Annotated in this window: 54 protein-coding genes (1 of these 54 running past the window's edge); 24 read left to right on the top strand and 30 right to left on the bottom strand. The window is 66.0% G+C overall.

Annotation, left to right across the window (positions count from 1 at the left end; translation table 11 throughout):
• Positions 1–22 precede the first annotated feature (22 nt).
• Both rho and MTR65_RS06770 read left to right on the top strand, forming a co-directional pair.
• Positions 23–1,279: a transcription termination factor Rho gene (gene rho / locus MTR65_RS06775; protein WP_243798418.1), complete on the top strand. Its 1,257-nt coding sequence runs from the start codon at positions 23–25 to the stop codon at positions 1,277–1,279.
• Positions 1,280–1,309: 30 nt separating this feature from the next.
• Positions 1,310–2,020 (top strand): YjbE family putative metal transport protein, encoded by a 711-nt coding sequence (locus MTR65_RS06770; protein ID WP_226638245.1) that lies wholly within the window; start codon positions 1,310–1,312, stop codon positions 2,018–2,020.
• 194 nt (positions 2,021–2,214) lie between these two features.
• On the opposite strand, the gene MTR65_RS06765 is transcribed toward MTR65_RS06770, so the two are convergent.
• From MTR65_RS06765 to MTR65_RS06755, 3 genes are all read right to left on the bottom strand, one after another.
• Entirely contained in the window at positions 2,215–3,195 is a 981-nt protein-coding gene (locus tag MTR65_RS06765; protein ID WP_243798415.1) for a quinone oxidoreductase family protein, read from the bottom strand.
• 14 nt (positions 3,196–3,209) lie between these two features.
• A complete protein-coding gene (locus MTR65_RS06760; protein ID WP_419145034.1) occupies positions 3,210–4,640 on the bottom strand; it encodes an FMN-binding glutamate synthase family protein in 1,431 nt (476 codons plus the stop codon).
• Positions 4,641–4,822: 182 nt separating this feature from the next.
• The gene (locus MTR65_RS06755; protein ID WP_243798413.1) at positions 4,823–5,521 is read right to left on the bottom strand and encodes a dienelactone hydrolase family protein; all 699 of its coding nucleotides are present in this window, start codon (positions 5,519–5,521) and stop codon (positions 4,823–4,825) included.
• Between the two features lie 150 nt (positions 5,522–5,671).
• On the opposite strand from MTR65_RS06755, the gene MTR65_RS06750 reads away from it, so the two are divergent.
• From MTR65_RS06750 to MTR65_RS06725, 6 genes are all read left to right on the top strand, one after another.
• Positions 5,672–5,947 carry a DUF6489 family protein gene (locus MTR65_RS06750; protein WP_039389915.1) on the top strand — a complete coding sequence of 92 codons (276 nt, stop codon included), beginning with the start codon at positions 5,672–5,674 and terminating at the stop codon, positions 5,945–5,947.
• Positions 5,948–6,010: 63 nt separating this feature from the next.
• Positions 6,011–7,315 (top strand): tRNA uridine-5-carboxymethylaminomethyl(34) synthesis GTPase MnmE, encoded by a 1,305-nt coding sequence (gene mnmE / locus MTR65_RS06745; protein WP_243798410.1) that lies wholly within the window; start codon positions 6,011–6,013, stop codon positions 7,313–7,315.
• A gap of 122 nt (positions 7,316–7,437) precedes the next feature.
• Entirely contained in the window at positions 7,438–9,300 is a 1,863-nt protein-coding gene (mnmG, locus tag MTR65_RS06740; RefSeq protein ID WP_243798407.1) for a tRNA uridine-5-carboxymethylaminomethyl(34) synthesis enzyme MnmG, read from the top strand.
• Positions 9,297–9,938, top strand: a complete 642-nt coding sequence (gene rsmG / locus MTR65_RS06735) for a 16S rRNA (guanine(527)-N(7))-methyltransferase RsmG (RefSeq protein ID WP_243798404.1) — start codon at positions 9,297–9,299, stop codon at positions 9,936–9,938. Before mnmG ends, rsmG begins: the two co-directional genes overlap by 4 nt.
• Positions 9,935–10,711 carry a ParA family protein gene (locus MTR65_RS06730; protein ID WP_039389922.1) on the top strand — a complete coding sequence of 259 codons (777 nt, stop codon included), beginning with the start codon at positions 9,935–9,937 and terminating at the stop codon, positions 10,709–10,711. The genes rsmG and MTR65_RS06730 overlap by 4 nt, the downstream gene beginning before the upstream one ends.
• Positions 10,708–11,697, top strand: a complete 990-nt coding sequence (locus MTR65_RS06725) for a ParB/RepB/Spo0J family partition protein (RefSeq protein ID WP_243798402.1) — start codon at positions 10,708–10,710, stop codon at positions 11,695–11,697. Before MTR65_RS06730 ends, MTR65_RS06725 begins: the two co-directional genes overlap by 4 nt.
• A gap of 142 nt (positions 11,698–11,839) precedes the next feature.
• Here MTR65_RS06725 and MTR65_RS06720 read toward each other — a convergent pair whose 3' ends face one another.
• Complete coding sequence (locus MTR65_RS06720; protein ID WP_243798400.1) at positions 11,840–12,169, bottom strand: hypothetical protein; 330 nt, start codon at positions 12,167–12,169, stop codon at positions 11,840–11,842.
• Positions 12,170–12,353: 184 nt separating this feature from the next.
• Positions 12,354–12,839 (bottom strand): GAF domain-containing protein, encoded by a 486-nt coding sequence (locus tag MTR65_RS06715; protein ID WP_243798471.1) that lies wholly within the window; start codon positions 12,837–12,839, stop codon positions 12,354–12,356.
• 61 nt (positions 12,840–12,900) lie between these two features.
• On the opposite strand from MTR65_RS06715, the gene MTR65_RS06710 reads away from it, so the two are divergent.
• On the top strand, positions 12,901–14,400 hold the full coding sequence (locus MTR65_RS06710) for a PQQ-dependent sugar dehydrogenase (protein WP_243798397.1): 1,500 nt from the start codon (positions 12,901–12,903) through the stop codon (positions 14,398–14,400).
• 24 nt (positions 14,401–14,424) lie between these two features.
• Here the strand turns inward: MTR65_RS06710 and MTR65_RS06705 are convergent, their stop codons facing one another.
• Complete coding sequence (locus tag MTR65_RS06705; protein WP_243798395.1) at positions 14,425–15,270, bottom strand: DUF815 domain-containing protein; 846 nt, start codon at positions 15,268–15,270, stop codon at positions 14,425–14,427.
• 54 nt (positions 15,271–15,324) lie between these two features.
• On the opposite strand from MTR65_RS06705, the gene MTR65_RS06700 reads away from it, so the two are divergent.
• The gene (locus MTR65_RS06700; protein WP_243798393.1) at positions 15,325–16,272 is read left to right on the top strand and encodes an L-threonylcarbamoyladenylate synthase; all 948 of its coding nucleotides are present in this window, start codon (positions 15,325–15,327) and stop codon (positions 16,270–16,272) included.
• A 230-nt stretch (positions 16,273–16,502) separates the two neighbouring features.
• Here the strand turns inward: MTR65_RS06700 and MTR65_RS06695 are convergent, their stop codons facing one another.
• The 6 genes from MTR65_RS06695 to MTR65_RS06670 form a co-directional block, all read right to left on the bottom strand.
• Positions 16,503–17,843, bottom strand: a complete 1,341-nt coding sequence (locus MTR65_RS06695; protein ID WP_243798391.1) for an anti-phage deoxyguanosine triphosphatase — start codon at positions 17,841–17,843, stop codon at positions 16,503–16,505.
• Positions 17,844–17,885: 42 nt separating this feature from the next.
• Positions 17,886–18,236: a hypothetical protein gene (locus tag MTR65_RS06690; protein ID WP_243798389.1), complete on the bottom strand. Its 351-nt coding sequence runs from the start codon at positions 18,234–18,236 to the stop codon at positions 17,886–17,888.
• Positions 18,237–18,328: 92 nt separating this feature from the next.
• On the bottom strand, positions 18,329–18,862 hold the full coding sequence (locus MTR65_RS06685; protein WP_039389939.1) for a CarD family transcriptional regulator: 534 nt from the start codon (positions 18,860–18,862) through the stop codon (positions 18,329–18,331).
• Positions 18,863–19,263: 401 nt separating this feature from the next.
• Positions 19,264–19,602 carry a ferredoxin FdxA gene (fdxA, locus tag MTR65_RS06680; protein ID WP_039389942.1) on the bottom strand — a complete coding sequence of 113 codons (339 nt, stop codon included), beginning with the start codon at positions 19,600–19,602 and terminating at the stop codon, positions 19,264–19,266.
• Positions 19,599–19,916, bottom strand: a complete 318-nt coding sequence (locus MTR65_RS06675) for an RNA-binding S4 domain-containing protein (RefSeq protein WP_243798387.1) — start codon at positions 19,914–19,916, stop codon at positions 19,599–19,601. Before MTR65_RS06675 ends, fdxA begins: the two co-directional genes overlap by 4 nt.
• Before the next feature lie 35 nt (positions 19,917–19,951).
• Positions 19,952–22,861, bottom strand: coding sequence for a helicase-related protein (locus MTR65_RS06670; RefSeq protein WP_419145033.1), 2,910 nt, complete (start codon positions 22,859–22,861; stop codon positions 19,952–19,954).
• Between the two features lie 218 nt (positions 22,862–23,079).
• Here MTR65_RS06670 and MTR65_RS20240 point away from each other — a divergent pair, with 218 nt between their 5' ends.
• The 6 genes from MTR65_RS20240 to MTR65_RS06640 all read left to right on the top strand — a co-directional run bounded on the left by MTR65_RS20240 (position 23,080) and on the right by MTR65_RS06640 (position 29,562).
• On the top strand, positions 23,080–24,684 hold the full coding sequence (locus tag MTR65_RS20240; RefSeq protein WP_243798383.1) for a peptidoglycan DD-metalloendopeptidase family protein: 1,605 nt from the start codon (positions 23,080–23,082) through the stop codon (positions 24,682–24,684).
• Positions 24,685–24,910: 226 nt separating this feature from the next.
• Entirely contained in the window at positions 24,911–25,900 is a 990-nt protein-coding gene (hemB, locus tag MTR65_RS06660) for a porphobilinogen synthase (RefSeq protein WP_039389951.1), read from the top strand.
• A gap of 19 nt (positions 25,901–25,919) precedes the next feature.
• Entirely contained in the window at positions 25,920–26,486 is a 567-nt protein-coding gene (locus MTR65_RS06655) for a GNAT family N-acetyltransferase (RefSeq protein WP_243798380.1), read from the top strand.
• Positions 26,483–28,714 (top strand): fused MFS/spermidine synthase, encoded by a 2,232-nt coding sequence (locus MTR65_RS06650; RefSeq protein WP_243798378.1) that lies wholly within the window; start codon positions 26,483–26,485, stop codon positions 28,712–28,714. The genes MTR65_RS06655 and MTR65_RS06650 overlap by 4 nt, the downstream gene beginning before the upstream one ends.
• Positions 28,711–29,274, top strand: coding sequence for a gamma carbonic anhydrase family protein (locus tag MTR65_RS06645; protein WP_243798375.1), 564 nt, complete (start codon positions 28,711–28,713; stop codon positions 29,272–29,274). Before MTR65_RS06650 ends, MTR65_RS06645 begins: the two co-directional genes overlap by 4 nt.
• 6 nt (positions 29,275–29,280) lie before the next feature.
• Entirely contained in the window at positions 29,281–29,562 is a 282-nt protein-coding gene (locus MTR65_RS06640) for a DUF167 domain-containing protein (RefSeq protein ID WP_243798373.1), read from the top strand.
• Positions 29,563–29,578: 16 nt separating this feature from the next.
• Here the strand turns inward: MTR65_RS06640 and MTR65_RS06635 are convergent, their stop codons facing one another.
• The 6 genes from MTR65_RS06635 to MTR65_RS20235 form a co-directional block, all read right to left on the bottom strand.
• A complete protein-coding gene (locus tag MTR65_RS06635) occupies positions 29,579–29,962 on the bottom strand; it encodes a group II truncated hemoglobin (RefSeq protein WP_052322344.1) in 384 nt (127 codons plus the stop codon).
• A gap of 297 nt (positions 29,963–30,259) precedes the next feature.
• Entirely contained in the window at positions 30,260–31,870 is a 1,611-nt protein-coding gene (locus MTR65_RS06630) for a cisplatin damage response ATP-dependent DNA ligase (protein WP_243798371.1), read from the bottom strand.
• 1 nt (position 31,871) lies between these two features.
• Complete coding sequence (locus MTR65_RS06625; protein WP_268739282.1) at positions 31,872–32,942, bottom strand: ligase-associated DNA damage response exonuclease; 1,071 nt, start codon at positions 32,940–32,942, stop codon at positions 31,872–31,874.
• Positions 32,943–33,098: 156 nt separating this feature from the next.
• Complete coding sequence (locus MTR65_RS06620; RefSeq protein WP_243798368.1) at positions 33,099–34,040, bottom strand: formylglycine-generating enzyme family protein; 942 nt, start codon at positions 34,038–34,040, stop codon at positions 33,099–33,101.
• 168 nt (positions 34,041–34,208) lie between these two features.
• On the bottom strand, positions 34,209–36,605 hold the full coding sequence (gene clpA / locus MTR65_RS06615; RefSeq protein ID WP_243798366.1) for an ATP-dependent Clp protease ATP-binding subunit ClpA: 2,397 nt from the start codon (positions 36,603–36,605) through the stop codon (positions 34,209–34,211).
• Between the two features lie 137 nt (positions 36,606–36,742).
• Positions 36,743–37,120 carry a DUF1192 domain-containing protein gene (locus tag MTR65_RS20235; RefSeq protein ID WP_327194321.1) on the bottom strand — a complete coding sequence of 126 codons (378 nt, stop codon included), beginning with the start codon at positions 37,118–37,120 and terminating at the stop codon, positions 36,743–36,745.
• Between MTR65_RS20235 and MTR65_RS06605 the strand changes: the two genes are divergently transcribed.
• The 4 genes from MTR65_RS06605 (at position 37,119) to fabI (ending at position 40,708) form a co-directional block, all read left to right on the top strand.
• Positions 37,119–38,120 carry an NAD(P)H-quinone oxidoreductase gene (locus tag MTR65_RS06605; protein ID WP_243798363.1) on the top strand — a complete coding sequence of 334 codons (1,002 nt, stop codon included), beginning with the start codon at positions 37,119–37,121 and terminating at the stop codon, positions 38,118–38,120. The genes MTR65_RS20235 and MTR65_RS06605 overlap by 2 nt on opposite strands.
• 54 nt (positions 38,121–38,174) lie before the next feature.
• Positions 38,175–38,816 (top strand): glutathione S-transferase family protein, encoded by a 642-nt coding sequence (locus MTR65_RS06600; RefSeq protein WP_243798360.1) that lies wholly within the window; start codon positions 38,175–38,177, stop codon positions 38,814–38,816.
• 87 nt (positions 38,817–38,903) lie between these two features.
• A complete protein-coding gene (locus tag MTR65_RS06595; protein WP_327194320.1) occupies positions 38,904–39,908 on the top strand; it encodes a YihY/virulence factor BrkB family protein in 1,005 nt (334 codons plus the stop codon).
• Positions 39,905–40,708, top strand: a complete 804-nt coding sequence (gene fabI, locus MTR65_RS06590; protein ID WP_039389971.1) for an enoyl-ACP reductase FabI — start codon at positions 39,905–39,907, stop codon at positions 40,706–40,708. The genes MTR65_RS06595 and fabI overlap by 4 nt, the downstream gene beginning before the upstream one ends.
• A gap of 216 nt (positions 40,709–40,924) precedes the next feature.
• On the opposite strand, the gene MTR65_RS06585 is transcribed toward fabI, so the two are convergent.
• The 4 genes from MTR65_RS06585 to MTR65_RS06570 all read right to left on the bottom strand — a co-directional run bounded on the left by MTR65_RS06585 (position 40,925) and on the right by MTR65_RS06570 (position 44,068).
• Positions 40,925–41,476: a hypothetical protein gene (locus MTR65_RS06585; protein WP_243798463.1), complete on the bottom strand. Its 552-nt coding sequence runs from the start codon at positions 41,474–41,476 to the stop codon at positions 40,925–40,927.
• A gap of 130 nt (positions 41,477–41,606) precedes the next feature.
• A complete protein-coding gene (locus MTR65_RS06580; RefSeq protein ID WP_243798357.1) occupies positions 41,607–42,149 on the bottom strand; it encodes a demethoxyubiquinone hydroxylase family protein in 543 nt (180 codons plus the stop codon).
• Positions 42,150–42,154: 5 nt separating this feature from the next.
• On the bottom strand, positions 42,155–42,634 hold the full coding sequence (locus MTR65_RS06575; RefSeq protein WP_226638072.1) for a disulfide bond formation protein B: 480 nt from the start codon (positions 42,632–42,634) through the stop codon (positions 42,155–42,157).
• A 12-nt stretch (positions 42,635–42,646) separates the two neighbouring features.
• On the bottom strand, positions 42,647–44,068 hold the full coding sequence (locus MTR65_RS06570; protein ID WP_243798355.1) for a S41 family peptidase: 1,422 nt from the start codon (positions 44,066–44,068) through the stop codon (positions 42,647–42,649).
• 247 nt (positions 44,069–44,315) lie between these two features.
• On the opposite strand from MTR65_RS06570, the gene MTR65_RS06565 reads away from it, so the two are divergent.
• Entirely contained in the window at positions 44,316–44,498 is a 183-nt protein-coding gene (locus MTR65_RS06565) for a hypothetical protein (RefSeq protein WP_039389976.1), read from the top strand.
• Between the two features lie 12 nt (positions 44,499–44,510).
• On the opposite strand, the gene MTR65_RS06560 is transcribed toward MTR65_RS06565, so the two are convergent.
• The 6 genes from MTR65_RS06560 to MTR65_RS06535 all read right to left on the bottom strand — a co-directional run bounded on the left by MTR65_RS06560 (position 44,511) and on the right by MTR65_RS06535 (position 50,772).
• On the bottom strand, positions 44,511–45,746 hold the full coding sequence (locus MTR65_RS06560; protein WP_243798353.1) for a murein hydrolase activator EnvC family protein: 1,236 nt from the start codon (positions 45,744–45,746) through the stop codon (positions 44,511–44,513).
• Between the two features lie 504 nt (positions 45,747–46,250).
• Positions 46,251–46,676: a 23S rRNA (pseudouridine(1915)-N(3))-methyltransferase RlmH gene (locus tag MTR65_RS06555; protein ID WP_243798351.1), complete on the bottom strand. Its 426-nt coding sequence runs from the start codon at positions 46,674–46,676 to the stop codon at positions 46,251–46,253.
• A 212-nt stretch (positions 46,677–46,888) separates the two neighbouring features.
• Complete coding sequence (gene rsfS, locus MTR65_RS06550) at positions 46,889–47,287, bottom strand: ribosome silencing factor (RefSeq protein WP_199904354.1); 399 nt, start codon at positions 47,285–47,287, stop codon at positions 46,889–46,891.
• Between the two features lie 133 nt (positions 47,288–47,420).
• A complete protein-coding gene (locus MTR65_RS06545) occupies positions 47,421–48,089 on the bottom strand; it encodes a nicotinate-nucleotide adenylyltransferase (RefSeq protein WP_243798349.1) in 669 nt (222 codons plus the stop codon).
• Positions 48,090–48,102: 13 nt separating this feature from the next.
• The gene (locus MTR65_RS06540) at positions 48,103–49,149 is read right to left on the bottom strand and encodes an aldo/keto reductase (RefSeq protein WP_243798346.1); all 1,047 of its coding nucleotides are present in this window, start codon (positions 49,147–49,149) and stop codon (positions 48,103–48,105) included.
• A 333-nt stretch (positions 49,150–49,482) separates the two neighbouring features.
• A complete protein-coding gene (locus MTR65_RS06535; RefSeq protein WP_243798344.1) occupies positions 49,483–50,772 on the bottom strand; it encodes a glutamate-5-semialdehyde dehydrogenase in 1,290 nt (429 codons plus the stop codon).
• Between the two features lie 383 nt (positions 50,773–51,155).
• Between MTR65_RS06535 and MTR65_RS06530 the strand changes: the two genes are divergently transcribed.
• Complete coding sequence (locus tag MTR65_RS06530; RefSeq protein ID WP_243798341.1) at positions 51,156–52,229, top strand: peptidoglycan DD-metalloendopeptidase family protein; 1,074 nt, start codon at positions 51,156–51,158, stop codon at positions 52,227–52,229.
• Between the two features lie 10 nt (positions 52,230–52,239).
• Positions 52,240–52,647, top strand: coding sequence for a bactofilin family protein (locus MTR65_RS06525; RefSeq protein ID WP_243798460.1), 408 nt, complete (start codon positions 52,240–52,242; stop codon positions 52,645–52,647).
• Positions 52,648–52,858: 211 nt separating this feature from the next.
• Here the strand turns inward: MTR65_RS06525 and MTR65_RS06520 are convergent, their stop codons facing one another.
• Positions 52,859–53,563 carry a DUF1013 domain-containing protein gene (locus tag MTR65_RS06520; protein WP_039389995.1) on the bottom strand — a complete coding sequence of 235 codons (705 nt, stop codon included), beginning with the start codon at positions 53,561–53,563 and terminating at the stop codon, positions 52,859–52,861.
• A gap of 211 nt (positions 53,564–53,774) precedes the next feature.
• Positions 53,775–54,743: a DnaJ C-terminal domain-containing protein gene (locus tag MTR65_RS06515; RefSeq protein WP_039389998.1), complete on the bottom strand. Its 969-nt coding sequence runs from the start codon at positions 54,741–54,743 to the stop codon at positions 53,775–53,777.
• A gap of 235 nt (positions 54,744–54,978) precedes the next feature.
• Here MTR65_RS06515 and pdxH point away from each other — a divergent pair, with 235 nt between their 5' ends.
• On the top strand, positions 54,979–55,085 hold the 5' end (the start) of the coding sequence (pdxH, locus tag MTR65_RS06510; RefSeq protein WP_243798339.1) for a pyridoxamine 5'-phosphate oxidase. It continues 505 nt past the right edge of the window; only the first 107 of its 612 coding nucleotides appear in the window; it begins with the start codon at positions 54,979–54,981; the stop codon falls past the right edge of the window.

Genomic DNA, 55,085 nt, shown 5'->3' with positions numbered 1-55,085 from the left:
TTTCCATTCGGAAACCACCAAGATGCACCTGAAAGAACTCAAGAAGAAGACGCCGGCCGAACTGGTCGCCATGGCCGAGGAAATGGGCGTCGAAGGCGCTTCCACGATGCGCCGCCAGGATCTCATGTTCGGGATTCTCAAGGAAGTCGCCGAGGACGGCGAAGAAATCATGGGCCTTGGCACCATCGAAGTGCTGCCCGACGGATTCGGCTTCCTGCGCAGCCCCGAGGCGAACTATCTCGCCGGGCCCGACGACATCTATGTCTCGCCCAACCAGGTCCGCAAGTGGGGCCTGCGCACGGGCGACACCGTTGAAGGCGAAATCCGCGCGCCCAAGGACGGTGAGCGCTACTTCGCGATCACCAAGCTGACCAAGGTCAACTTCGATGATCCGGACGTCGTGCGCCACCGCGTCAACTTCGACAACCTGACCCCGCTCTATCCCGAACAGCGCCTGCAGCTCGACACCCTCGACCCCACGGTCAAGGACAAGTCGGCGCGCGTGATCGATCTCATCAGCCCGCAGGGCAAGGGCCAGCGCGCGCTGATCGTCGCGCCGCCGCGTACGGGTAAGACCGTGCTGCTGCAGAACATGGCCAAGGCCATCACCGACAACCACCCCGAGGTGTTCCTGCTCGTCCTACTGGTCGACGAACGCCCCGAGGAAGTCACCGACATGCAGCGCTCGGTGAACGGCGAAGTGATCTCCTCGACCTTCGACGAACCGGCTCAGCGCCACGTACAAGTTGCTGAAATGGTTATCGAAAAGGCAAAGCGCCTGGTTGAGCACAAGCGCGACGTGGTCATCCTCCTGGACTCGATCACGCGTCTGGGCCGCGCCTACAACACCGTTGTTCCCAGCTCCGGCAAGGTGCTCACCGGCGGTGTCGATGCCAACGCGCTGCAGCGTCCCAAGCGCTTCTTCGGCGCTGCGCGCAACATCGAGGAGGGCGGTTCGCTCTCGATCATCGCGACCGCGCTCATCGACACCGGCAGCCGCATGGACGAGGTCATCTTCGAAGAGTTCAAGGGCACCGGCAACTCGGAAATCGTCCTGGATCGCAAGGTCGCCGACAAGCGCATCTTCCCCGCACTCGACGTGGGCAAGTCGGGCACCCGCAAGGAAGAACTGCTGGTTCCCAAGGACCAGCTCTCCAAGATGTGGCTGCTGCGCCGTATCCTCATGCAGATGGGCACGGTCGATGCGATGGAATTCCTGCTCGACAAGATGAAGGATTCCAAGACCAACGAGGACTTCTTCGCCACGATGAACCAGTAAAACGGGTAACGGGGGCTTTCTTACGTGACTATCCTAGATGCCCTGGTCGCGTCCGGCTCGATTGGCGGGCCGGCCGAGATCTGGCAGCATATCGTGGCGGACTTCGCCAACATCACCGAGCCGGCGGCCCTCGCGGCCTTCGGCCAGGTGCTGATGATCGACCTCCTCCTGGCCGGTGACAACGCGATTGTCGTAGGCGCGCTGGCCGCGGGGCTTCCGGCTGCGGATCGCAAGAAGGTCATCCTGATCGGCATCGGCGCGGCCCTTGTCCTGCGTATCGTCTTCGCGCTCGCGGTGACCTGGCTGCTGGGGGTTGTCGGACTGATCTTTGCTGGCGGTCTGCTGCTTCTCTGGGTGGCCTGGAAGTTCTGGCGTGAACTGCGTGAGGACGCAGGCCAGTCGACCGGTTCGCCGGAGATCGAGGGCGACCAGCATTCCGGCCTGAAGTCCGCCAGGAGCTTTGCAGGGGCCGCCTGGGCCGTTGCAGTGGCCGACGTCTCGATGAGCCTCGACAACGTGCTCGCCGTGGCAGGCGCCGCGCGCGAGCATCCGGGCATCCTGATTGTCGGCCTGCTGCTCTCGGTCGTGCTGATGGGGGTCGCTGCGAACTTCATCGCTCGCTACATCGAGCGCTACCGCTGGATTGCCTATATCGGGCTTGCGGTCATCCTCTACGTGGCCTGCAAGATGATCTACGAGGGCTGGATCGATCCGCAGTTGGGGATCGTCTCGCTGGTCTGACCAAAAGGCCCGGAAGGCATGAACCTTCCGGGCCTTTTTTGTTTGTGGAGACGAAGAACGATTCAAGGGGCCATCGCCCCTTGACCTCAAAACTGTCTACCTCACCTCCCGCGCGCTATCTTGGCTGAGAAAGGTGAGCCAGACAGTATGGGGAGCCCGAGGGCTATGGCCCTCGGAACCTCTACTTCTTGGTCTCAGGGAATCAGCACTGTCGAACCGGTCGTCGCCCGACTCTCAAGCGCCCGGTGCGCATCGGCCGCATCTTCAAGCGCGAAGGTCTGGCCAATCTTCACGTCGAGAACACCACTGGCGATACGGTCAAACAGCTTGGCCGCGCTGGCGTCACGCGCTTCGGGCGTGGCGATGTAGTGGGCGAGGGTAGGGCGCGTGGCGTAGAGGGACCCTCCGCCGCCGTTCATCAGGTCGAGCATGGCGACGGGTGGGACGGCGCCTGAGGCGTTGCCGAAGCTCACCATGAGGCCGCGGCTGCGCAGGCAAGCGAGCGAGGCCTCCCAGCTTGCCGCTCCCACGCCGTCGTAGACCACATCGCACATCTTGCCGTCCGTGATCTCGCGGACCTGCTTTGCGAGCGTGGCGAAATCGCCATGGAGGGAGTGGCCATCGGGTACAGGGACCTGCGCGGCCTTCTCCGCGCTGCCGCAGTGCGTGATGACGGTGACGCCCTTGTCGGTCAGCCAGGGCACAAGCAGCGACCCCACGCCGCCCGCAGCGGCATGGACGAGGGCGATGTCGCCCGCCTTGGCAGGGAAGGTGTCCTCGGCGAGATAGCAGGCGGTCAGACCCTTGAGCAGGACAGCAGCAGCGATCTTGGGGTCGACCGAGGAGGGCACGCGGATGGCCTTGTCGGCGGGCACGATGCGGTGCGTGGCATAGGCCCCACCGTTGCTCGTCAGGCCCACGCGCTCGCCAAGGGCGAAGCCTTCGACACCGTCTCCCATGGCGATGACCGTGCCCACGCTTTCCGATCCGAGCACGATCGGCAGGGCATCGGGGTAGAGGCCCTTGCGAAAGTAGGTGTCGATGAAATTGAGGCCGACGGCTTCGGTCTCGATCAGCAGTTCGCCTGGACCGGGGGAGGGGACCTCGAATGTTTCACGTGAAACCTTTTCGGGGCCGCCGTGCTCGGCGACGATCATGCGGTATCCGGTAGTCATGGCAAATCCTGTGGTCAGGGGTGAATGGAAGCCGCAAGGCTGGAGACACGGCGGAACGTGTGCGCGGCCGAAACCTTCCATGCGTGAGCGTAGTGGGTGCTGTCGGGATCGTCGAGAAGCTGGCCGGGGGCGACGAAGTTGTAGACCTCGTCAAGTGGCCCGGCCTTGGCGCTGTCGATGCGCTGGTACATGTCATGTTGGGTGAGCTGCCAGGGACTGCGATATCCCATGGCAACGACGATCTCGCGCAGCGAACGCAGAGTCTCCTTCTGGAAACGGGCGACGCGCTCGGCCTTGTCGTCAACGACGAGGCCGCGCTGGCGCCAGTCGACTTGCGTGGCAACGCCTGTGGGGCATTCGCCCGTGTGGCACTTCATCGACTGCACGCACCCCAGCGCGAACATGAAGGGGCGGGCGGCGTTGCACCAGTCCGCTCCGAGGGCAAAGGCGCGGGCCATGCCGGCCCCGGAGTGAATCTTGCCCGAGGCGGCAAGACGGACCCGGTCCTTGAGGTTGGTGCCGACAAGGGCGTTGCGCATCAGCATGAGGCCTTCGCGCAGGGGCATTCCGACGTTGTCGGTCAATTCCTGCGGGGCCGCACCCGTCCCGCCTTCGGCGCCGTCAACGACAATGAAGTCGGGCGTGATACCGGTCTCCAGCATGGCCTTGACCAGCGCCATCACTTCGTGGGGCTGGCCCACGCAGAGTTTAAATCCGGTGGGCTTCCCTCCGGACAGGCTGCGCAGCTGTGCGACGAATTCCAGAAGCTCGATTGGCGTCGAAAAGGCGGGATGCGCGGCCGGGGAAATGCAGTCCTCCCCGACGTCCACGTGGCGGGCCTCGGCAATCTCGGGCGTGACTTTCGCGCCAGGCAAGACGCCGCCATGCCCGGGCTTGGCCCCCTGGCTCAGCTTGATCTCGACCATCTTCACCTGGTCGTCACTGGCTTGCTGGGCAAACAGTTCGGGATTGAACGATCCGTCCTTGTTGCGGCAGCCGAAGTAGCCGCTGCCCAGTTCCCAGATAAGATCGCCGCCGTGCTTGCGGTGGTAGCGGCTGATCGAGCCTTCGCCCGTATCGTGGGCGAAGCCTCCGATGGCCGCGCCCTTGTTGAGAGATTCGATGGCGTTGGCCGACAGCGAACCGAAACTCATCGCCGAGATGTTGAGAAGTGCGCTCGAATAGGGCTTGGCGCATTCCTCGCCGCCGACACGCACGTGCCAGCTTTCGGGCGCGTCCTCATTGGGTGTGATCGAGTGACCGAGCCACTCGTACTCGTCCGAGTAGACGTCGAGTTCGGTGCCCATGGGATGCGTCGATACGGCGCCCTTGGCGCGGGCATAAACGAGCCCGCGCTGGTCGATGGTGAAGGGACGACCCTCGCGCTCGCTCTCCACGATGTAGGCGCGCAGAAACGGGCGCAGGTCTTCGAAGAGCCAGCGCATGCGTGCCACGAGCGGGTAATTGCGGCGCAGGGCGTGGCGGTTCTGGAAGAAATCCAGAAGCGTCACGCCCAGAACCGGAAGGAGGATAACGAGCAGCCAGCGCAGCGAGGGGAGGGCTGCGCAGGTCAGGGTCAAGGCCAGGACGGCGAGAGGGACGAGGTAGCGCGGACCCGTCAGAGCCTTCACCCGATGTGCTCCACGATGAAAGCCTCGGTACGGCTATCGGCAAGCTGGGCACCCGCTTCGTTACGGCGCGAACCCATCTCGGCGGCAAATCCGTGGTCGAGGCCCTCGTAGTCGTAAAGCGTAACCTTGGGATGGTCGTCGAGACCCTCGTGCATGGCCTTCTGGACTTCGGGCGGATTGAATCCGTCTGCGGTCGGAATGTGCAGCAGGAGGGCGTTGGAGATGGCGTGCTTCTCGTTCAGCATCTCGTCGATACCCACGCCATAATAGCCGACGGAGGCGTCGATGTCGGTGCGCGCGGCGGCCTGGTAGGCGATCTTGCCCCCCATGCAGAAGCCGACGAGCGCGACCTTGGGCACACCGGCCTCGTTGCGGATCCAGTGAATCACGGCTTCGATGTCGCGGATGCCGGCGTCGAAATCGTGCCCTCCCATGAGGTCGAGCGCCTTCTTGAATTCGGGCTCCTTGTCGGCGTCGAGTTCAACACCCGGCTCCTGGCGCCAGAAGCTGTCCGGCGCCACGGCCAGATAGCCCTTCGCGGCCCACTGGTCGGCCTTCTGGACGATCCCCGGGTTCACGCCGAAGATCTCCTGCTGGACGATGATGGCGCCGCGCGGCGTACCTTCCGGACGGGCGACGTAGGCCGGAATCGCGGCGGTGCCGTCCAGGGTGGGAATCATGGTGTTGGTGGCCATGGGCATGTCTCCTTGGTGTGCGGCGCCTTATGGCGTCATGCTGCGGGCGCCGCGCACCGGCGTCCCCCTTGCAGGTAGGTACGGGCAATGGACTTTGCCATGCGTATGTGTCAGCCTTCATTCGACAAAAAACGAGATCAGGAGAGCCTCATGAAGGTCAATGTCGAGGTCGAATGTTCACCTGAGGAGGCGCGGCGCTTTCTTGGTCTCCCGGATGTGACCCGTGCGAACGAGGTTTACGTCGAGGCCGTGACCAATGCGATGAAGGGGGCTGGCAGTTTCGACCAGCTCCAGGAACTGACCAAGCAGATGGCGCCGATGGGGCAAATGGGCCTCAAGCTCTTTCAGCAGTTCCTCGAAAGCGGCATGTCCATGGCCATGAGCGGGGCCGCGCAGGGGATGGGCGAGAAACCCAAATCGGAGTAAGGGCGCCGCTCACGTTCCTGTCCGGCGACGCTGTCCGCCTTCCGCTTGAGTGAACACGAGCCCATGTCCGATACTATCTTTGCCCTTTCGAGCGGCGCACCTCCGGCCGCACTTGCTGTCATTCGCATTAGTGGGAAGGAGGCCGGGGCAGCGCTGACAGCTCTCGCAGGGGGGCTTCCGGAGCCGCGCCGGGCCAGCCTTCGCACCTTGCGTGTTTCACGTGAAACAGTGCTCGATCAGGCCTTGGTCTTGTGGTTCCCTGGACCGGCGACGGCGACCGGCGAAGATCTTGCCGAGTTGCACTTGCATGGCGGGCGGGCTGTCGTCCGGGCTGTAGAGGCCGCACTTGCGGATCTGGCCCAGTCGGGGGAGGGCACGCCTGCCCTTTCCATCCGTCCGGCCGAACCGGGCGAGTTTACACGGCGCGCGTTTGCCAATGGCCGGATCGATCTGGCCGAAGCTGAAGGCCTTGCCGATCTCCTTTCCGCCGAGACCGAGCTGCAGCGCCGCGCGGCCATCGCAATGGCGGGCGGCGCCTTGTCCCAGCAGGTCCACGCATGGCGTGATCGGGTCCTGGGCGCTTCGGCGGGTGTGGAGGCGGTACTCGACTTCAGCGACGAAGACGATGTGGCCGTGTTGCCCGCATCGTTCTACACCGACTTGGCAAGTCTCGCCGAGGAGCTCGAGACCTGGCTGTCCCGGCCACGGGCCGAAGCCTTGCGCGAAGGCCTGCGCATCGTACTGGCCGGACCTCCCAACGCGGGCAAGAGCACACTCTTCAATGCTCTTGTGGAAGATGAAGCCGCGATCACGGCGCCGCTCGCGGGCACAACGCGTGACGTTCTGATCCGCGCCGTGGCGCTGGACGGCGTTCCTTTTGCCTTCATCGACACGGCCGGTCTGCGGGACGGCACGGAGGATGCGATCGAGGCTATTGGCGTGGACCGTGCGCGTGGCGAACTGGAGCGGGCTGACCTCGTCCTCTGGCTGGGGCCGGAAGGGGCAGGGCCTGAGCTCGCCTGGGAGATCGACGCCCAGATCGACCGGGAAGGGCATGAAGCCAAGGCCCTGGCTCGCCACCGTATCTCGGCCATGACGGGGGAGGGGCTTGATGACTTGCGCCGTGATCTCGTTGCGCATGGGCGCTCTTGCCTTCCCCGACCGGGGGAACTCGCATTGAACCGACGACAGGGGGAGTTGCTATCACAGGCCCTGACTGGGCTTCGTGGAGCTGGTGCGCAGTCGGATCTTCTCATCCTCGCCGAGGAACTGCGCACAGCGCGGGTCGCGTTCGATTCCTTGATCGGACGGGCGACGACTGAGGACATGTTGGATGCACTCTTCGGACGTTTCTGCATCGGGAAGTAATCAGCGGTGGGTTTCAGGGGGCAGTCTCACCATTGGCTCTGTCCGCATGTTTCACGTGAAACACCACGCGCAATGCAATGGGAGCTTTGACGGGGCAGAGACGGTGGAGTAAGCGCGTTCTCATGCATTCCTTTGATGTCATCGTGATCGGTGGCGGCCATGCCGGTTGTGAAGCCGCGGCCGTGGCAGCGCGCATGGGCGCGCGCGTGGCGCTCGTCAGTTTCGATCTCGACGCGGTCGGGGCCATGAGTTGCAACCCGGCCATTGGAGGGCTCGGCAAGGGCCACCTTGTGCGCGAAGTCGACGCGTTTGATGGCTTGATCGGACGTGCCGCCGATGCCGCTGCAATCCACTATCGTATGCTCAACCGTTCGAAGGGCAGTGCGGTACAGGGCCCGCGTATTCAGGCCGACCGACGCCTGTTCAAGGCGGCGATCCATCGCCTCCTCAAGGAGCAGGGCGACCTCACTCTGGTCGCGGGCGAGGCCGCCGAACTGGTCCTTGCGCAGGGAAGGGTGACCGGCATTCGTCTTGCCGACGGGACCCAGCTGGACGCGCCCGCCACGATCCTGTGCACCGGCACCTTTCTTGGCGGGACCCTGTTCCGCGGCGAGGAGCGACTGGTCGGTGGCCGGATCGGCGAAGCTTCGGCCCAGAAGCTGGCGCAGCAGATGCGCGGTGCCAACCTGCCGATGGCCCGGCTCAAGACAGGCACCCCGCCGCGTCTCGATGGCCGCACCATCGACTGGGGGCGCCTGGAGGAACAGGCTTCCGATGCCGACGGGTGGACGATGTCGGCTCTTGGCCACCGGACCGTTCCGCAGGTCTTCTGCGCCATCACGCGCACCAACCCGCAGACTCACGATATCATCCGCGCCAACCTCGATCGTTCGCCCCTGTTCTCAGGTGCCATCGGTGCCCAGGGGCCGCGCTATTGCCCATCCATCGAAGACAAGATTCACCGGTTCGCTGATCGCGACGGACACCAGGTCTTCCTCGAACCGGAGGGGCTCTCGACCCATCTGGTCTATCCCAACGGTGTCAGCACCTCGCTGCCGACCGATGTCCAGCTGGCCATGATGCGCAGCATGGAAGGGCTGGAGACGGTCGAGATGGTCGTGCCGGGCTACGCGGTCGAATACGATCACATCGATCCGCGCGCGCTACGCCCGAGCCTGGAGCTGCGCGAAATGCCCGGACTCTATTGCGCAGGCCAGATCAACGGGACGACGGGCTACGAAGAGGCTGCGGCGCAGGGACTCGTCGCTGGCATGCATGCCGCCGCCGCTATCCTGGAGCGTACGCCGGCACCGCTCGACAGGGCCAACAGTTACATGGCGGTGATGATCGATGATCTCACTCTGCATGGTGTCAGCGAGCCCTACCGCATGCTGACCGCGCGTGCAGAGTATCGATTGCGTCTGCGCGCGAACAACGCCAGCACACGCCTGACCCCGTTGGCGCTTGGCGTTGGGGCGGTCGGCGAGGAGCGGGCGACCTGGTTCGCACAGCGTGAAGAAGCCCGCGCGGATCTGGAGAGGGGCCTCGATCAGTCCGTCCCTGCCAGCGAACTTGCGCAAGCGGGCATGTCGGTGCGCATGGATCTGGGACGTCTGCCCTTGCGCGAATGGTTGCGGTTTGACGGAATCGATCTGGAGCGACTTGCTCCGTGGCTGGAAAGGGTAGGGGCACCATCGCCGCTTGCCGATGCCGCTCTGGCCGAGGAAGTCGTCGAGGATGCGGCCTACGCGCCCTATCTCGAACGCCAGGAACGCGAGCTGAAAGACCTACGCGCGAGTGAAGCGCTGCCCCTTGGCGATGATTTTCCCTACGATCAGATTCCCGGTCTCTCCCGCGAAATGGTCGAGCGTCTGACCAAGGCGCGCCCGGCGACGCTGGCGGCTGCGGGCCGTATCCCGGGCATCACCCCGGCGGCGCTTGCCGCTGTTCTTGTTCGCGCGCGTCGGGAGGTATCGGCCGCATGATTACCACAGAAGTCGAGGCGCGTGCCTGGCTTGAAGCGCTGCCCGAATTCGATGCTGAGGCGGCGGAGCGGCTTGAATGCCTCGTGTCCATGCTGGCCGAGGAAAACCAGCGCCAGAACCTGGTTTCAGCCGCGAGTCTGGAGCAGGTGTGGCTGAGGCATATTGTCGACTCGGCCCAGCTGTTGACCCATGTTCCACGTGAAACACGCGGTCCCTGGTTCGATCTTGGTACAGGGGCGGGCTTCCCGGGCCTCGCCATTGCGGCGCTGCGGCCGGACTGTGAAGTGGTCATGGTCGAATCGCGCGCGCGGCGAATCGAGTGGCTGGAACGCGCGCGTGTGGCGATGGGGCTGGATAAGGCGCGCGTAGCCGGGCAACGTCTCGAACAGGTCGAATCGCGCGACGCCGCGGTGATCTCGGCCCGCGCCTTTGCGCCCTTGCAGAAGCTTTTGGAGTTATCCGCGCGATTTTCCACAAGTGACACCCTGTGGGTGTTGCCCAAGGGGCGCTCGGCACAGCAAGAATTGGACGACCTTCGCAAGTGGCGGCACGTGTTCCACGTGGAACAGTCCCTGACGGACCCGCAGGCAGGCATTATTGTCGGAACGCTGTCCGGCAGGAAGGGAAAGACCACGTGATCCGTATTGCTATCGCCAACCAGAAGGGCGGCGTCGGGAAGACAACCACGGCCATCAACGTTGCAACCGCCCTTGCAGCCACGGGGTGGAAGACCCTTCTGGTCGACCTCGATCCGCAGGGAAATGCCTCCACGGGCATCGGCGTCTATCCCGCCGATCGCGAATTTTCGTCCTACGATGTTCTTGTCGACAAGCGTCCGCTTGCCGAGTGCGTGGTGCCCAGCTCGATCCCAGGTCTCGACCTCCTCGCTGCGACTGTGGATCTCTCGGGGGCCGAAGTGGAACTGGTCAACGCCGATGACCGCGCGCACCGTCTGCGCGCCGCGCTGCGTGATGATAGCGGATACGATGTCTGCCTGATTGATTGCCCGCCCTCGCTCGGCTTGCTGACGCTCAACGCACTGACCGCAGCCGACAAGCTGCTGGTGCCGCTGCAGTGCGAGTTCTTTGCTCTCGAAGGCCTCAGTCAGCTGCTCACGACCGTCGAGCGTGTCCAGCAGCGTTTCAACCCCGATCTGGGTATCATCGGCATCGTCCTGACCATGTTCGATCGTCGCAACCGCCTCACGGACCAGGTGTCAGACGACGTGCGCTCCTGCCTTGGCCCCCTGATCTTCGACACCAACATCCCGCGCAACGTGCGCTTGTCCGAGGCGCCGAGCCACGGGGTTCCGGCGTTGATCTACGACCACTCCTGCGCGGGCAGCCGGGCCTATATGGCGCTGGCCCGTGAACTGATTACGCGGCTCCCCGAAGCGAGGAAGGCAGCATGAGCGACGACACCGCCCCCCGTAGCACTCCGGCAATGACGCGCCAGAAGTCGCGCGGCCTTGGTCGTGGACTTGGAGCCCTTCTGGGTGAGAGTCGCCGTGAGGAGCCGGTCGCTACGTCCGGGGCAGGGGAAGCGTCGTCGTCGGCATCCGGTGCAGTCCCTGCGGATACGGTCCGGGGGCTTGGCCTGCGCTCGCTGACGATTGCCGAGATCAAGCCCGACCCGCTGCAGCCACGCCGTCATTTCGACGAAGAAGCGCTCGACGAGCTGGCAGCCTCTATCGCCCAGCGCGGTGTCATCCAGCCCATCATCGTGCGCCCCACTGACACGGGCGCATTCCAGCTGGTGGCGGGCGAGCGTCGTTGGCGTGCCGCACAGAAAGCCCAGCTTCATGAGATTCCGGCATTGGTCCGTGATCTTTCCGACCGCGAGGTCATGGCGCTGGCGCTCATCGAGAACCTCCAGCGAGAGGATCTCAACCCCATCGAAGAGGCGCGCGCCTACCAGCGCCTGTCCGAATCCGAGGGGATGACGCAGGCCGAGATCGCGCGCCTGGTCGACAAGAGCCGCAGCCACGTGGCCAACTTCCAGCGTCTGCTTTCGCTGCCTGACGAAGTGGTCAGGCTCGTCGAGAAGGGCGATCTGTCGATGGGCCATGCGCGCGCGCTGATCGGCTGCGAGGATGCTGAAGATATCGCGGGGCAGGCCGTCTCGGCGCAGATGTCGGTGCGCGACGTTGAAAAGCTCGTACGCAAGAAGATGCGCGGTGAGACCGCTCCGGCGCCGCGCCGTGCCGCCCGTCCGGCGCGCGATCCTGCACAGGATGCCGATATCGTTGCCGTGCAGGACCACCTTGAGGAATTCCTGGGCCTTCCGGTCAAGATTCAGTCGGATGAGGATCCGCGTTCGGGCACGGTGACGATCAAGTATGCGACGCTCGACCAGCTTGATCTCGTATGCCAGCGCCTGACCGGCGGGGCGATTTGAACAAAGTGATTCCGAGGACGGTTGCCCTCGGTCTCCCCGACCCGTCGAGCTCACCTTCCACGCGCCCACGAGGCTGAGGGAGGTGACGTCGCCCATTTTGGGGTCAAGGGGCAATGGCCCCTTGAAACATTACTTCCTTATTTCAGGGAATGCTCTGCACGACCTCTTCGGAGGTGAAGCTCGGGCCCACTGCGACCGTATAGTCCGCGCCGTAGTGGCTTGCCTCGTAGCCGGGCGCTGTGAAGCCGGGCCCAGCCTGGATTTGCGAGGGTGCGGTGTGCGTGCGCGTGTAGCGCTCATAGTAGGCATCGAGATAGGCCTGGCACTCGTCCGGTGCGTCGGTGCCGGGCCGGATTCCAGCCTTGGCGTCGCGTAGAGCGACCTTCTGGTAGCAATCGACAAGCCAGGCGTCCCGGGCGACCGGATCGAAGCCACCGTAGCGTACCACCTCCCGGGCGTTAGCGGATGTCATGGACAGAGTCAGAAGCAGCGCCGCGCAGGCAAGGTGAGGGCAGGACAGGCGCATCGCAGGGTCTCCTTCGCAAGGGCATCGCCGGGAATTCTCCCGAATGTCTGCCCTTGCGAATTAGCACCGAGGTCCTGGGCGGACTATCGTGCGCCTGTGCCTGTCCCGAAACGGCGCAGGCCTGAAGGCGTCAGCCGATGGCCTTGGCCGCGATCTCGGCAAGGCGGGCAAACCCCTTGGCATCTTCCTCGTCGAAGCGTTCGGGAAGGGGGCTGTCGAGGTCGATGACCGCGATCACCTTGCCATTGACCACGACGGGCACAACCAGCTCGGAGCGGCTGTCGGCGTCGCAGGCGATGTGGCCGGGGAACGCGTGGACGTCGGGCACGAGCTGAGTCTCACCGGTCCGCGCCGCCGCGCCGCACACGCCGGAACTCAGCGGAATGCGGATGCAGGCGGGTTTGCCGATGAAGGGGCCGAGCACGAGCTCATCCTCGACCATGCGGTAGAAACCCGACCAGTTGAGATCGGGCACAAACTGCCAGATGAGCGCGGCTAGGTTCGCCATGTTGGCAACAGCGTCGCGCTCGCCTTCGACCAGGGCCTGGGCGGCGCGGGCGAGTTCTTCGTAGAGTTCGGGCTTGGGGGCGTCGGTAAGGGGGGCAAAATCGTACATGGCCCTCAGGTAGCGCAACTCGAGGTTGCCGCATAGACGGGGGGCATCTATCTCGGTGCCCATGCGCTCGATCCTGCTCAAGGCCCTTGCGGCCCTTATCGTTCTCGTCCTGGCGCTCGTCGCCTTCTTTGCCTGGACGCAGTATTCCAACAGCTCGGACCTGCCGAGCGATGCCACGGCGGGCAAGGACCCGACCCTGGTCGATCCCGACCCGCAGACGATCCCCAGCATGAAGCTGGTTGATCCGGTGGGCTGGGCCGAGGGGGAGGCACCGACGCCGGCCAAGGGCCTTGTCGTCACGCGTTTTGCGCAAGGGCTCCAGCATCCGCGCACGATGCTCACACTTCCTAACGGCGATGTGCTGGTGACCGAGACCGGCGCACCCAAGGCGAGCGAGAGCGGCGGTCTGACCGGCATGGTCATGGGCTGGGCGATGGGCAAGGTGGGCGCGGGCGCCCCTTCGGCCGACACCATCAAGCTGCTGCGCGATTCCAACGGGGACGGGAAAGCCGACCAGACCTTCGACTTGCGTAAGGCCGACCTCGTCTCGCCCTCGGGCATGGCTTACCGGGAGGGCAAGCTCTACGTCGCCAACCACGACGCGATTCTCGAATTTGCCTTCACGCCGGGCGACACGAAGATTGAGGGCACGCCGAAGAAGCTCATGGACCTGTGGCCGGGTGGCAATCACTGGATGCGCAACCTGCTCCTGAGCGAGGACGGCAAGGCGCTCTACGTCGCGGTCGGTTCGGCCACCAACATCGCCGACAACGGCATGGAGGAAGAGGCCGGGCGCGCGGCCATCTGGGAGATCGACACCGAGACCGGTCGTCGTCGCCAGTTCGCGGCGGGCATGCGCAACCCCAACGGCCTCGACTGGAATCCCGCGACGGGCGAGATGTGGGCGACGGTGCAGGAGCGTGACATGCTCGGCCCCGACCTCGTGCCCGACTACTTTACCAACGTGCCCGTAGGCGCGCAGTATGGCTGGCCCTGGGTCTATTGGAAGAACATCTTCGATGAGCGCGTCCAGTACGACATGCAGACCTACATGATCGAGTATACGCGCAAGCCCGAGTACGCGATGGGCGCACACACCGGCACACTCGGCATGGTGTTCGACAAGGGCGGTACGAAGCTGGGCAAGGCGTTCCAGAACGGAGCGTTCATCGCCCGCCATGGCTCGTGGAATCGCCGTCCGGCGGTGGGTTACGACGTCGTCTTCATTCCCTTCGATGCCAACGGCAACCCCAGGGATGTGAAGCCGCAGCGCGTGCTGACCGGCTTCTTGGAAGAGGACGGCAGCACTACCCACGGCCGTCCGACCTGGGTGGCTTTCGATGCGAGTGGTGCGCTCCTCGTCACTGACGATACCGCGGGTATCATCTGGCGCGTCGTGGCACCTGATGCCGACGCCTCGCCCGAGATCGCACCTATCGTGACCGACCATCTCGAGCCCAAGCCGGGCCTCGTCGATCCCAACTCGCCCGAGGCCGCGCAGAAGCGTCTTCAGGCCGGTTTCCGGGGGACCGACCGGATTCTCAACCGCGAGAAGGACTAAGCCTCAGAGGGGGCGGGCAGGGCCTCAGATGGTCTTGCCCGCGCGCCCGGCCAATTCGTTGACGTACTGCCAGGCCACACGGCCTGAACGCGCGCCGCGGCGGCGCGACCACTCCAGCGCATCGCCCTGGTCCCACTCCAGGGCGAACTCCTGCGCGTAGCCCCCGATGATGGCAAGATAGGCGTCCTGATCACAGGCGTGGAAGCCGATGGAGAGGCCGAACCGGTCGGCCAGCGCGAGGCGATCATCGACCACGTCGCGCGGATTGATGGGATCGTCCTGCTCGTGCATCGAGCGCGAGACGATGGCGCGGCGGTTGGAGGTGACGGCAAGGCGCACGTTGGCCGGGCGTGCCTCGACCCCGCCCTCGAGCCAGGAACGCAGCAGGCGCGGACCTGCGCCATCGTTCTCCTCAAAGCCCAGATCATCGACGAAGACGAGGAAACGGCGCTCGATCTTCCCCAGAGTCGCAAAGAGATCGGTCACGCCTGCAAGCGCATCCTGACCGACCTGAACAAGCGCGATGGCGTTGTCGTGCTCGGCCTGCCCCTTGCGGATCGCGGCGCGCAAGAGCGCGGACTTGCCCATCCCGCGTGAGCCCCACAGCAGCATGTCGTGCGCCGCATGGCCTGCGGCCAGACGCAGCACATTGGTGACGACGCTGGCCTTCTGGTCATCGATCCCGCGCAGCATGTCGAGCGCGGGGGCCTCCAGCTGGGCTACGCCGCGTGCCGAGGTGCCGTTCCAGACATAGGCGGGGAACGCCAGCCAGTCGGTCGCGGGTACGGGCGCAGGGGCGATGCGCTCCAGCGCCTCGGCAATACGGGTGAGAAGGGCGGGCGTGTCCGTTTCGGGCAGCGGTGTGGTCATGGCTTCCTTGCGCTTTTCCTTGGCTTTCGCTGCGCTGCGCTATAGCGGCAGGGTATGAATCCCGCCAGTCGTCCCCGCCTCCTGACTCCATCCTCGCCTGATCTTGCCGCGGCGGGCGAGATCCTGCGTAGCGGCGGTCTGGTCGCAGTGCCCACCGAGACGGTCTATGGTCTGGCCGCCAGAGCCGACCGGGATGAATCCGTCGCGGCCATCTATGCGGCGAAAGGACGGCCCAGCTTCAACCCGCTTATCGTCCATGTCGCGGACCTCGCCGCCGCGCAGGCCATCGCGACCCTCGATACGCGGGCAAAAGCTCTTGCCGAGGCGTTCTGGCCGGGCCCGCTCACGATGGTGCTTCCCTTGCGCGAGGGGGCGCCGGTAGCCGCTGCGGTGACGGCAGGCCTTCCCACGGTCGCGCTGCGCTGCCCGGCACATCCCGTCATGCGCGCGGTCATTGCCGAAACCGGCCTGCCGCTTGCCGCCCCCTCGGCCAACGCCAGCGGTGGGGTGAGTCCGACCAGTGCGGCGCACGTTGTCACCTCGCTCGGCGGACGTGTCGATGCCGTGATCGATGGCGGTCCCTGCGAGGCAGGTCTGGAATCGACCATCGTGGGCCTTCGCGAAGGCGACCGCTGGCAGGTCCTGCGTCCTGGCCCCATTGCGGCAGACACGCTGGCTCAGGTGCTGGGCTGTGCGCCCGATCCGGTCATCTCACAAGCCATCGAGGCGCCGGGCCAGCTCGCCAGCCACTACGCGCCCGGAAAGCCTGTGCGTCTCGATGCCGACGCGGCCGAGGCTGACGAATTCCATATCGGCTTTGGCTCCATTGCCGGTGATGCCACGCTGTCCTCCTCGGGGGATCTCATCGAGGCGGCGAGCCGGCTCTACGCGCTCTTGCACCAAGGCGCGGCCGCCAGCCATCCGCGTATCGCCATCGCGCCCGTGCCCGAAACCGGGATTGGGGCGGCGATCAACGACCGGTTGCGCCGCGCCGCGGCGTAGGAGGTCGGAAGAGATTTTTCCGAGGGCCATCGCCCTCGGGCTCCCGGAATCGGAGAGCCCAGTCGAGTCGGGATGGCGCAGCTTTGCACCCGTTAGTGGGTGTGAAGGAATTTGGAGGGACAAAGCCCCTCAATCATCCAGGTGAACACACCGCTCTCCCCACAATCGGCGTGCAGGTACCCGTGCGCGATGGCCCTCGGAATGTCCCTCTTCCCTCTTCCCGAGCCCCGTCAAAGCCGGTCGAACACGGAACCCATGCGCGGGCTGAAAAGCCTCTCATAGGTCTTCAGGAGGTGCGTGTCGGTCATGGCGGCCACGTGGTCGCAGATGACCCGGATATCGCCTGAGGAGGCTTCGTAGCGGTTTAGAGCGGCCTTCGGGAGCAGGCGGGTCGGATCGGCGGCGAGTGCCTCGAAGACGGCGACGACCATGGCCTGCCCCTTGAACTCCAGGTGCTGGACTTCGGGGCTGGCGATGACGTCCTTCACGATGAAGGCCTGGAGCGCATCGAGAAACGCGCGGCGGGGGCCTTCCAGGCGCACCCGCCAGCGCAGCAGCGGTTCGTCGAAGGCGGTTTCTTCGTGATATTTGGCGCCGGTCAGGAAGTGGTGGACGAGGCGGCTGATGTAGCGCTTGCGGGTGCCTTCATCCTCGCCGAACAGGCCTTCCACCATGCGCGAGAAGACATCGTTTTCGCTTTCGCCGGGGTACTTTTCCTTGAGGGCATCGAGGAAGGGCGCGCTGGCGCTTTCCAGCGCCTTGGCGAAGCGCTCGCGCGCGACAAGGCCAAGCGCGATGGCATCCTCCAGATCGTGGACGCCGTAGGCAATGTCATCGGCAAGATCCATGATCGAACAGTCGAGACTCTTGTGCAGTGTCTTCGCGTGCTTGCCGGGGCGCGCTTCGATTTCGGTGAAGGCCTCGCGCTCGTGGTGGGTGAGGGGGGCGAGAATCCAGTCCACCACGTCCTGTTCGCAGTCGAGGTAGGCCTTGGGCGGTTTGCAATGACGGGAATCGAGCACGCGAAGGGTGCTGGGGCTGTCGAGCAGACGCGGCTCCAGATAAGGGTTTGCCGCCTGCGAGAACGCGGCCGGGTACTTCAGGACGCCCAGCATCGTGCGGCGGCTGAGATTGGCCCCGGCGTTCGCTGAGAAGCTCTCGAGCCGGGCCAGGATACGTAAGGTCTGTCCGTTGCCCTCGAAGCCGCCGTGGCGGCGCATGCAGTAGTTGAGCGCGACCTCGCCGCCATGTCCGAAAGGCGGGTGGCCGAAGTCGTGGGTGCAGCCGATGGCGTGGATGAGGCTGCGGTCCGGCAGGTGCGTAGTCGCCGGATGATCGGGGAAGCTCTTGGCGAGCTGGCGGGCGAGGCCACCGGCGATCTGCGCCACTTCGAGCGAATGGGTGAGGCGGGTTCGGTAGAAGTCGCTGTCGCCCAGATTGAGGATCTGGGTCTTGCCCTGGAGCCGTCGGAACGAGGCGGAATGGACGACGCGTGCGTAATCAATATCGCCGTCCTCGCGCGCGTCCTCGTTCTGCGCGGACCAGGATTCGCGCCTCTCGTACCAGCTCATCTCGTCACCATGGGAGGGGTATTCCACCCGCGTGCCGCAGCGTCAATATGGCCGGTTCTGGGGGGCTTGGAGGATCTGCATCTGCGCGTAATCGTCGCGCGCATCGAGGCAGGCGCTCTGGCTTCCCTCGTCGCACTTGCGCAGGTGCTTTTCGTAGCGGCGCTGGAGGTCGCGCAGCTTTTCCTCGTGCTCGCGCATCGCGCGCCCACGCTTCTCGTCGGCCTCGGACTGGCTGGTGGTGGCCCAGTCCACCCCTTGGCTCGCCGCGCGTACGGGCAGCGTCGCCACGTCGACCGCGGTCTTGGCAATACAGCCTCCCAGGACAGGAAGCAGGGCCAGGGCCAGCAGAGGGGCAGGGCGCAAGGTGCGAGACATCGCGCCAAGAGGTCTCATGCCCGCAGGCTCTTCGCAAGCGGCAAAGGGAAAGGGCCGCGTCACCTTGCGGCGAAGCGGCCCTTCATCCTGTCGGAAACGGTGAAACGCGCTTAGGCGGTTTCGGCCGTGTCGTAGTACTTGGGAGCGTGCTCGTTGAGGATCGCGAGGATCTTCTTGAGCGCGGCCGGTTCGTCGGTCTTTTCCATCGCGGCCAGTTCGCGCGCGAGGCGCGAGGAAGCGGCTTCGAAGATCTGACGTTCGGAGTAGCTCTGCTCGGGCTGGTCGTCGGCGCGGAACAGGTCGCGCGTAACTTCCGCGATCGAGACGAGATCGCCCGAATTGATCTTGGCTTCGTACTCCTGGGCGCGGCGCGACCACATGGTGCGCTTTACCTTGGGCTTGCCCTTGAGCGTGTCGAGAGCTTCACGCAGGGTCTTGTCGGACGACAGCTTGCGCATGCCGATCGATTCCACCTTGTTCACCGGAACGCGGAGCGTCATGCGCTCCTTTTCGAAACGCAGCACGTAGAGTTCGAGCTGCATCCCGGCAATTTCCTGCTTCTGCAACTCGATCACACGGCCTACGCCGTGCTTGGGATAAACGACGTAATCTCCAACATCGAAGGCATCGGCCTTGGTTGCCATGTATCGTCCTTTCACCTGCAGGGTGGATGCGAGCAAACAGGCGGTGAGAGTCGGTGTCCCGGTAGGCTGCGACCTGTGGCACGAATGCCTTTCGCCGACCGGTCAGATCACGCTCTTACCGCTTGTTTTCGAACCCTGCCTCGTCATGAAAAATCTCTGCCGGACGAGTGGAAGACTCGGGCAGTTGCCGTATTATATAGCACCGATGTGACAAAATATCCAGTGGTAGCCGCAGGATTCCTGCGCTAGCCTCCTGTGTGGTCCCGATTCGAGACGCGAACAGGCAGATTCGCCTGCGTTTCCGGGCGTCTATCCTCGCCCATTTATTTTAGCGCTATTTGCTGTCGGGCCCATTCGGACAGAAAAGTCCTGTCCTGCGGGCCCTCAGGCATTGGGCGGGATCAGTCGCCTTCGCCGGGCTCGGGCGAGAAGTGCGTTTCCAGCTTGTTCTGGACGTCCTTCATTTCGTCCGCGTTGTCGGGCGCGTCCTTCTTGGTGGTGAGGTTGGGCCACTCGGCCGAGTACTTGGCGTTGAGCTCGATCCACTGCTCCACACCGCTCTCGGTGTCGGGGATGATCGCCTCGGCCGGGCATTCCGGTTCGCACACGCCGCAGTCGATGCACTCGGAAGGATTGATGACGAGCATGTTCTCGCCTTCATAGAAGCAGTCGACCGGGCAAACCTCGACGCAATCCGTGTACTTGCAGGCAATGCAGGCGTCGGTGACGACGTAGGTCATGACGGCGAAATCCTTTTTGAGAGACTTACGGCTGAAGGTGGAGCCGCTACGGGATGAGTCGGGTTGACGTCAAGCACTCTGTAACACGCCTGGGCTTCGGGAGCGGGTCCACGGCGGTTGGGGAGGGCAAGAATTTCTATCACGCGCACGTTTCTGCCTATCGGCAGGGTCAGGATGTCGCCCGGGGCGATGTTCTGATGGGCGCGTTCGATGCGCCGACCGTTGAGCCGCATGTGCCCGTCGTGTGCAAGGTCCTGCGCCACCGCCCGTGTCTTGGCGAGGCGCAGGAACCAGAGCAGCTTGTCGACGCGCACCGGGCTCGGTCCGGGTCAGCCGACGCGCATCGCGCTTAGCGCACCATGTCCGCAAGCGCGGCAAAGGCATTGCCTTCACGCGGGCGGGTGGGACGCCTGGAGGGCGCCTGCTGGGGCGCCTGGCGGCGGGGAGGGCGCCAGGTCCAGCGCTGGGTGGGAGCAGGTCCCTGCGCGGCATCGGTCTTGGCCGTTGCCGTCTCGGCCGCAGCGGTCTCGCCCTCGATCGGAGCCTCAGGTGCCTTGTCGTCCCTGGCGGGCTTGCCGCGCGGTTCGACCGGCTGGAAGCCGCCCAGACGCAGCAGGCGCTCGTAGCTCTCGGGCGTCAGGCCCATCGAGATGGCGCGGGCGGGATCGAGCGGGAAGCTGGGACGCGGGCCCCGGCCCCGGCCCTTGTCGCGGCCGCGATCTTTGCCCTTGGCCTTGCCCTTACCCTTGCCGCCCTTTGCTTCGGTGGCCTGGGGGACATCCTTGGCTGGTGCCTCGGTGATGGCTTCGGCCGGAGCCTCCGCAGCCTCCGCAGCCGTATCGCCAGCGGGCGCCGCGGTGTCGGCCGAGGTCTGCACGTCGGCGGTGTCGGGCTGGTCTTGCGCGGGCCTTGCCGCCGTTTCGCTCGGAGCCTCCGTGGTCGCCGCAGGCGGGGTCGGGGCCTTGGCGGCCTCCTCGCGCTGGGTGTGCGCTTCGCGCAGGAGCTTTTCGGCCATGTCGATGCGGATCAGCTGCTTGCCGAGACTGCGGTAGCCGGGCAGGCGGTCGCGCTTGCCGGCGGCCAGGGCCGGGGGCATCGTCTCGTCAGGGGTGCCGCCGCGCGGGGCCTTGCCGGCGAGGCGGGCCAGTTCGCGCCACAGGTTGATCGGGCGCGGACGCAGCATGGCGGGCACGAACAGGTCGAGCGCGCCGACACGCACACCCAGGCGCGCCAGCATCGTGCGGCGTTCCTTGTCGAGCTTTTCAAGGCCCGACTGCTCGCGTGCGAGAATCCCGCCGCGTTCGATGAGAAGAATGAGAAGAGCGCGAAGGTCCGGCCCAGCTTCTTCCGAGCGGCTCGCTTCTTCCAGCTTGCCCAGCGGGGCGAGCGGTTCGAGCTGCTTTTCAAGCCAGACCTCGAGCGCGGCGACGAGGTCCTTGCGCGCGGGAGCCGGAATCGCATCGAGCAGGCGATCGGGCACGAACACGGGCGCGAGCAGGCTGCGCCCGGCGCCGAGCGCGCCCAGCGGCTCACCGTCCCAGGTGATCGCAGTGCCGGTCAGCTCGAGCGTGGCCGTTCCTTCGTGAATCGCCTTGGTCAGCTCGGCTGCACGGGCTTCGAGAAGGCCGGGCAGGTGCTTTTCGGCGGCCGAAAGCAGGAGCTTGCGGTCGGTCAGACGGGTTTGCGGGTCGATCTGGAAGGCAAAGCCTCGCAGCGAGCCGATATGCTCGCCCTCGACCAGAACTTCTTCGTCTTCGAGCCGTACAGAGAGCAACCCTGTGTCCGGTCCCAGTTTTTTCATGAGCAGCGCAGTCCTGCGATTAATAAAACGTTCGGTAAGCTTGCCGTGCAGGGCATCGGAAAGCCGGGCTTCGACCGCGCGTGCCCGCGCGGCCATCTCATCGCGTGCGAGCACCCAGTCGGGTCGCTGCGCGATATAGGCCCAGGATCGGATTGCGGCAATCCGCCCCTGAAGCGTGTCGATTTCGCCGCCGGTGCGGTCGAGATGGGCGATCTGCTGGGCGACGAAATCCGCGCCGAGTTCGCCATGGCGCAGGTCCTGCCACAGCCGCGCGACGAAGCGCGAATGGGTCTCGGTGCCCTGCTGGCGAAAATCGGGCAGGCGGCACACGTCCCAGAAACGCTCGACCCGGGCGCGGCCGCGCACCGAATCGACGATCTCCGGGTCCTCGGCGAGACGCTTGAGGACGGCGAGGTCGATGGCTTCGGGCGCCAGGCGCAGTTCGGGGCGATCGGGCGGCGTCTCCAGGTCGGCGATGAGCGTGTCGAGGCTGTCGAAGCGTGGTTCCGGATCGCGCCAGAACAACTTGGTCTGCGGCGGGAAGCGGTGCTCCTCGATCGCGTAGACTTCCTCGGGCTCGAATTCGATCTCCTCGCCGCCGCGCCCGCCCCGGTGCATGCCTGCGAGCGTGCCGAAGGTGCCGTCGGTCTGGTGGCGCCCGGCGCGCCCGGCAATCTGCGCCATTTCGGCGGAGGTCAGGCGCCTGTGGCGCTGGCCATCGTACTTGGCGAGTCCGGCAAACGCGACATGCTGGACGTCGAGATTGAGGCCCATGCCCACCGCATCGGTGGCGACGAGGTAGTCGACCTCGCCCGATTGGTAGAGTTCGACCTGCGCGTTGCGGGTCTGCGGACTGAGCGCGCCCATGACGACGGCCGCACCACCTCGGAAACGCCGCAGCATTTCGGCAAGCGCATAGACCTGCTCGACCGAGAAGGCGACGATGGCGCTGCGCGGGGGCACCCGGCTGAGCTTCTTGGGGGCGACGTGGCTGAGCGTGGAGAAACGCGGGCGGGTGATGACCTCGACACCCGGGATCAGGGCCTTCACCATCGGCTCGAGCGCCGAGGAGCCCAGGATCATCGTTTCCTCGCGCCCGCGCGCGTGAAGCAGGCGGTCGGTGAAGACATGGCCGCGTTCGCGGTCCGCGCCCAGCTGCGCCTCGTCGATGGCGACGAAGGCGGTCTGGCGGTCGGTCACCGGCATCGCTTCGACGGTGCACAGGAGATAGCGTGCGTTCTTCGGCTCGATCCGCTCTTCGCCGGTGATGAGGGCGACGTTGGACTCGCCCTTGATCTTGCACACCCGGTCATAGACCTCGCGCGCGAGCAGGCGCAGCGGAAAGCCGATCATGCCGCTGGAATGCGCGCACAGCCTTTCGATCGCCAGGTGGGTCTTGCCGGTGTTGGTCGGTCCCAGGACCGCCTTCACCCCGTCTGAGGTGTCTTTGCGCACCATCGCAGGTGGGGGGGTAAGCATTATGGGGTCAAGTGTGGCACTGCCGCTTACCGCTCGCAAGAGGCGTCTCGCCCCCAATGCCGGTTATAATCCACAATGTAAGGCTGGAATTAACCTTGGGCAGGCACGACGCTTCGCGGATTTCGGCGTAAAGCGCCACACAGGCGCCACATGGGGTGGTGCCTTTCGGGTCAATCGACGCAAGGCAACAAGGGACGGTGCGGGTGTTCAAGGGCCATGGCAGGGGATCGCAGGACGAAGCGCACGATACGCGCACGCCTGCCAGTCTGTCGCATGACCAGATGATCGGTGCGGAGAGGGCTGGCGCCAGAAGCGCACGCGGTGGTCTGCGCGCGAGCGTCGAGGCCTGGTGCCAGCAGGTCGATCTTGCCCCGGATCTTGCCAGCGACATCGGCAGCCGCCGCTGGTTTCGTGGCCTTGCGACACTGGTGGGTCTCGGCGCGGTCGCCTTTGCATTCTGGCCCGATTTCTCTGCGGTGGAAGCCGCGACGTTCACCCCGCTTGAAGAGCGCGTGCGCGACGAGTTCCGCAGCCAGACCATAGCCCCGCTCGCGCTGGGCGGGGACAGCGGACGGCATATGGGCGCCAGTCCGCTGGTGCGCCCGCTGGCCAGCGTGCCCGAGCGTCCGCGCATCGATCTCGTCTCCACGCTGGGGCGCGGCGACAGTCTCTCGCGCATGCTTGGCCGGGCCGGTGTCGGTGCGCTCGATGTGGCCGAAGTCGAGAATCTGATCGAAGGCACGTTGCCGCCCTCTGAAATCGAATCCGGAACGCAGTTCGACATCACGCTGGGCCAGCGGCCGGGGCCGCGCTCCCCGCGCGTTCTGGAATCGCTCAGTTTCCGGGCGCGCTTCGATCTCGATCTTTCGGTCGAGCGCGGGGAGGGGGACACGCAGGGGCCGCTGCGGCTGGTGCGCCATCCCATTCACGTCGATGCGACCCCCTTGCGCATTCGCGGCAAGGTCGGCTCCAGCCTCTACCGCTCGGCGCGTGCCGCCGGCGCCCCCGTGGCCGCGATTCAGGCGTACCTGCGCGCCATCGACAAGTACATCAGCCTCGACAGCGACATTGGCTCGGACGACGAGTTCGACATGATCCTTGCCTACAAGCGCTCGGCCAAGGGCGATCGCAAGCTGGGGGACCTGCTCTATGCGGGGATCGCGCATGGGGGCAAGAAGCGCCTCCAGCTCCTGCGCTGGGGCGAGGACGGCCAGATGCTGGCGGCCGATACGGCGGGCAAGGCGCGCGAGGTGCCCATCGGCGCGCCGGTCGCCGGACGGGTCACCTCGAACTACGGCATGCGCCGCCACCCGATCCTGGGCTACAAGCGCATGCACGCCGGGATCGACTACGGCGCGCGGCACGGCACACCGATTCACGCGGTGGCGGCGGGCCGGGTCAGCTTTTCCGGGCGCCACGGTGGGCACGGCAACTACGTGCGGCTGGAGCATTCGGGCGGTCTTGCCACGGGCTATGGCCATATGAGCCGGATCGCGGTGAAGCGCGGGGAGCGCGTGAAGGCGGGCGAGGTGATCGGCTATGTCGGCTCGACGGGTCTTTCGACGGGGCCCCACCTCCACCTCGAAGCGTACCGCGGCGGGCGCACGATCAACCCGGCGGGGCTCAAGATTCTCGCCAGCCCGCAGCTCGACAAGCGCGAACGCGCCGCCTTCGAGACGCGCCTGCAGAACCTGCTCACGCTCGAACCGGGCGCGGCGCTTGCCGATATCGCACCGCCTCCTGATGCCGAGGCAGACACAGTGCGTGAGATTGACCGGCTGGCGCCGCAGCAGGTTGGATGAAGGCAAGAGAAATAGGAGTTTGATTCAAGGGGCCATCGCCCCTTGACCCCGGAATGGGCGACCTCACCTTTCTTGGCCAAGGCGGTGCGAGAACCCAGAGGTCGATAGTTTGGGGAGCCCGAGGGCGATGGCCCTCGGAGTGTCCTTCTTGCCTTGCATTTGATTGGAAGCCGGTGCCGGTGAGGGCAATTGAATTGCCTTGCGAATTGCGGCATCTCCTGCGCCCATGACCTATCCGCACACCCGTCTGCGCCGCGCGCGGGCTACTGCCTGGAGCCGGGCGCTCCATCGCGAGACCATTCTCACGCCTGCCGATCTCATCTGGCCGGTCTTCGTCACCGACGGCGAGGGTGTAGAAGAGCCGATTGCATCGCTTCCCGGCGTGTCGCGCTGGTCGGTCGACCTCCTGGTCGAGCGGGCGAAAGAAGCGGTGGAACTGGGCATTCCGTGCCTTGCCCTCTTCCCCAACACCCAGCCCGAGCGCCGCAGCGCCAAGGGCGAGGAAGCGCTCAACCCCGACAATCTCATGTGCCGTGCGATCCGCGCGATCCGCGAGGCGTGCGGGGATTCGATCGGTCTTCTCACCGATGTCGCGCTCGATCCCTATACCGACCATGGGCAGGACGGCCTGATCGATGCCGAGGGCTATGTCCTCAACGACGATACGGTCGAGGCGCTGGTCGGCCAGGCCCTCAACCAGGCGCGTGCGGGCGCCGACATCATCGCCCCCTCGGACATGATGGACGGGCGCATCGAGGCGATCCGCGCCGCGCTCGAGGCCGAGGGGCACATCAACGTCCAGATCATGTCCTACGCGGCCAAGTACGCTTCGGCGTTCTATGGTCCGTTCCGCGATGCGGTGGGCTCGCGCGGGCTTCTGAAGGGGGACAAGAAGACCTACCAGATGGACCCGGCCAACACCGAGGAAGCGCTGCGCGAGGTCGAACTGGACCTGGCCGAGGGCGCGGACAGCGTGATGGTGAAGCCGGGCCTGCCCTACCTCGACATCGTACGCCGGGTGAAGGAGGCCTTCGAGGTTCCGGTCTTCGCCTACCAGGTCTCGGGCGAATACGCGATGATCGAGGCGGCGGTGGCGGCAGGTGCTGGGGACCGCGATGCGCTGGTGCTCGAGACTCTGCTGGCCTTCAAGCGTGCGGGCTGTTCGGGAATCCTGACCTACCACGCGGTGCACGCCGCGCGCCTGCTCAACGGCTGATCGCGGGCACATGGGGGACTTGCCGATCCGGACCGAGCGGCTGGTCCTGCGGGCCTGGGACGCCACGCGTGATCTCGCGGCATTTCATGCGATCTGCAGCGATTCCCTCGTGATGGCGACGCTCGGCACGCCTCTGACACGGGACGAGACGGCTGCGGCCATCGCCCGGATGGAGGCCATGCAGGCCGAGCATGGTCACTGCTTCTGGGCGGTGGAACACGGTGAGGATGCACGTCTTATCGGTTGGTGCGGGCTCATCCGGGGGCGCACCGGGCCGGTGGCGGGCAAGGCGGAGCTGGGCTGGCGGCTGGCGGCCGATTGCTGGGGGCAGGGCTATGCCAGCGAAGCCGCGCGGGCAAGCCGGGACTGGGCCTTCGCCAACCTTGGCGATGATGCGCTCTACGCGATCACCAGTGTGGGAAACGTGCGCAGCCGGGCGGTGATGGAGCGTCTGGGCATGACGTATCAGCCTGACCTGGATTTCGCGCATCCCGATGTCCCGCACTACAGCCCGCTGTGCCCGCATGTCACCTATCGCCTGGCGCGGGGGGACCATTCGGCGCGGCCGGGCGTTGCCCCGGCATGAGTTCCACGCCGCGCCGCGCCCATAGCGACCGAATCCTCTTCCTCGTCACGATCCTTGTCGGCAGTTTCCTGCTGTTCCTGGTCCAGCCGATGGTGGCGCGCATGGCGCTGCCCTTGCTGGGAGGGGCTCCCAATGTCTGGAACAGCGCGATGCTGGTCTACCAGGCGCTGCTTCTGGGCGGCTATGCCTATGCGCATTGGCTGGGGCGTTTTGAATTGCGCACGCAAGGGTGGATTCACGGCGGCCTGCTGGTGCTGGCCGGACTGACTCTGCCCATCGGTCTTGTCGATCTTCCCCCGGCGCCCGAGGGGCGCGAGGTGCTCTGGGTGCCGCTGCTGCTGGGGCTAAGTGTCGGGCCGGTGTTCTTTGCCGTTTCCGCGCAGGCGCCCCTCATCCAGCGCTGGTTTGCCGCCGATCCCGAGGCCGGGCAGCCCTGGGCCCTCTACGCGGCCTCGAACCTGGGAAGTTTCGGCGGACTTCTCGCCTATCCCCTACTGGCCGAGCCGCTGCTTTCGCTTCAGGCGCAGAGCCTTGGTTGGGCTCTTGGCTATGGCCTCCTTGTCCTGTGCGTGCTGGCCTGCGTCTATGTGCGGCGCGCGCGCGCGGGGCGTGAACGGGGCTTTGGTGAGGATGGTGCGCAGGCATCAGCCCCCTCGGCGCGGCGCATTGCCGTGTGGCTGGCGCTGGCCGCGGTGCCCTCCGGGCTCATGCTCTCGACAACGACGCATCTGACCACCGATATCTTCGCTGCGCCGCTGCTCTGGGTGATCCCGCTCGGCCTCTACCTCTTGAGCTTTACTGTCGCCTTTGCGGACCGGCGCGCACCTGCCCGCCTGATTTCACGGCTCGCGCCGGTCGTGGTGGTGCTGGGTGGTGGCTATGCGATGGCCTCGAACGGCATTGGCGGTCTGGGCGCGGTGGCGCTTTCGTGCCTGCTCCTGTTCTGCGTTGCCGTCGCGCTCCACACGCGCCTTTACGATCTGCGCCCGGGGCCGGAGCGGCTGACCCAGTTCTACCTCGTCCAGTCGGCAGGTGGGGCGCTGGGCGGTCTGTTCACGGCGCTGGTCGCCCCCATGATCTTCGACTGGAGCTGGGAGCATCCCCTGCTGGTGCTCGCCGCAGCTCTGCTCATGCCGCTGCGCCCGCTGCTCGGCTGGCGGGAGAGGGACGATATCGAGCCGGGCATGGCGCTTCTGGCGCAGAATATCCTGCTGGCGCTGGCCATCTTCCTGGCCTGGCAGCTCAAGGACCTGGTGGTCGATCCGGCGGCGGGCATCTGGAGCGTGCTCCTGACCGTGTTCCTCGTGGGTATCGGAGTTCTCCTGATGGCCTCGCGCGCCGCCTTCACCGCACTCGTGCTGATCGCGATGATCGGGCAGGGCGGGGCCTGGACGGTCCTCTCGTCCTGGCGCGGGGAACGCACGCGCAGCTATTTCGGTATCTACACCTTGCGCGACTATCCCGAGCAGCGGATGCGGACGCTCGCTCATGGGACCACGCTTCATGGCAAGCAGTCTCTCGATCCCGCTCAGGCCCACGAGGCGCTCACCTATTATGGACCCGGTTCCGGTGTCGGGCTCGGACTGAGGGCGTTGCCCCGGCTCTACGGACCGGGGGCCCATGTCGGGGTGGTGGGCCTGGGCACCGGTTCGCTTGCGTGCCTTGCGCATCCGGGCCAGGACTGGACCTTCTACGAGATCGACCCGGTGATCCGGCGCTATTCGACCGATGGGACCTTCACGTTTCTGAGAGACTGCACGCCCGGCGCGCAGGTTGTGATCGGCGATGCCCGCTTGAAGCTGGAGGACGTGGAGCAAGGGCGCTTCGATGCGCTGGTGATCGATGCGTTTTCCTCAGATTCGATCCCGCTCCACCTCCTCACTCGCGAGGCGCTGGCGGTCTACACCCGCGCGCTGTCGGAGCACGGCGTGCTGCTGGTCCATATCTCCAACCGCTACATCGACCTCGACCCGGTGCTCGCCGCGCTGGCGAAGGATGCAGGATTGGCGGCGAAATCGCGGTTGGACCTCCCGCAGGACCGCGAACGCTACACCCCCTCGCGCTGGATCGCGCTCTCGCGCAGCGAGCAGATCCTCGATGACCTTGCCGCGCAGCGCCCCGCCATGGACTGGACCGCGCTGCCCGAGGCGCAAGGGGCCCCATGGACGGATGACCACGCCTCGATCCTGCCCTATATCCGTTGGTCCCAGCTGACAGGAACGCCATGACCGAGATTTCCCGCCCCGACATCACAATCGCCGCGATCCACGGCAAGGCACCCCGGATTCACGAGAGCGCCTTCATCGCGCCCGGCTGCCGCATCGTCGGCGATGTCGAGATCGGCCCCGAGGCCTCGATCTGGTACAACTGCGTGATCCGCGGCGATGTGAATCGGATCGTGATCGGCGCGCGCACCAACATCCAGGACGGCACCGTCATCCATTGTGACAGCCCCAAGCCGCAACGCCCCGAGGGCCACGCGACGATCATCGGCGCGGACTGCCTGATCGGCCACATGGCCATGCTCCACGGCTGCACGCTGGAGGACCGCGCCTTCGTGGGCCTGGGCGCGGTGGTCATGGACGGCAGCGTGATCGAGAGTGACGGCATGCTGGCGGGCGGCGCGATGCTGACGGGCAAGCGCATCGGGGCAGGGCAGCTCTGGATGGGCCGTCCGGCGAAGTTCGCCCGCGATCTCGACGAGGCGACCAAGGCGGCCAACCAGGCCGGAGTGCGCGGCTACGTGCAGAACGCGAAGGATCACGCCGCCGCGCTGCGCGGCGCCTGACCCGCCATGGCGCGGCCCAAGCTCGATCTGCCCGAGGCGGAGGATGTCGAAGCTCTGGTCGATGCCGAGGGCCGTCTTGCCGTGCGCGTGACTCCCGGTGCCAAGGGGGAGGGGCTGACCATCGAATCCGGGCGGCTTCTCGCCAAGGTCCGGGCCAAGCCCGAAGGGGGCAAGGCGAACGAGGCGGTGCGCGCGCTTCTGGCAAGCGCGCTGCGGGTGGCGCCCTCGCGGCTGGAATTGGTGCGCGGCGCAACTTCGCGCGAGAAGCAGTTTCGCTTGGAGCGCTAGACGGGACGTCCCGGCCTTACGACGTGACGGGGTTCTGCGGCGGGCGTACGGCCATGGCCGCGCACAGGTCGGCCAGAATCTCGCCCATGGCATCGGCGATGCGCTTGGGCTCGGGCGCGACATCGGCAATCGCGCGCTGCATGGCGCCTGCCCACTGGTCCGCGGCCGAAGCGGTGATGCGAAACGGCTTGTGAATGCTCATCATGCAGCGGTCCGGGTGCGCCTCGAACCAGTCGCGCGGGCCGCCCGCCCATCCGGCGAGGAACTGGGGCAGGGATTCGCGCATGGGTGAGAGATCGGCGGCATGCATCGCGCGCAGTTCGGCGTAGGCCGGGTCCTCGTCCATCAGATCGTAGAAGCGCTGGGCGATGGCCTCAAACACCGGCATGCCGCCCAGCATGTAGAAGGGCGTGCGCGGGGTCTCGGGCGCGGGAGCTTCGGCATTCGGAGCAGTAGCAGACACGGAGCGACATCCTTTGCAGGCAGCGTGCGGGATGGTGTGAGAGTACACGTGCAGGGCCAAGCCGAACTTGATGTTGGTCAATTGGAAAAAGTAAAGAGACAGGTCCGAGGGCCATCGCCCTCGGGCTCCCAATACCGTCTGGCTCACCTCTAGCCAGCTGCCTTGGCCGAGTGAGGTGAGGTCGCCGATTCCGGGGTCAAGGGGCAATGGCCCCTTGAAAAGGCACTTGCTTCTTCAGTCCCGTATCAAGGCTCTCAGAGATTCGATCCGGTCGGCCTCGTGTGCGGGCTTGTCCGAGCGGATGCGGTGGATGCGCGGAAAACGCATGGCGAGGCCCGACTTGTGGCGGGCGCTTGCGTGAACCGAGTCGAAGGCGACCTCGAAAACCAGCGACTTGTCGGTCTCGCGTACGGGTCCGAAGCGGTTGACCGTGTGCTGGCGCACGTGGCGGTCGAGCTCCTTCAGTTCGGCATCGGTGAAGCCGAAGTAGGCCTTGCCGACGGGCAGCAACTGGCCCTCACCGTCGGGATCGCCGTCCCAGCAACCGAAGGTGAAATCGGAATAGAACGAGGAGCGTTTGCCCGACCCGCGCTGGGCGTACATCAGCACGCAGTCGATCAGCAGGGGATCGCGCTTCCACTTGTACCACAGGCCGGTCTTGCGGCCCGCGACGTACGGGCTGTCGCGCCGTTTGAGCATGACGCCTTCGATGGCGGCGTCGCGGGCGTTCTCGCGCAGGGCGGCGAGTTCGGTAAAGCCGGGCACGTCGATCAGGCGCGAGAGGTCGAAGCGTTCCGGGTCGAGCCGGTGCAGCAGCGATTCCAGGGCCTCGCGGCGCCGCGCCCAAGGCAGGGGGCGCAGGTCCTCGCCATCAATCTGGAGGACATCGTAGAGCCGCACGAAGGCAGGCGCCTCCCGGAGCATCTTCTTCGAGACGGTCTTGCGCCCGAGCCGCTGTTGCAGCGCGTTGAAGCTGGCCGCGCCGCCCTCCTTGCCGCCTTGCGCCTCCCCGCGCACGAGCAGTTCGCCATCCAGGACACAAGGCACGTCGAGAGCGGCCGGGATCTCTGGGAAGCTCGCCGAAATATCGTCGCCCGAACGTGAGTAGAGCCGGCTTTCGCCTGTCCCGCTCTCGCCGGGGGCATGGACTGCCTGCACGCGGATACCGTCCCATTTCCATTCGGCCACGTAGGCGTCGAGGTCGAGGTCGTCGGCCTCGAAGGCATGGGCGAGCATGAAAGGGCGGAAGAGGGGCAGGTTCTCGGTGTCGGGCGGGGCCGCGCCGTGGGCGGCCCAGTCGAACAGGGCGGTATAGGGGGGCGATTGCCCGTGCCAGTGCTCCTCCACGTCCTCGATTCCCACATCGAAGGCTTGCGCGAAAGCGGTCTTGGCAAGGCGCGCGGAGATGCCGATGCGCATTGCGCCGGTAGCCAGCTTGAGGAGTGCATAGCGGCCTTCGGCATCGAGCCGGTCGAGCAGGGCGGGAAGTTCGCTTGCGACCGTGGAGCGTGTCATCGCGGCCAGTGCGTCGACGGCCTCGGCAACCGTCGGAGGCGGGCCAAGAACCTGCTCCGGTTCAGGCCAGAGCAGGCTGGCCGTTTCGGCGCTGTCACCCACGTAGTCACGGCTGAGAGTCCAGAGTTCGGGATCGACCCGTTCGCGCATCAGCGCGCGGATCGTACTGCCCTTGACCGCCGTAAAGTCGAGGCCGTCGGACAAGGCGGCCAGCGCATAGCCCCGGTCGGGATCGGGCGTGTCGCGCAGGTAGCGTGCGAGGGCGGCGATCTTGGCGTTGCGGCTGCGGGTATAGACCAGCGTGTCGAGGAGCGCGGCGAAGGCTTCCATGTCAGTCGTCGCCCCCTTCGTCCTCGTAGCCCACAAGGGCCAGCGCGCGGGCCTTCTTCTGGTGCAGTTCGCACCAGCGCAGCATGGCTTCCTCGCGGCCGTGGGTGATCCATGTTTCACGTGGAGCAACTTCGGTGACGGTGCGGGTGAGCTCGTCCCAGTCGGCATGGTCGGAGATGATGAGGGGCAGCTCCACGCCGCGCTGGCGGGCGCGCTGGCGCACCCGCATCCAGCCCGAGGCCATCGCGGTCCGCGGATCGGGCAGGCGACGGCTCCAGCGGTCGTTGAGAGCGGACGGCGGGGCGAGCACGGCATGGCCCGCCATGGCCTCCTTCGAGGGCGCCTCACTGACGAGGGACAAGGGGCCCAGATCGACGCCGAAATCCTCGTAAAGGCGGCACATCTTCTCCAGCGCGCCGTGGAGCCAGATGGTCTGGGCATGGCCCGCCTCGCGCAGTTCGGCGATCACCCGCTGCGCCTTGCCCAGCGCGTAGGCGCCTACCAGCACGCAGCGCTCCGGCTCCGCGGCCAGGGCATCGGTCAGCTTGGCAATCTCGTGCTGTGTGGGGGGATGGCGGAAGACCGGCAGACCGAAGGTTGCCTCGGTAATGAAGACATCGCAGGGCGTGACTTCAAAAGGCGGGCAGGTCGGATCGGCGCGCCGTTTGAAATCGCCGGTGACGAGAATCCGTTCGCCCGCGTGTTCAAGCAGGATCTGCGCCGAGCCAAGGACGTGTCCGGCCGGAATCCAGGTTGCCTTTACCCCGCCGGGAAGCGTGATCGTCTCGTGGTACGCCACCGGCACCGCGCCGTCCGAAGTTGCGTAGCGCAACTTCATGATCGCGAGAGTCTCGGGTGTGGCATAGGTCTGCCCATGGCCGCCGCGGGCGTGGTCGGCGTGGCCATGCGTGACCAGGGCCCGGTCGACCGCCCGTGCCGGGTCGATCCAGCAGTCGGCCGGAACGACGTGAATCCCCCAGGGTTCGGGGCGTATCCAGGAAAACGCGCGCGCCACTCGATCACAATGGAAGGCGCGCGCGCTTGTTCCCTTCAGGTCGGGATTCTCGGACATGGGAGAAGAGGAAGAACCTATCCAAGGGGCCATCGCCCCTTGACCCCCAAATGGGCGACGTCACCTTTCTCGGCCAAGGCGGTGCGAGAGAGGTGAGGTAGACAGTTTTGGGAGCCCGAGGGCGATGGCCCTCGGAAAACCTTGACTGCCTCCTTCTCAATCCACCGAACGCGCCACCCGGAAGCCCACGAAGGCCGAACGGGTCGCGTTGGTCATCACGCGGCTGGCCGAGCGCATCGAGCCCGGGTGCGGGCTGTGCGAGCCGCCACGGATCGGGTGCATTTCGCAGGCCGAGCCGTCCTTTGCGCCATCGGTCCAGGCGCTGCCGTCGCTGGGGGCGCCTTCGTAGGTGTCGTGCCAGCAGTCCTCGACCAGCTGGTAGAGATTGCCGATCATGTCGTAGAGGCCCCAGGCATTGGGCGCGAAGGTCGCGACAGGGGAGGGGCCGTAGTAGTCGTCATGGCACTGGGCCGTGATCCAGTCGCTGTCGCGTTGCTGCACGGTGATGTCCGCGCCGTTGGCGTAGGCGCACTGCAGGGTGATGTCATCGCCCCAGTAGCGCGAGGTCGTGGTGCCTGCACGGGTGGCGTATTCGAATTCGGCCTCGGTCGGCAGGCGATACTGCGTGCCCGTTTCCTGCGAGAGCCAGGAGACGTAAGCGCTGGCATCGTCGTAGTTGACGCAGGTGACCGGGTGCTGGTCGGACTGGGGGAAGCCGATCGACTGCCAGTCGGCGTCCTCGCGCATGCCGTACCTGGTGCCGAGGTATGCGTAGCAGCCCTTTGCGGTGTAACCGGTCGCCGCGACGAAGCGGGCGAACTGGCCGCGTGTCACCATGGTGGCAGCGATCTCGAAGGCGGGCACGCGCACTTCGTGCTGGGGCTTTTCGCGCGGCGCGAAATCATCGTCGACGGCAAGGCCGGTGTGGTGGGTGAGGGCCTGTTCGGCGTCGGTCTCGGCCTTGGTCGAGCCCATCAGGAATGTCCCGGCGGGAATCGCCACCATGTCGGCAGGGTCGCTTTCCCCGGCCAAGGCCGGCTGGGACAGGGCCGTGCCTGCAAGTGCAGTACCGGCGATCAGGATCTTGGAAATGTGCATGGTTCCCCCGTTGGTCGTGTGGGGGCAGGCTATGGGCATTGGGCGGGGGACGGCCCGAACGGGTGGGAGTGATCGCCTCGCGGATAGGCCCCGGCACGCAGAAGAGCCCGACCTCGCGGGAGGCCGGGCTCTTCGTGTTGCGTTGCGAACCGGGTAATCCCGGCCGGATCAGTCGTCCGAGCTGGCCTCGGGCTTGGGATCGGCCGAGGAGTCCGGATCGGTCGTCTTGGGCGGCACCTTCTTCGCGGCCGGCTTGCGCTTGCGGGTCTTGGAGACCTTGGGCGCGGACGGGGTCAGCTCGAAGTTGAGGCTGCTTGCGTCCTTCACCGTCACGTGGACCTCGCCGCCGTGGGCGAGCTTGCCGAAGAGCAGTTCCTCGGCGAGCGGCTGCTTGACCTTCTCCTGAATCACGCGGCCCATCGGACGCGCGCCGTAGAGGCGGTCATAGCCCTTGTCGCCCAGCCAGGCGCGGGCATCCGCGTCGAACTGGATGTGGACGTTCTGGTCCGCCAGCTGGAGTTCGAGCTGGAGGATGAACTTGTCGACGACGCGGCTGATGGTGTCCTTGGCGAGGTAGGCGAAGGGCACGATGGCATCGAGACGGTTGCGGAATTCGGGGGTGAAGAGGTTCTTGACCGCTTCCTCGCCCGCGTCCGCCTTCGAGATATCGCCAAAGCCGATGCCGTTGCGCGCCATGTCCGAAGCGCCCGCGTTGGTGGTCATGATGAGGACCACGTTGCGGAAGTCGACGGTCTTGCCGTGGTGGTCGGTCAGCTTGCCGTTGTCCATCACCTGCAGGAGGATGTTGAACAGGTCCGGGTGTGCCTTCTCGATTTCGTCGAGGAGGAGCACGCAGTGCGGCTGCTGGTCGATGGCATCGGTGAGGAGGCCACCCTGGTCGAAGCCGACATAGCCCGGAGGCGCACCGATCAGGCGCGAGACCGAATGGCGCTCCATGTACTCGGACATGTCGAAGCGCTGCATCGGAATGCCCATGATCGAGGCCAGCTGCTTGGCAACTTCGGTCTTGCCGACGCCGGTGGGGCCCGAGAACAGGAACGAGCCGATCGGCTTGTCCGGATCGCGCAGGCCCGCACGGCTGAGCTTCATCGCGGTCGAAAGGACGTCGATGGCCTTGTCCTGGCCGAAGACGACGCGCTTCAGGTCACGTTCGAGGTTCTCGAGCGCCTTCTTGTCGTCCTTCGACACCGACTTGGGCGGGATGCGCGCCATCGTCGCGATGACCTGCTCGATTTCACGCGCGCCGATCGTCTTCTTGCGGCGGCTGGGCGGGACGAGCATTTGCATAGCGCCCACCTCGTCGATCACGTCGATCGCCTTGTCGGGCAGCTTGCGGTCGTTGATGTAACGCGCCGAAAGCTCGACCGCGGTCTTGATCGCGTCGGGGGTGTACTTGACCTTGTGGTGGTCCTCGAAGGCCGAGCGCAGACCCTTGAGGATCTTGATCGTGTCTTCCACCGTGGGCTCGTTCACGTCGATCTTCTGGAACCGGCGCAGCAGGGCGCGGTCCTTCTCGAAGTGGTTGCGGAATTCCTTGTAGGTGGTCGAGCCGATGCAGCGGATCGTGCCGCCTGACAGCGCGGGCTTCAGGAGGTTGCTGGCATCCATCGCGCCGCCGCTGGTCGCGCCGGCACCGATCACGGTGTGGATCTCGTCGATGAAGAGGATCGCGTGGGGCATCTTCTCCAGTTCGGAGACGACTTGCTTCAGGCGTTCCTCGAAGTCGCCGCGGTAGCGCGTGCCCGCCAGCAGCGAGCCCATGTCGAGCGAATAGATCACCGCCTCGGAGAGGACCTCGGGGACCTCGTCCTCGACGATCTTGCGCGCCAGGCCTTCGGCGATGGCCGTCTTGCCCACGCCCGGATCGCCGACGTAGAGCGGGTTGTTCTTGGAGCGGCGGCACAGGATCTGGATCGTGCGGTCCACTTCCGGGCCGCGGCCGATCAGCGGGTCGACCTTGCCGTTCAGCGCCTTGTCGTTGAGGTTGACGCAGAACTGGTCGAGCGCGGAGTCCTTCTTGTTGGCGGACTTGGTTTCGGCCTTTTCCTCGGGCTGGGGCGCGGCGTCCTCGGTGCCCTTGGCGCTGCGGTCCTCGATGCGCTTGCCGCCCTTGCCGATGCCGTGGCTGATGTAGCTCACCGCGTCGAGACGGCTCATGTCCTGCTGCTGCAGGAAATAGACCGCATAGCTGTCACGCTCGGAGAACAGGGCGACCAGCACGTTGGCGCCGGTCACGGTGTCCTTGCCCGAGGACTGGACGTGGAGGATCGCGCGCTGGATCACGCGCTGGAACCCGGCCGTGGGCGAGGGGTCACCCTTGTCCTCGGTCTTGAGCGACTGGTATTCCTGGTCGAGGTACTGGCGTACCACATCGCCCAGGTCGCCGAGGTCCACGCCGCATGCCTGCATGACCTGCGCCGCGTCGGTGTCGTCGATCAGCGCGAGCAGCAGGTGCTCGAGCGTCGCGTATTCGTGGCTGCGCTCCGACGCATGGGACAGGGCCGAATGCAGGGTCTTTTCAAGGCTTTGGGCGAAACTGGGCATTTAGGACTCTTTCCAGTTGGAGGATAGCTCCTCTTGCGGGTGAAGGGTGATGGATCGTCGTTGCAAATTCAATATAGGCAGTCTCAGGACGCTTACGAGGTCGCGTTGTGCAACCGATCTTGATCCTGAGGCGGCATTCATGATTGCGGCCTGAATGGATCGGGCGGTGTGCCGGGACCGTCGCCCGCCGTTGCCGGGGGCGTTGCGGAGGCAGGGGATTTTCCAAAGAGCGCTTCGGCGGCGATACGATGCGAGGCCGCCTGTGCACGGTGCGCGGTGATCCGCGAAATCTCGTTTTCCAAGAGCGCTTTACGACCGTCGAGTTCATCAAGCGAGTAGCTGTCCAGACTCTCTTGGGAGAGGAGACTGGCCGCGCCGAACTTCTGTTCGGACGCCGGGGGGCGAGGTCGCTCGTCGTCGTCCATTGCCAGCAGCATCGGACCATGACGGGCCCGTGTCAATGCCTTCGAAAACTGTTCCCAAGGTCTATGGGAATGTGGCAACACGAAGCCCATGATTTCCCTTTTGCCCAAGACGATGACCGCGGTGGGATTCGAATCGCCCGGCGGTCCTGAAGTTCTCCAGAGCATGACCGTGCCCGTCCCCGAGGCGGTGCCCGGCGAGGTCCTCATCGAAGTCGCCTTTGCCGGGGTCAACCGGCCCGACGTGGTCCAGCGGCAGGGCAATTACCCCGCACCGCCGGGCGCTTCGCCGCTTCCCGGGCTCGAGGTTTCGGGTCGGATCGTGGCGCTGGGCGAGGGCGTGACCGACTGGGCCGTCGGCGATGCGGTCTGCGCGCTGGTGGGCGGGGGAGGCTATGCCACCTATTGCCTGGCGCGCGCCGACCACTGCCTGCCGGTGCCTGAGGGGCTGGCGATGGAGGAGGCCGCCGCGCTTCCCGAAACGCTGTTTACCGTGTGGCACAACGTCTTTGAACGCGGCCATGCCCGCGAGGGGGAGACGCTTCTCGTCCATGGCGGGACCAGCGGCATCGGGTCGATGGCGACGCGTCTGGGACGCCTGTTCGGCCTGACCGTGATCGTCACCTGCGGCTCGCCCGAGAAGTGCGCGCGGGCCAAGGAAATCGGGGCACACCATGCCATCGATTACAAGGCCAGCGACTTCGTCGAGGAGGTCAAGGCGATCACGCAGGGGCGCGGCGTTGATGTCGTGCTCGACATGGTCGCGGGTGATTACGTGCCGCGCAACCTCAAATGCCTCGCGATGGACGGGCGCCACGTCACCATTGCCATCCAGGGCGGGGCCAAAGCGCAGATCAACATGGGAATCGTGATGATGCGGCGCTACACTCTGACCGGCTCGACGCTGCGTGCGCGCTCGGACACGTTCAAGGCGCTGCTGACCCAGGAACTGCGGGCCCAGGTCTGGCCGCTGGTGGCTTCGGGCGAGCTGCGGCCCGTCATGGATCGCCGCTTCGCATTGGCTGAAGCCGCCGCAGCGCACCGCCACATGGAAGAGGGCGGGCACGTTGGAAAGATCGTCCTGGAGGTCTGAGGACCATCGGCCGGGATCTGCGGGCCAAGGACCCGAATCGGGAAAGGATGCGCCATGCGCGAAGAACTGGTTCTCCACGAGGATCCCCGTAGCGGCAATTGCTACAAGATTCGGCTGACCGCCGCCCTGCTGGGCCTGCCGCTACAGCGGATCGACTACGACATCCTGCGGGGCGAGACCCGAACGCCTGATTTTCTAAGCAAGATCAATGCCCATGGGCGCATTCCGGTTCTGCAGGTGGGCACGCGTTTCCTGCCCGAGAGCAACGCGGCCTGCTGGTATCTGGCCGACGGGGCCGAGGGCGCCGATGGGGTAGGGCTGATCCCCGAGGACCGTTTCGCGCGCGCGGAGATGCTGCGCTGGATGTTCTTTGAACAGTACAGCCACGAGCCCAACATCGCGACGCTGCGCTTCTGGCTGCTCTACGTAGGCGAAGCCAATCTGGCGCCCCAGCAGCGTGAGCAGATCTTGATGAAGCGCGCGGGCGGCGAGGAGGCCCTGCGCCAGATGAACGAGCATCTGGCCACGCGTGACTGGTTCGTGGGCGAGGCGGTCTCGCTCGCCGACATTATCCTGTTCGCCTATACCCATGTCGCCGAGGCGGGCGGTTTTCGGCTTTCCGATTACCCGGCGATCTGCGCCTGGCTGCACCGCGTCGCCGCTCTCCCGGGTTTCGTCGCCATGGACGCGCCCTGATCCTGGATGCCGGCGCGCCGCATGGCATGGCGTGCATAATGTGCAATCGGGTTTGAATACGGGGCTTTCCGTCCCTATCAAGTGGGCGTGAAAACCGACCCCCCGACACACCATGGGCGCCCGCGAACGGACCGGACGCAGGCTGGCCAGGCTGCCGATCCGGGCCTAGCCGCGACCTTGCGCCGGCGTGCGGGGCCCGGCACGCGTAGTTTCGCGATCGCAAGCCGGGTGCTGACGGGGGCGTGGAACGACGGGTTCATCCACGCCGGAAACCTCGCCTACATGACGCTGCTGGCGCTCTTTCCCTTCTTCATCTGCCTGGCCGCGATCTTCTCGGTGCTGGGCGAGGCCGGGCGGCTCGATGCCTCGATCGACACGGTGCTTCTGGCCATGCCCCCGCGCGTCTCCGAGGTTCTCGCCCCTGTCGCGCGCGACGTGGTGGCCGCGCGCCATGGCTGGCTGCTGTGGGTGGGCGGCCTGTTCGGCCTGTGGACCGCGACCAGCCTCATCGAGACGATCCGCGATATTCTCTACCGCGCCTACGGTAGCCCCAAGAGCCGGGCCTACTGGCACTATCGTCTCTATTCGACGGGACTCATCTTCGGCTCGGTGCTGCTTTTGCTCGTCTCGCTCTCCTCGCAGGTGCTCATCAGCGCGATGCAGGAGATCGTCGCGATCCTGTTCCCCCGGCTCGACGGGGTCCTTGACCGGATTCTCGTGACCCGCAGCGTCAGCGCGCTGACCCTGTTCGGCTCGATCTACGGGCTTATTTACCTTCTGACGCCGGGTCGCTATCAGGCGCGCGAATATCCCAAGTGGCCGGGTGCCGCGCTTGTCACCGGATGGTGGCTGCTCGTGGCCTGGGCGCTCCCGCGCGTTCTGCGCAACTTTTTCGTCTACGATCTCACCTATGGAAGCCTCGCCGGGGTGATGATCGCACTTTTCTTTTTCTGGCTGGTCGGCTTAGGGATGGTCGTCGGGGCGGAATTGAATGCAGCACTTGCGGAATCGCCCGAAGATCGAGACAGGGGCGATTCAGGCGCGCGCACCGATGGTGCACGCGACAACGAAACACGGGAAGACAACGAATGACCGGTCTGATGCAGGGTAAACGCGGCCTGATCATGGGCCTCGCCAATGACAAGTCGCTGGCCTGGGGTATTGCCAGGAAGCTGCACGAACAGGGCGCCGAGCTCGCCTTTTCCTACCAGGGCGATGCCCTGCTCAAGCGTGTGAAGCCGCTGGCCGAGAGCCTGGGCAGCGACTTCCTGATCGATTGCGACGTGTCGAGCATGGACGCGCTCGACACCGCCTTTGCCACGCTCGCCGAGCGCTGGGAGACCATCGACTTCGTGGTGCACGCCATCGGCTTCTCGGACAAGAGCGAGCTGCGGGGCCACTATTACGATACCAGCCTCGATAACTTCCTGATGACGATGAACATCTCGGCCTACAGCCTGGTCGCCGTCACCAAGCGCGCGATGCCGATGATGTCGGAAGGCGGCTCGATCCTGACGTTGACCTACTACGGCGCGGAAAAGGTCGTTCCGCACTACAACGTCATGGGTGTGGCCAAGGCCGCGCTCGAGACCTCGGTGCAGTATCTCGCCAACGATCTTGGCCCCAAGGGCATTCGCGTCAACGCGATTTCGGCCGGACCGGTCAAGACGCTGGCTGCGAGCGGCATCGGTGACTTCCGCTACATTCTCAAGTGGAACGAGCTGAACTCGCCGCTGCGCCGCAACACCACCATTGATGATGTGGGCGGCGCGGGCCTGTACCTGCTTTCGGACCTGTCCTCGGGCGTGACCGGTGAAGTTCACCACGTCGACTCGGGCTACCACCTGGTCGGCATGAAGCAGGAGGACGCGCCCGACATCGCGCTCAGCTAAGGCCGGTACCAAGCACACGAAAAAGGGGGCCGGAACGGCGATGTTCCGGCCCCTTTTTCGTGGCTTGAGATGTAGAAGAGATGATTCAAGGGGCCATCGGCCGCTTGACCCCGGAATCGGCGACCTCACGGTTCTCAGCCAAGGTGGCGGGCGAAAGGTGAGGTCGACAGTTTGGGGAGCCCGAGGGCGATGGCCCTCGGAAAACTTCCTTCCTTCTTACGGCTGCGGCGTTTCGCCGTCCTCGGCCTCTTCCTGCGCGCGCTGGCGGGCGAAGTAGGCTTCTTCGGCTTCCTCGACACGTTCCTGCTGCGCTTGCGCATCGGAATCGATGGTCGAGAGGCGCTTGGCGCGTTCCTCGGCGATCAGTTCGGAGAAGCGCACGTCGCTGCCGTTGTCGCGTTCCGAGGCGGCGCGGTTGATGAGCTGCTGGGTGCAGCCTTCCTGGCCGGCGGGGCCCACCGGCGAGCAGCTCAGCGTGCCGAACGCGCCGACCGTCTCGTAGGCCTCGACGCGGTTGGTCCAGGCTTGCGAGGTGGGGTTGTCGACACCGCGCAGCGGGGCGGGAATGCGGTAGCGCTCTTCCTCGGGCTTGCGCGCGCAGACGGTGATCTCGGCGTCGGAGGACTGCGGGCAGGGGTCCTCGCCATAGACGATGACCTGGTTCACGCGGTCGCCGCCTTCGTCCTGCGCGGCGGCGGGGACGGCGCCGAGGGAGAGCCCTGCGCCCAGGGTGGCAAGCGCTGCAGCGGCGGTCAGAAGGCGGGTCATCGTCTCGAACTCCAGTTTGCGGCGGATGGGCTCCGCCATTCTCGTTCTATACCCGGCAAGGACGGGGAACGACACCCCGACGGACGGGGCGAGTTCCATTCCTCTCTCCTGACCGGAAATGCAGGCGCGTTCAGATTCGTTCCGAGAGCTTGATCGCCGCGCGGCAACCCATGCGGATCGCGTTGAACAGGAGCGGATAGGCGGGGGCCTTCTCCGCGCCCGAGGCCAGCGCGGTATCGCGGTGCTCGCGCTCCTCGTCGCGGAACTGGCGGATTGCTGCGCCCAGTTCCGGGTCATCCTCGCCCAGTTCGTCGAGCTGTTCGGTGTAGTGCTTGTCGATCTCGGTCTCGATTGCGGCGGTGCAGGCCATGGCCGCTTCCGGACCGATCAGCGCGGTGCCAGCGCCCAGCGCAAAGCCCGCGACCTTCCAGACAGGCTGCAGGAGAGTCGGACGCACGCCGCGCTCGGCGATGAACGCGTCGAAGCGCTCGCGGTGCACCTCTTCCTGCTCGGCCATGTGCACGACTTCCTGCGAGAGCGCCGTGCGGTTGCCCATGACGGCCATCTGCCCGGCATAGATGCGTACCGCGCCATACTCGCCAGCCTGGTCCACGCGGATCATGCGGTCGCTCAGCGCTTCGCGGGCCAGCGCCCGGCGGGAGGGAGAAGTCATGTCGTTCAGGCCTTTCTGCCAAAGCCGATCAGGAAAAGGATGGCGAGCGCCGAGGCGGTCGAGATGAGGAAGTTCCAGCCCGCCATCGAGACGCCGAGGAAGCTGAACTGCACGACGTCGCAGCGGATCACGGGGGCGGCCATGATCGCATCGAGCGGGTTGCCACCGCCCGCTGCCGTCGTCGCGCAGGACGTCACGCCTTCCCACCAGCCCAGCTCGACCCCTGCGTGGAACGCGCCGATCAGGCCGGAGGTGAGGATCGCCAGCGCGGCCACGGCAACAAGCGGGCGGACCGGCGCGCGCGCGAAGGCGAGGGCGGCGAGGGCCAGCGCGAAGAAGTGCGGGTAACGCTGCCACCAGCACATCTCGCAAGGGTAGAGCCCGAAGACGTACTGGCTGATGTAGGCGCCCCCAAGCAGCCCTGCGGGCACGAGGAAGGCGAGGGCGCGTGCGGCGCGCACCGGGGCAGGGACGGGAACGCTCATGGCGCGAAGGTCTCAGTTCTTCTTGGGCTTGGAGGCGGCGGGCTTGGCCGCAGCTTCGGGAGTCTTGGTCGGAACCGGCTTGGCGGCGACGGCGGCCAGCGCGGCGGGCTTGCCTGCGGTGCGCTGGAGCGTCGAGATTGCGTAGTGCAGCTGGAAGTCCTCGATGCCCTGCTCCTCCAGTTCCTCGGGCGTCGCCGAGAAGCGCGGATCGGTGGTCTTGTCGCTCTCCAGATCCTTGTCCTCGAGCCCGGCCTCGTTGATGAGGTGGCCGCGAAGGTCGGACTCGCGCACCGCGCGCTCGGCGCGGCGGCGCGCGTCGGGGTCAGAGAGCTGGGGCACTTCGATGTCCGGCTCGATCCCGCCTTCCTGCACCGAGTGGCCCGAGGGCGTGTAGTAACGCGCCGTCGTCAGCTTGATCGCGCTCTCGCGGTCGAGCGGCAGGAAGGACTGCACCGAGCCCTTGCCGAAGGTGCGCTCGCCCATGACCACCGCGCGGTGCTGGTCCTGGAGGGCGCCCGCGACGATCTCAGAGGCCGAGGCCGAACCCGCATCGACGAGGACCGCGATGGGCAGGCCCTTCACGGCATCGCCCTTGAACATCGATTCGGCGCGGTAGTACTGGTTCTCGCTCGCCCGGCGGCCGCGCTGCGAGACGATCACGCCCTTCTCGAGGAAGATGTCGGAGAGCGCGATAGCCTCGTCGAGCGATCCGCCCGGATTGGAACGCAGATCCAGTACGAGGCCGACCAGCGGCCCGGTGCCGGTGGTCGCCGCCTGCTTCTTGAGATCGGCGATGCCCTTGGCGACGTCGTTGCCGACATCGCGCGAGAACTCGTTGACCGAGATGTAGCCCACGTTCTCCTTGAGCTCCCAGGTCACCGGCTCCAGTTCGATCACGCCGCGTGTCACGGTCACGTCGAAAGGCTCGTCGCGGCCCGGGCGGTAGACCGTGAGCGTGATCGAGCTCCCCGCAGGACCGCGCATCTTGGAGACCGCTTCGTCGAGGTCGCGCTCGTAATAGAGCACGCCGTCGAGGTGGGTGATGTAGTCGCCTGCCTTGAGGCCCGCCTTGTCGGCCGGGCTGCCCTTGAACGGCGAGATGATCTTGACCGCGCCGTCCTCTTCCACGACCGAGAGGCCGAGCCCGGAATAGTTGCCGTCGATCATCGTCTCGAGGCGCTGCAGCGAGGGGCCGTCAAGATAGTTGGAATGCGGGTCGAGGCTTGCCAACATGCCGTCGATCGCGCCCTTCAGCAGCTTGTCGTCATCGACCTGGTCGACGTAGTTGTCCTTGATCAGTGCGTAGATGTGAAACAGCTTGTCGAACTCGGGGTTCACCTGGCTGTCGAGCGCGGCAAGGCCGGATGTCGCGACGGGCACGGCGGCAACGGCCGAAACCAGCAGGGTGGCGCGCATCAGGGGTGCGAACTTCATCGGGCGTCTGCCTCTTCTTCGTGGCGGGGCCGTGGCCACCGCCGGTTTGTGGATGCACCCTACCGGGGGCGCTCCTCTCACGCAATTGCGCGTCCCTCCCATATAAACGCGTTTGCAGGCATTTGGAGGGGCAGGGCCGGGGAACCAAAGCTGCGCGCTTCGCATTGAACGAGGGACAACCCGGCGTTCATGGCAGGGACAGGATGAACACATCCTTGCGCATGGCCGATGGCAGGGAACGAGGACAATGGCCCTTCAGAAATACACGATGGTCTTTCCCGACGCAGCCGGAGGCCCCGGGCGGCGCAAGGCCTTCAAGGCGGTGAGTGTCTCGGATGCGTTTCTGCAGACCCGCAACGCCTCGCTCGAGCACGAGGTCGAGCTGTGGAAGGGACACTCGCGCATCTGCCGCCTGATGCCCGGGGGATGAGGTAGTCCGCCGTCAGAGTTCACGGATGAATTGCAGCGGGTTCACCGGCTCCCCGCCGCGCCGCAGTTCGACCATGACTTCAGGATCGCGCGGTCCTGCAATGCCCATCGGCGCACCTGCAACGAGCGTTTCACCCACCTCTACATCGAGCCGGGCCAGGCCCGTGACCAGCGAAATCCAGTCGCCGTCGTGCTCCAGGATGACAATGCGCCCGTGCCCCCGGTAGGGCCCGGCAAAGGCGACGCGTCCAGCGGCGGGCGCCACGATCTGCGCGTTGGGCCGTGTCGCAAGCGTGATGCCGCGCGCGCGAATTTCGCCCGGCGCATCTTCTCCGAACCCGGTGACGAGGCGGCCCATGACGGGCAGACTCCAGCTCGACAGGCCTTCGGGGGGCGGTACGAACTGCGAGGCGTCGATGACGCGCGGCGCATTGGGATCGGCGGGGCGCATGAGCGGACCGGGAAGGGCGGACAGCTCATCGCGCAGCCGTCCGCGCGAGTCCATTGCCGCGACCAGATCGCCGAGGTCATTCGCGCGTTCGGCAAGCGCGAGAGCGCGTCGGCTTTCACGCGCGGCGTTGCCACCGACTTCATGGCTCGCAAGGCGCTGGCGGGTTTCGAGCGCGGCCAGTTCCTTGCGCTTGGCCAGCATGTCCTTGTGGGCCTTGCGCAAGTTCGCTTCGGCGGCCTGGGCCTGCCGTTCAAGCTTGCGGCCTTCCTCGATCTCGCGCCGCAGCGCCACGGTGCGTTTCTCGACTTCGGGCAGCATCGTGTCGAACAGGGCGCGCATGTAGACCGCATCGCGCACCGATCCCGGGCGCAGCAACGCCAGCAGGGTGGGGCGGCGCGAGAGGCGCTGGAGCGCGCCGGTCAACCGGGCAAGCGGGCCCTGCCGCGTGGCGAGGCGCTCACGCAACTCCCGGCGCTGCGCGGTCACCAGCGCGACCTTGCCTTCCTGCACCGCGATCTCGGCCTCGTTTTCCTGGATGCGCGCGGCGAGCGCTGCGGCCTCGCGGGCCGTCTTCTCCACCGCTTCGGAGGCAGCGCGGGCCCGCTTTTCCAGCGCTTCGGCGCGCTTGCGCACTTCGGCGCCCTCGCGCTCGGCGGCACGGATTTCCTCCCGGGTCTTCGCGGCATCAAGCCTGGGCGCGGCGTCGGAGAAGGGATCCGTCTGCGACAGCGCATGGCCAGTGAGCAGGCCTGCGGCGGCGATGCCGGAGATCAGGAACAGGCGCAGCGTGCGGGTCATTCCCGATTTCCTAGGCCAGAGCGGGGCAGGGCGGAAGGGGGAGAGGCGGCCCAAGGGCTGACATTCTCAGGAAAATACCTATCTGCGCGCGCAGAAGCGGATAGAAGTGAAGACCAGACATGTTTGCCATCGGGTGCCTCATGCCCGCCGTCCTGTTCGTGGCCGGCGCCATCCTCGGAGCGATTCTCGGGGGCAACAGCGGGTCCATGTGGGGTGCAGGGATCGGATTCCTGGCAGGTTGCCTGATGCCCGTGGCGATGTTCCTGATGGCGAAGAGCCACGGGAATCGGAAAGGCAAATAGCCCCAAGGGCGATGAGTCACGAGATTATGGGGCCTGAAATATCAGGACGGAATCTGACAGGCAGAAGGATGAATCCGAGGGCCATCGCCCTCGGGCTCCCCGAACTGTCGGCCTCACCTTGCGCGCGCCACGTTGTTTGAGAATGGTGAGCTCGCCGATTCTGGGGTCAAGGGGCGATGGCCCCTTGAATCAAATCCCTGCCCTACCCTGAGCGGTGATAGGGATGCCCGGACAGGATCGCGGTTGCGCGAAAGAGCTGTTCGGCCAGCATCGCGCGGGCCATGAGGTGCGGCCAGGTCATCTTGCCAAAGCACAGCAGGTGGTCAGCCTTGGCGCGGGCTTCGTCGCCGTGGCCATCGGCCGCACCGATCAGGAAGCGGCATTCGCGCACCCCGTCGTCGCGCCAGCGGCCAAGGAGGGCGGCGAAGTCTTCGGAGGACATCGCCTTGCCGCGTTCATCAAGAAGGACCTCGCGCACGGGCGTCTGCACCGGTGCAGGGATCTTGCCGCCAACATCGGGCAGTTCGGTGTGCTTGAAGGGCCAGGTCAGGCGCTTGGCGTAGCGTTCGAGCAGTTCGGCCTCGGGCGACCGGGCGATCTTGCCGCGCGCGATGATGTGAAGGAGCATGGCGCGGGTTCTAGAGCGCCAAGGCGCCTGTGAACAGCCCTGCCCCGTGTGGGGAGGATGTGCCCTCGGTGGGCGTGCAAGCGCGCGGCACCGGAGGCGTAAAGGGCAGGTTGGCGCACGGGCGTGCGTCCACGCACCCTGCGGCAATCCCTTCGCGGTTGTCCGGCCCTGTCAGCGGGCCGGGTGATCGTCTTCGGCGTGGGCGGGCGGCCTCAGGCCGCGCCGGACGGTCCGTCAAAGCCCCACATGCGCTCCAGATTGTAGAACGTGCGCACTTCGGGACGGAACAGGTGGACAATCACGCCGCCGGCATCGACCAGCACCCAGTCGGCGGCCGGAAGGCCTTCGATGCGGGGGTTGCCGAAGCCGTTTGCTTTCAGTTTTTCGCCGAGTTTCTGCGCCATGGCGGCGACCTGGCGGGTCGAACGGCCAGACGCGATGACCATGAAGTCGGCGATGCTCGACTTGCCTTCAAGGTCGATCGTCACAAGATCCTGCGCCTGATCGTCGTCGAGCGACTGCAGGACTACGGCCAGAAGCGGATCGTCGTTGTCCGTCACGGCCGGGGGCGTTTCGCCGGTCGGCACCGGCTGTACATGTGCCTGTGGCATCTAGGGTTTTACTGCTCCTTTCAGGGGACCATGCAGGACCGGCGCAGACACCCCGAAAGGGTGGCCAGACTGGAAGCACGATCGGTTTTGCGGGTTTGGCCGGAAGATACGCGGGAAAGGCGGGGCGCCTTGCTCACGCAGCATCTCCACCAATGGGGCGGTGCGTGACGGCATCGCGCGAAAGCCTGTGGCCGGATTGGCCGTTCAGGGACTTCCGGGCCCAGTCCGGATCGGCCTTGCGGATATCCGTGGCCGACCGCGTATCGGGGTCGAATCGCAATGTCACCAGCGCGGGTGCGCTCCATCTCACCGGACGTCTGAGACTGGCAACGGGCGTCCGGTAGCGCCTGAACCAGGCCATCGCGGGGCTCGCGAAAGCAGGGCCATCATACCCCGGACGGGCGATAACCGCAATCGGCATGGTGCGCGCGATGCCGCGCCAGTCTTTCCACTTATGGAATTGCGCGAGGTTGTCGGCGCCCATGAGCCAGACGAAGCGCCGCTTGGGGTAGCGCCGCACGAGTGCGCGCAGCGTGTCGGCGGTGAAACGGGTGCCCAGTTCGCGCTCAATCGCGGTCGGGCGAATCCGCGCTCGGCGGCTCTCCGCGCGGGCCGAGGCGTAGCGCGCGGCGAGCGGCGCCATGCCCTTTGCAGGCTTGAGCGGATTGCCCGGCGAAACCAGCCACCAGACCTCGTCGAGGCCCAGGGCATCGTGCGCAAAAAGGCTGATGCGCCGGTGTCCGCCGTGCGCCGGATTGAAACTGCCGCCCAGAAGGCCGGTGAGGGGGCCTTGTCTCGTCATTGCCGTATCCGAATCACGAACGGGGTGCCTCGCCCGCCTTGGCGCCCTGGCGGTAGCCGCCCTGACGCTCGATCATCCAGCCCGGATAGATGGGGCTGCGCGGCATCGCTGAATCGAGCGTTGCCATCTCGTCGGCGGTGAGTTCGAGATCGCTTGCACCCAGGTTGTCGGCAAGCTGCTCGGACCGCTTGGCGCCCACGATCACGCTGGTGACGGCGGGCTTGGCGAGCAGCCAGGCGAGCGCGATCTGCGGCACGCTGCAGTCCTTGTCGGCGGCCATCGCCTGCATCGTCTCGATCACGTCGAAGGCACGCTCCTTGTCAACGGGGGGGAAATCAAAGCTGGTGCGCCGGCCGCTCTCGGCCTCGCCCGAACGGGTGTACTTACCCGAGAGGAAGCCCCCGGCAAGCGGGCTCCAGACCATCAGGCCCAAGCCTTCGCTCTCCAGCATCGGCGCGATCTCGTGCTCGAGGTCGCGTCCGGCGATGGAGTAATAGGCCTGGAGCGAGGCGAAGCGGTGGAGGCTGAGGCGCTCGGAGATGCCCAGCGCCTTGGCGATCTGCCAGGCCGCCCAGTTCGACACACCGATGTAGCGGGCCCGACCCGAACGCACGATGTCGTCGAGCGCGCGCAGGGCCTCATCGACCGGGGTCAGCGGGTCCCACCCGTGAATCTGGTAGAGGTCGACATGGTCGAGCCCCATGCGAGCCAGGCTCGCATCGATCTGGTCCATGAGGTGGTAGCGTGAGGCGCCGCGCTGGTTGACGCCTTCGCCCATGGGGCCCAGGGCCTTGGTTGCGATGACCACCTCGCTGCGCGAAATGCCCAGATCCTTCAGCGCCTTGCCGGTGACTTCCTCGGAGCGCCCCTCGGAATAGACGTTGGCCGTGTCGATGAAGTTGATGCCCGCATCGAGGGCCTGGCGCACAAGGCCGTTCACCGCGTCCTGCTGCAGCCCACCCATGACCGACCACATGCCCTCGCTCTCGCCGAAGGTCATCGTGCCCATGCACAGTTCCGAAACGAGCAGGCCGGTGCGGCCGAGGCGGTTGTACTTCATGGGAGCGGGCTCCTTGAACTCAGTTTGAGAAGGGGGGGCGGTTCGGACCTATAGGGTTGAGGCTTTGCGCAATCCGAAAGATGAATCCGAGGGCCATTGCCCTCGGGCTCCCCGAACGGTCTGTCTCACCTTACGCACGCCACCAAAGTCGAGAAAGGTGAGGTCGCCGATTCCGGGGTCAAGGGGTAATAACCCCTTGAAAAGGTCATTTCCTCTTCTGCCTTTCATGGCTCTTGCGGCTGAACTCATGGTCTTCAGATAGGAAAGCGGCCGCGAAGCTGCAAAGCTCGCGGCCGCTCGTACAGTCCGTTTCAGCGCCATGGGGCGCCCGGATCAGGGACGCGCCTGTCCGGTTCCGCGCACCTGCCACTTGTAGGTGGTGAGGCCTTCCAGGGCGACCGGGCCGCGCGCGTGAAGGCGGCCCGTGGCGATGCCGATCTCGGCGCCAAGGCCAAACTCGCCGCCGTCGGCGAACTGGCTCGAGGCGTTGACCATGACGATCGCACTGTCGACTTCGGCAAGGAAGCGTTCGGCGGCTTCGTCATCCTTGGTGATGATGACGTCGGTGTGGCCCGAGGAGTGTGCGGCGATGTGGTCGAGCGCGGCGTCGAGGCCGTCCACCACCGCGACCGAGGCGATGGCGTCGAGGTATTCGGTATCCCAGTCAGCCTCGTCGGCCGAGAGAATGCGCGAGTCGAGCGAGCGGGCGCGGGCATCGCCGCGCAGTTCGCAGCCCGCCTCGATCAGCGCCGAGACAACCTCGGCCGAACCGGGGAACTGCGCGTCGAGCAGCAGCGTCTCCATCGCGCCGCAGATGCCCGTACGGCGCATCTTGGCGTTGACGGCCACCTCCTTGGCGACCTTGGGGTCGGCGGCGGAGTGGATGTAGGTGTGGTTGATCCCGTCGAGGTGCGCGAGCACGGGCACGCGGGCGTCCGACTGCACACGCGAGACGAGACTCTTGCCCCCGCGCGGGACGATCATGTCGATGAGCCCGGCCGCTGTCAGCATAGCGCCCACGACCGCGCGGTCCTGGGTCGGCACGAGCTGGATCGCGGCGGCGGGAATACCCGCTTCCTCCAGGCCTTTGGCAAAGGCAGCGCGGATCGCGTGGTTGGAATGCACCGCCTCGCTGCCGCCGCGCAGTAGCGCGGCATTGCCCGAGCGCAGGCACAGCGCGGCCGCGTCTGCGGTCACGTTCGGGCGGCTCTCGTAAATGATGCCGATGAGGCCGATGGGGATGCGCACGCGGCTCATCTTGAGGCCATTCGGGCGGCTCGTTTCCTCGATGACCGAGCCAACCGGATCGGGCAGCGAGGCGACCTGGTCGACCGCATCGGCGATGCCGGCCAGACGCTCGGCGTCGAGGCGCAGGCGGTCGAGCATGGCGCCCGAGAGGCCCTTTTCTTCGCCTGCGGCGATGTCCTTGGCGTTGGCTTCGAGAATTGCGGCTTCATCCGCGCGCAGCGCCTTGGCGGCGGCGCGCAGGGCCTCGGCCTTCTGCGCATCGCTCATGCGGGCGAGCACGCGCTGGGCGGCGCGGCCGTCGGCGGCAATGCGGGCGACGAGGGCTTCGGGGGTTTCGACAGCGTTGCTGTCGGCGGAAAGAGTTTCAACTGTCATAGGGTGCGGCCTACCATCTGTATTGCAGTGTGTCACGGTCGCGCCCGGCAAGCAGGGGGCTCGACTGGCCCACCTACGCCGGTTTTTCTGCGTTCACCTAGGGTTTGTACGAAGTGTACATTCATGAACGTGCAATCTTGAGCGCATTACTCAAACAAGGACTGGGGGCGCAAATGGTTCCCTCGGTTCATCGCTTTCGATGAACGGTTCACCCTGAAATGCGCATGGTGCGGGGCGGCTCGATTCGCCTTGTTAACCCTCCCCTGCTAGCCGGTCTGCCGGGGACTGGTAATAAGCCACAGCGTGGGGTCGTTTTGAAGCTTACATCTGTCAGGGCGCTATGGTCGCGCCTGCGGGCAGGCTTCCCGGATCGCGAATTTATCATGCGTTCTCAGGGGCATGTCCATTTCATCCGGATTTCGTCGCGGACCCAGATGGTTGCCGCGGGCGCCGCTGGTGCGCTTGCCACCGTCTGGCTCGGGTCGATGGGGGCCGTCGCGATCGAGCGCATGAGCGCGTCGTCGCAAGAGGCCGAACTGCTCAGCCGCGAGGCCCGGGTCGCCCGCGCCGAGGACCGCGTCGAGAACTACCGCGATGGCATCGACGAGGTCGCATCCGATCTCGCCCGCCGCCAGAAGTTCATCGAACAGATGGTCGAGGCCCACATCGGTGACCTCCCGCGCGACACGAAGGCCGGTGAAACCGTCTCCAACAGCGACGCGGAAGCCAAGCGCACGATCGAGAAGGTCAGCGCGGCCGTTCCCGAGGCGAGCGAACTGGCCCGACTCGAAGCGCGCCAGATCGCCTTTGTCGAGAATCTTACCCGCTACGCCGACCGCCGCGCCGAAAGCGCGAGCGCGGCGATCCGCAAGCTGGGTCTCAATCCCAAGACCATGGTGGCCAATGCCCCGGCAAGCCGCGCCTCGGCCCGTGGTGGTCCGCTGATGAAGCTCGCGACCCGCGCGGATGGTTCGGTCGATCCGCGCTTCCAGCGCCTGGGTGTCAGCCTCGCGCGGATGGATGCGCTGGAAAATGGCCTTGCCTCGATCCCGCAGGTCAAGCCGGCATCGGTCGCCTATGTCTCGTCGAGCTACGGCTACCGCTCGGACCCGTTCACGGGCGGCGCGGCTTTCCACGCCGGGCTCGACTTTCCCGGGCCGATGGGCTCGCCGATCTACGCGGCAGCCAAGGGCAAGGTGACCTTCGTCGGGCGCCGCCACGGCTATGGCAACTGCATCGAGGTGCGTCACGGCAATGGCCTGATGACCCGCTATGCGCACCTTTCGCGTTTCAAGTCCAAGGTGGGCGACAAGGTGGAAGCCGGCTCGACCATCGCCCTGATGGGCAGCACCGGCCGTTCCACCGGCTCGCACCTCCACTTCGAAGTGCGCCTCCACGGCAAGCCGGTCAATCCACGTCCCTTCCTCGAGGCCTCCGCCCATGTTCAAAAGCAGTAAGGCCGATCCCATGCCCAAGCCCGTTGCCACTTCGCGTTCGAGCGGCTCTGCGACCTTTTCCGTGCTCGGCAGCGACACGCTCATCACCGGGGACATCGAGGCGAGCGCCGATCTGCACATCGATGGCCGGGTGACCGGCGACATCACCTGCGCTGCGTTGGTGCAGGGCGTGGAGAGCGAGATCACCGGCGCGATCAAGGCGGACAGCGTGCGCATTTCGGGCACTGTGCGCGGCACTGTCGCTGCGCGCGAGATCGTCATTCTCGCCTCGGGCAAGATCGAGGGCGATGTGGCTTACGACACGCTCACGGTCGAACAGGGCGCGCGCATCGAGGGACGACTGTCCCCCAACGGTGGCGGTATGCCGCCTGCGATCGGAGTCGTGGCGGATGACGTAAAGGACGCCGTTCCGGCGTGAAGTAAGTTCCGAGGGCCATCGCCCTCGGGCTCCCAAAACTGTCTAGCTCACGCCCCGCGCGCTGCCTTGGCTGAGAAGTGCGAGGTCGCCCATTTTGGGGTCAAGGGGCGATGGCCCCTTGAATCAATCCCTTCTTTCCTTGTCTTACCAACGAAAAAGGCCCGCACTTTCGTACGGGCCTTTTTCGTATGCATGTGTGCGGGGGACGGGCTTATTCGCCGCGTTCCTCGGCTTCGGCAGCGCGCTTGGCCTGGAGCCAGGCGGCGGCTTCGGCTTCCTGCGCGGCCTCGTTAGCGGCCTTGGCGGCGGCGTCACGTTCGGCGCGCAGCTCCTCGATGAGGGCCTGGCGGTCATCGACGAGGCGTTCGTCGGTCGCGCCTTCGTTCTCGATACCGGCCTTCTTGGCGGCCTTGAAGACCATCGCGTCCAGCTCGCGCTGCGAGCACAGGCCCAGCGTGACCGGGTCCTTGGGCGTGATGTTGGCGATGTTCCAGTGCGAACGGTCACGAATTGCCGCGATGGTGTTGCGGGTCGTGCCGATCAGCTTGCCGACCTGCGCGTCCGAGACCTCGGGGTGGTTGCGCAGGATCCAGGCGATGCCGTCGGGCTTGTCCTGGCGCTTGGACACCGGCGTATAGCGCGGGCCCTTGGTGCGGCTGACGGTCACCGGTGCGCGGTGCATGCGCAGACGGTATTCCGGATTCGCCTGACCCTTCTCGATCTCTTCCATCGTCAGCTCGCCCGCGCGCACGGGGTCGCGGCCGGTGTACTTGGCCGAGGCCAGATCGTCGGCCATGGCCTGGACTTCAAGCATGTGCAGACCGCAGAAATCCGCGATCTGTTCAAACGAGAGCGCCGTGTTGTCGACCAGCCACGAGGCGGTCGCGTGCGGCATCAGCGGAGTGGGCTGGCTCATGTCTCTATCTCCGGCGGAAACAATAAGGGCCGCCCCTTCGCGGAGCGGCCGTACCGGCCCGACTTAGGTGAGTTTTGCGCGTTGGGCAAGGACTAGCGCCCGATTTGCGCGGAAAATCGGTGCCGGAGGGTCCGGATCGGAGCGTGCTGAGCCCATCTCCCTCGTGTGGGAGACGGACACGAAGACGAGCCGGGGATCACCCGCCGCCCATTCAGCCGCCCATGCGTTCGCGCACGTTGCGGGCATCCTTCCAGCCTTCAAGCCGCTTGGCGAGATCCTCGTCGCCCTCGGGCAGGGTGATTTCGAGACGGATGAGCTCGTCGCCGCGCGTGCCGTCCTTGCGGGTCATGCCCTTGCCCTTGAGACGCAGCGTCTTGCCCGAACTGGACCCGGCCGGCACCGTCAGCATGACCGCGCCCGAGGCCGTGGGTGCGCGCACCTTCGCGCCGCTGAGCGCCTCGTCGAGGGTGATCGGCAGGTCGAGGCGCAGGTCGTCGCCGTCGCGCTCGAAATAGGGGTGGTGCGCGATGGAGATGGTGATGATCGCATCGCCTGCACCGCCCGGGCCCGGTTCGCCCTTGCCCGAAAGGCGCATCTGGGTGCCGTCCTCGACCCCCTTGGGCAGCTTGAGGTCGATGGTCTTGCCGTCGGACAGGGTAATGCGCTGGTTGGCGAGCTCGGCCGCATCGGTCAGCGAGACCGAGAGGCGGTAGTTGACGTTGGCGCCGCGCGGGGCCGAGCGCGAACGTCCGCCGCCAAAGCCACCGCCCATGCCGCCACCCATGCCTCCGGGGCCGCCGCGCTGGCCGCCGCCGCCGAAGATGCCGCCGAACAGGTCCTCAAGGTCGATCCCGTCGTTTCCGCCGAAACCACCGAAACCGCCCGCGCCGCCGCCCATGCCGGAACGATGACCGCCGCCACCGCCGAAACCACCGGCCCCGAAGGGCATGGTAGGGTTTCCCTCCGCGTCGATCTCGCCGCGGTCGAACTGGGCGCGCTTTTCCTTGTCGGAGAGAAGGTCGTAGGCGCGGGTCACGTCCGAGAAGCGTTCGGCCGCCTTCGGATTGTCCTTGTTCCGATCGGGATGGAGCTCCTTGGCGAGCTTGCGGTACGCGGACTTGATGTCCTTCTCGCTAGCGCCACGTGCGATGCCGAGAGTGGTGTAAGGATCTGTTGCCATAATGCCACTTAGCTAGGTTGTAGAGCGCGTTCCGACAAGTTCTTCGCGTTGCTCGGGAGGTGCTTTTTCGTTCGCTGTGGCTGCAATACCCGCTCCGGACCTTCCCAGGTGCGGCGGGGCGGGCTATTCGGCGGCGCAAAGCGGCCCCGTGCCGCCGATCAAGGTCGCTCCCCTGTACGGGTGGTACCTTGCTGGCGACGTGGAGCCTATGGCCACAGCAACAGGACGAGATACGATGGAATCCGAACAGACCCGCGAAGTCATCCCCGATGGCGATCCCTTTGCCCTGTTCAGCGCCTGGTACGACGAGGCGCGCGGGACCGAGCCCAACGATTCCAACGC

It is taken from the genome of Novosphingobium mangrovi (genome assembly GCF_022818885.1).
In the GTDB taxonomy this organism is placed as follows: domain Bacteria; phylum Pseudomonadota; class Alphaproteobacteria; order Sphingomonadales; family Sphingomonadaceae; genus Novosphingobium; species Novosphingobium mangrovi.
The sequence above is the reverse complement of the archived record's forward strand: the minus strand, read 5'-3'. Positions and strand labels throughout refer to the sequence as shown.

Coding starts and splice junctions, on each gene's coding strand:
- MTR65_RS06585 (WP_243798463.1), bottom strand. CDS start 41,476: ATGACCCGCCTTCTGACCGCCGCTGCAGCGCTTGCCACCCTGGGCGCA.
- MTR65_RS06545 (WP_243798349.1), bottom strand. CDS start 48,089: ATGACGAGACAAGGCCCCCTCACCGGCCTTCTGGGCGGCAGTTTCAAT.
- MTR65_RS06690 (WP_243798389.1), bottom strand. CDS start 18,236: ATGAGACCTCTTGGCGCGATGTCTCGCACCTTGCGCCCTGCCCCTCTG.
- MTR65_RS06755 (WP_243798413.1), bottom strand. CDS start 5,521: ATGGCCACCAACACCATGATTCCCACCCTGGACGGCACCGCCGCGATT.
- hemB (WP_039389951.1), top strand. CDS start 24,911: ATGACCTATCCGCACACCCGTCTGCGCCGCGCGCGGGCTACTGCCTGG.
- mnmE (WP_243798410.1), top strand. CDS start 6,011: ATGTCCGATACTATCTTTGCCCTTTCGAGCGGCGCACCTCCGGCCGCA.
- MTR65_RS06710 (WP_243798397.1), top strand. CDS start 12,901: ATGCGCTCGATCCTGCTCAAGGCCCTTGCGGCCCTTATCGTTCTCGTC.
- MTR65_RS06765 (WP_243798415.1), bottom strand. CDS start 3,195: ATGACTACCGGATACCGCATGATCGTCGCCGAGCACGGCGGCCCCGAA.
- MTR65_RS06635 (WP_052322344.1), bottom strand. CDS start 29,962: ATGCTGGGCGGCATGCCGGTGTTTGAGGCCATCGCCCAGCGCTTCTAC.
- MTR65_RS06620 (WP_243798368.1), bottom strand. CDS start 34,040: ATGCACATTTCCAAGATCCTGATCGCCGGTACTGCACTTGCAGGCACG.
- mnmG (WP_243798407.1), top strand. CDS start 7,438: ATGCATTCCTTTGATGTCATCGTGATCGGTGGCGGCCATGCCGGTTGT.
- MTR65_RS06630 (WP_243798371.1), bottom strand. CDS start 31,870: ATGGAAGCCTTCGCCGCGCTCCTCGACACGCTGGTCTATACCCGCAGC.
- fabI (WP_039389971.1), top strand. CDS start 39,905: ATGACCGGTCTGATGCAGGGTAAACGCGGCCTGATCATGGGCCTCGCC.
- MTR65_RS06650 (WP_243798378.1), top strand. CDS start 26,483: ATGAGTTCCACGCCGCGCCGCGCCCATAGCGACCGAATCCTCTTCCTC.
- MTR65_RS06555 (WP_243798351.1), bottom strand. CDS start 46,676: ATGCTCCTTCACATCATCGCGCGCGGCAAGATCGCCCGGTCGCCCGAG.
- MTR65_RS06525 (WP_243798460.1), top strand. CDS start 52,240: ATGCCCAAGCCCGTTGCCACTTCGCGTTCGAGCGGCTCTGCGACCTTT.
- MTR65_RS06715 (WP_243798471.1), bottom strand. CDS start 12,839: ATGTACGATTTTGCCCCCCTTACCGACGCCCCCAAGCCCGAACTCTAC.
- clpA (WP_243798366.1), bottom strand. CDS start 36,605: ATGCCCAGTTTCGCCCAAAGCCTTGAAAAGACCCTGCATTCGGCCCTG.
- MTR65_RS06685 (WP_039389939.1), bottom strand. CDS start 18,862: ATGGCAACCAAGGCCGATGCCTTCGATGTTGGAGATTACGTCGTTTAT.
- MTR65_RS06720 (WP_243798400.1), bottom strand. CDS start 12,169: ATGACATCCGCTAACGCCCGGGAGGTGGTACGCTACGGTGGCTTCGAT.
- MTR65_RS06520 (WP_039389995.1), bottom strand. CDS start 53,563: ATGAGCCAGCCCACTCCGCTGATGCCGCACGCGACCGCCTCGTGGCTG.
- MTR65_RS06535 (WP_243798344.1), bottom strand. CDS start 50,772: ATGACAGTTGAAACTCTTTCCGCCGACAGCAACGCTGTCGAAACCCCC.
- MTR65_RS06515 (WP_039389998.1), bottom strand. CDS start 54,743: ATGGCAACAGATCCTTACACCACTCTCGGCATCGCACGTGGCGCTAGC.
- MTR65_RS06700 (WP_243798393.1), top strand. CDS start 15,325: ATGAATCCCGCCAGTCGTCCCCGCCTCCTGACTCCATCCTCGCCTGAT.
- MTR65_RS06705 (WP_243798395.1), bottom strand. CDS start 15,270: ATGACCACACCGCTGCCCGAAACGGACACGCCCGCCCTTCTCACCCGT.
- MTR65_RS06570 (WP_243798355.1), bottom strand. CDS start 44,068: ATGAAGTTCGCACCCCTGATGCGCGCCACCCTGCTGGTTTCGGCCGTT.
- MTR65_RS20235 (WP_327194321.1), bottom strand. CDS start 37,120: ATGGGCTTCGTGTTGCCACATTCCCATAGACCTTGGGAACAGTTTTCG.
- MTR65_RS06750 (WP_039389915.1), top strand. CDS start 5,672: ATGAAGGTCAATGTCGAGGTCGAATGTTCACCTGAGGAGGCGCGGCGC.
- MTR65_RS06760 (WP_419145034.1), bottom strand. CDS start 4,640: ATGCGCTGGCTCTTCGAAGACCTGCGCCCGTTTCTGCGCGCCTACATC.
- MTR65_RS06695 (WP_243798391.1), bottom strand. CDS start 17,843: ATGAGCTGGTACGAGAGGCGCGAATCCTGGTCCGCGCAGAACGAGGAC.
- MTR65_RS06540 (WP_243798346.1), bottom strand. CDS start 49,149: ATGAAGTACAACCGCCTCGGCCGCACCGGCCTGCTCGTTTCGGAACTG.
- MTR65_RS06605 (WP_243798363.1), top strand. CDS start 37,119: ATGATTTCCCTTTTGCCCAAGACGATGACCGCGGTGGGATTCGAATCG.
- MTR65_RS06625 (WP_268739282.1), bottom strand. CDS start 32,942: ATGTCCGAGAATCCCGACCTGAAGGGAACAAGCGCGCGCGCCTTCCAT.
- fdxA (WP_039389942.1), bottom strand. CDS start 19,602: ATGACCTACGTCGTCACCGACGCCTGCATTGCCTGCAAGTACACGGAT.
- MTR65_RS06645 (WP_243798375.1), top strand. CDS start 28,711: ATGACCGAGATTTCCCGCCCCGACATCACAATCGCCGCGATCCACGGC.
- MTR65_RS06560 (WP_243798353.1), bottom strand. CDS start 45,746: ATGACCCGCACGCTGCGCCTGTTCCTGATCTCCGGCATCGCCGCCGCA.
- rsmG (WP_243798404.1), top strand. CDS start 9,297: ATGATTACCACAGAAGTCGAGGCGCGTGCCTGGCTTGAAGCGCTGCCC.
- MTR65_RS06575 (WP_226638072.1), bottom strand. CDS start 42,634: ATGAGCGTTCCCGTCCCTGCCCCGGTGCGCGCCGCACGCGCCCTCGCC.
- rho (WP_243798418.1), top strand. CDS start 23: ATGCACCTGAAAGAACTCAAGAAGAAGACGCCGGCCGAACTGGTCGCC.
- MTR65_RS06600 (WP_243798360.1), top strand. CDS start 38,175: ATGCGCGAAGAACTGGTTCTCCACGAGGATCCCCGTAGCGGCAATTGC.
- rsfS (WP_199904354.1), bottom strand. CDS start 47,287: ATGCCACAGGCACATGTACAGCCGGTGCCGACCGGCGAAACGCCCCCG.
- MTR65_RS06725 (WP_243798402.1), top strand. CDS start 10,708: ATGAGCGACGACACCGCCCCCCGTAGCACTCCGGCAATGACGCGCCAG.
- MTR65_RS06670 (WP_419145033.1), bottom strand. CDS start 22,861: ATGGTGCGCAAAGACACCTCAGACGGGGTGAAGGCGGTCCTGGGACCG.
- MTR65_RS06640 (WP_243798373.1), top strand. CDS start 29,281: ATGGCGCGGCCCAAGCTCGATCTGCCCGAGGCGGAGGATGTCGAAGCT.
- MTR65_RS06565 (WP_039389976.1), top strand. CDS start 44,316: ATGGCCCTTCAGAAATACACGATGGTCTTTCCCGACGCAGCCGGAGGC.
- MTR65_RS06580 (WP_243798357.1), bottom strand. CDS start 42,149: ATGACTTCTCCCTCCCGCCGGGCGCTGGCCCGCGAAGCGCTGAGCGAC.
- MTR65_RS06530 (WP_243798341.1), top strand. CDS start 51,156: ATGCGTTCTCAGGGGCATGTCCATTTCATCCGGATTTCGTCGCGGACC.